56 protein-coding genes, 1 tRNA gene, 1 other RNA gene and 1 pseudogene (1 of these 59 cut by a window edge) are annotated in these 55,918 nt (G+C 68.0%); 37 read left to right on the top strand and 22 right to left on the bottom strand.

The genetic code is table 11. The annotated features are described in order from the left end of the window. Positions 1-365: 365 nt before the first annotated feature. The gene (locus ABFT43_RS20520; protein WP_347962129.1) at positions 366-2,204 is read right to left on the bottom strand and encodes a flavin-containing monooxygenase; all 1,839 of its coding nucleotides are present in this window, start codon (positions 2,202-2,204) and stop codon (positions 366-368) included. Between the two features lie 173 nt (positions 2,205-2,377). On the opposite strand from ABFT43_RS20520, the gene ABFT43_RS20525 reads away from it, so the two are divergent. Continuing rightward, a complete protein-coding gene (locus tag ABFT43_RS20525) occupies positions 2,378-3,610 on the top strand; it encodes a helix-turn-helix domain-containing protein (protein WP_347962130.1) in 1,233 nt (410 codons plus the stop codon). Positions 3,611-3,673: 63 nt separating this feature from the next. On the opposite strand, the gene ABFT43_RS20530 is transcribed toward ABFT43_RS20525, so the two are convergent. Next, entirely contained in the window at positions 3,674-4,360 is a 687-nt protein-coding gene (locus tag ABFT43_RS20530; protein ID WP_347962131.1) for a response regulator transcription factor, read from the bottom strand. Further along, the gene (locus tag ABFT43_RS20535; protein ID WP_347962132.1) at positions 4,357-5,553 is read right to left on the bottom strand and encodes a sensor histidine kinase; all 1,197 of its coding nucleotides are present in this window, start codon (positions 5,551-5,553) and stop codon (positions 4,357-4,359) included. The genes ABFT43_RS20530 and ABFT43_RS20535 overlap by 4 nt, the downstream gene beginning before the upstream one ends. A gap of 168 nt (positions 5,554-5,721) precedes the next feature. Here ABFT43_RS20535 and ABFT43_RS20540 point away from each other — a divergent pair, with 168 nt between their 5' ends. Beyond that, entirely contained in the window at positions 5,722-6,342 is a 621-nt protein-coding gene (locus ABFT43_RS20540) for a universal stress protein (protein ID WP_347962133.1), read from the top strand. A 39-nt stretch (positions 6,343-6,381) separates the two neighbouring features. Here ABFT43_RS20540 and ABFT43_RS20545 read toward each other — a convergent pair whose 3' ends face one another. Then, positions 6,382-7,266: an alpha/beta fold hydrolase gene (locus tag ABFT43_RS20545; RefSeq protein ID WP_347962134.1), complete on the bottom strand. Its 885-nt coding sequence runs from the start codon at positions 7,264-7,266 to the stop codon at positions 6,382-6,384. A gap of 75 nt (positions 7,267-7,341) precedes the next feature. On the opposite strand from ABFT43_RS20545, the gene ABFT43_RS20550 reads away from it, so the two are divergent. The 5 genes and pseudogenes from ABFT43_RS20550 to ABFT43_RS20570 all read left to right on the top strand — a co-directional run bounded on the left by ABFT43_RS20550 (position 7,342) and on the right by ABFT43_RS20570 (position 10,929). Further along, positions 7,342-7,785 (top strand): MarR family winged helix-turn-helix transcriptional regulator, encoded by a 444-nt coding sequence (locus tag ABFT43_RS20550; RefSeq protein ID WP_347962135.1) that lies wholly within the window; start codon positions 7,342-7,344, stop codon positions 7,783-7,785. 172 nt (positions 7,786-7,957) lie between these two features. Beyond that, positions 7,958-9,838, top strand: coding sequence for a propionyl-CoA synthetase (locus ABFT43_RS20555; RefSeq protein ID WP_347962136.1), 1,881 nt, complete (start codon positions 7,958-7,960; stop codon positions 9,836-9,838). 29 nt (positions 9,839-9,867) lie between these two features. Continuing rightward, positions 9,868-10,085, top strand: a pseudogene (locus ABFT43_RS20560) (DUF6790 family protein); the annotation flags it as partial. Next, on the top strand, positions 10,082-10,564 hold the full coding sequence (locus ABFT43_RS20565) for a fluoride efflux transporter FluC (RefSeq protein WP_347962137.1): 483 nt from the start codon (positions 10,082-10,084) through the stop codon (positions 10,562-10,564). The pseudogene ABFT43_RS20560 and the gene ABFT43_RS20565, both read left to right, overlap by 4 nt. Next, positions 10,561-10,929 (top strand): fluoride efflux transporter FluC, encoded by a 369-nt coding sequence (locus tag ABFT43_RS20570; RefSeq protein ID WP_347962138.1) that lies wholly within the window; start codon positions 10,561-10,563, stop codon positions 10,927-10,929. The genes ABFT43_RS20565 and ABFT43_RS20570 overlap by 4 nt, the downstream gene beginning before the upstream one ends. An 81-nt stretch (positions 10,930-11,010) precedes the next feature. On the opposite strand, the gene ABFT43_RS20575 is transcribed toward ABFT43_RS20570, so the two are convergent. Continuing rightward, on the bottom strand, positions 11,011-12,234 hold the full coding sequence (locus ABFT43_RS20575; protein WP_347962139.1) for an acyl-CoA dehydrogenase family protein: 1,224 nt from the start codon (positions 12,232-12,234) through the stop codon (positions 11,011-11,013). 25 nt (positions 12,235-12,259) lie between these two features. Then, a complete protein-coding gene (locus ABFT43_RS20580) occupies positions 12,260-13,627 on the bottom strand; it encodes an acyl-CoA dehydrogenase family protein (protein WP_347962140.1) in 1,368 nt (455 codons plus the stop codon). A gap of 178 nt (positions 13,628-13,805) precedes the next feature. Here ABFT43_RS20580 and ABFT43_RS20585 point away from each other — a divergent pair, with 178 nt between their 5' ends. Both ABFT43_RS20585 and ABFT43_RS20590 read left to right on the top strand, forming a co-directional pair. Next, positions 13,806-14,264, top strand: a complete 459-nt coding sequence (locus ABFT43_RS20585) for a DUF2752 domain-containing protein (protein WP_347962141.1) — start codon at positions 13,806-13,808, stop codon at positions 14,262-14,264. Positions 14,265-14,282: 18 nt separating this feature from the next. Continuing rightward, positions 14,283-14,942 (top strand): MBL fold metallo-hydrolase, encoded by a 660-nt coding sequence (locus tag ABFT43_RS20590; RefSeq protein ID WP_347962142.1) that lies wholly within the window; start codon positions 14,283-14,285, stop codon positions 14,940-14,942. A gap of 60 nt (positions 14,943-15,002) precedes the next feature. Here ABFT43_RS20590 and hisN read toward each other — a convergent pair whose 3' ends face one another. Next, on the bottom strand, positions 15,003-15,827 hold the full coding sequence (gene hisN, locus ABFT43_RS20595) for a histidinol-phosphatase (RefSeq protein WP_347962143.1): 825 nt from the start codon (positions 15,825-15,827) through the stop codon (positions 15,003-15,005). Between the two features lie 19 nt (positions 15,828-15,846). On the opposite strand from hisN, the gene ABFT43_RS20600 reads away from it, so the two are divergent. From ABFT43_RS20600 to ssrA, 8 genes are all read left to right on the top strand, one after another. Further along, a complete protein-coding gene (locus ABFT43_RS20600; RefSeq protein ID WP_347962195.1) occupies positions 15,847-16,248 on the top strand; it encodes a hypothetical protein in 402 nt (133 codons plus the stop codon). Positions 16,249-16,324: 76 nt separating this feature from the next. Beyond that, positions 16,325-17,440 (top strand): peptide chain release factor 2, encoded by a 1,116-nt coding sequence (gene prfB, locus ABFT43_RS20605; RefSeq protein ID WP_347962196.1) that lies wholly within the window; start codon positions 16,325-16,327, stop codon positions 17,438-17,440. Beyond that, positions 17,437-18,405, top strand: coding sequence for a mechanosensitive ion channel family protein (locus tag ABFT43_RS20610; RefSeq protein WP_347962144.1), 969 nt, complete (start codon positions 17,437-17,439; stop codon positions 18,403-18,405). Before prfB ends, ABFT43_RS20610 begins: the two co-directional genes overlap by 4 nt. After that, on the top strand, positions 18,405-18,923 hold the full coding sequence (locus ABFT43_RS20615) for a hypothetical protein (protein ID WP_347962145.1): 519 nt from the start codon (positions 18,405-18,407) through the stop codon (positions 18,921-18,923). The genes ABFT43_RS20610 and ABFT43_RS20615 overlap by 1 nt, the downstream gene beginning before the upstream one ends. Before the next feature lie 89 nt (positions 18,924-19,012). Next, positions 19,013-19,699, top strand: coding sequence for a cell division ATP-binding protein FtsE (gene ftsE, locus ABFT43_RS20620; protein WP_347962146.1), 687 nt, complete (start codon positions 19,013-19,015; stop codon positions 19,697-19,699). 59 nt (positions 19,700-19,758) lie between these two features. Further along, positions 19,759-20,667 carry a permease-like cell division protein FtsX gene (gene ftsX, locus ABFT43_RS20625; RefSeq protein WP_347962147.1) on the top strand — a complete coding sequence of 303 codons (909 nt, stop codon included), beginning with the start codon at positions 19,759-19,761 and terminating at the stop codon, positions 20,665-20,667. A gap of 84 nt (positions 20,668-20,751) precedes the next feature. Continuing rightward, positions 20,752-21,225 (top strand): SsrA-binding protein SmpB, encoded by a 474-nt coding sequence (smpB, locus tag ABFT43_RS20630; RefSeq protein ID WP_347962148.1) that lies wholly within the window; start codon positions 20,752-20,754, stop codon positions 21,223-21,225. Positions 21,226-21,327: 102 nt separating this feature from the next. After that, positions 21,328-21,702: a transfer-messenger RNA gene (gene ssrA / locus ABFT43_RS20635) on the top strand. A gap of 66 nt (positions 21,703-21,768) precedes the next feature. Here the strand turns inward: ssrA and ABFT43_RS20640 are convergent. The 5 genes from ABFT43_RS20640 to ABFT43_RS20660 all read right to left on the bottom strand — a co-directional run bounded on the left by ABFT43_RS20640 (position 21,769) and on the right by ABFT43_RS20660 (position 26,490). After that, positions 21,769-22,353: a hypothetical protein gene (locus ABFT43_RS20640; RefSeq protein ID WP_347962149.1), complete on the bottom strand. Its 585-nt coding sequence runs from the start codon at positions 22,351-22,353 to the stop codon at positions 21,769-21,771. A gap of 157 nt (positions 22,354-22,510) precedes the next feature. Next, positions 22,511-23,386 (bottom strand): metal ABC transporter permease, encoded by an 876-nt coding sequence (locus tag ABFT43_RS20645; protein WP_347962150.1) that lies wholly within the window; start codon positions 23,384-23,386, stop codon positions 22,511-22,513. Next, positions 23,383-24,144 (bottom strand): metal ABC transporter ATP-binding protein, encoded by a 762-nt coding sequence (locus tag ABFT43_RS20650; RefSeq protein ID WP_347962151.1) that lies wholly within the window; start codon positions 24,142-24,144, stop codon positions 23,383-23,385. The genes ABFT43_RS20645 and ABFT43_RS20650 overlap by 4 nt, the downstream gene beginning before the upstream one ends. Further along, positions 24,141-25,064: a metal ABC transporter substrate-binding protein gene (locus tag ABFT43_RS20655; RefSeq protein ID WP_347962152.1), complete on the bottom strand. Its 924-nt coding sequence runs from the start codon at positions 25,062-25,064 to the stop codon at positions 24,141-24,143. The genes ABFT43_RS20650 and ABFT43_RS20655 overlap by 4 nt, the downstream gene beginning before the upstream one ends. A gap of 181 nt (positions 25,065-25,245) precedes the next feature. Beyond that, complete coding sequence (locus tag ABFT43_RS20660) at positions 25,246-26,490, bottom strand: CaiB/BaiF CoA transferase family protein (RefSeq protein WP_347962153.1); 1,245 nt, start codon at positions 26,488-26,490, stop codon at positions 25,246-25,248. A 142-nt stretch (positions 26,491-26,632) separates the two neighbouring features. Between ABFT43_RS20660 and ABFT43_RS20665 the strand changes: the two genes are divergently transcribed. Continuing rightward, on the top strand, positions 26,633-28,420 hold the full coding sequence (locus ABFT43_RS20665; protein WP_347962154.1) for a long-chain-acyl-CoA synthetase: 1,788 nt from the start codon (positions 26,633-26,635) through the stop codon (positions 28,418-28,420). Between the two features lie 91 nt (positions 28,421-28,511). On the opposite strand, the gene ABFT43_RS20670 is transcribed toward ABFT43_RS20665, so the two are convergent. Then, the gene (locus tag ABFT43_RS20670; RefSeq protein WP_347962155.1) at positions 28,512-29,171 is read right to left on the bottom strand and encodes an alpha/beta hydrolase; all 660 of its coding nucleotides are present in this window, start codon (positions 29,169-29,171) and stop codon (positions 28,512-28,514) included. Between the two features lie 151 nt (positions 29,172-29,322). Here ABFT43_RS20670 and pgm point away from each other — a divergent pair, with 151 nt between their 5' ends. From pgm to ABFT43_RS20710, 8 genes are all read left to right on the top strand, one after another. Further along, positions 29,323-30,966, top strand: a complete 1,644-nt coding sequence (gene pgm / locus ABFT43_RS20675) for a phosphoglucomutase (alpha-D-glucose-1,6-bisphosphate-dependent) (RefSeq protein ID WP_347962156.1) — start codon at positions 29,323-29,325, stop codon at positions 30,964-30,966. 100 nt (positions 30,967-31,066) lie between these two features. After that, positions 31,067-31,810 carry a DsbA family protein gene (locus ABFT43_RS20680; protein ID WP_347962157.1) on the top strand — a complete coding sequence of 248 codons (744 nt, stop codon included), beginning with the start codon at positions 31,067-31,069 and terminating at the stop codon, positions 31,808-31,810. 115 nt (positions 31,811-31,925) lie between these two features. Further along, positions 31,926-31,998: transfer RNA gene (locus tag ABFT43_RS20685), tRNA-Ala, on the top strand. Positions 31,999-32,612: 614 nt separating this feature from the next. Continuing rightward, on the top strand, positions 32,613-33,770 hold the full coding sequence (locus tag ABFT43_RS20690; RefSeq protein WP_347962158.1) for an ABC transporter substrate-binding protein: 1,158 nt from the start codon (positions 32,613-32,615) through the stop codon (positions 33,768-33,770). Next, on the top strand, positions 33,751-34,824 hold the full coding sequence (locus ABFT43_RS20695; RefSeq protein ID WP_347962159.1) for a FecCD family ABC transporter permease: 1,074 nt from the start codon (positions 33,751-33,753) through the stop codon (positions 34,822-34,824). Before ABFT43_RS20690 ends, ABFT43_RS20695 begins: the two co-directional genes overlap by 20 nt. Continuing rightward, positions 34,817-35,614: an ABC transporter ATP-binding protein gene (locus ABFT43_RS20700; RefSeq protein ID WP_347962160.1), complete on the top strand. Its 798-nt coding sequence runs from the start codon at positions 34,817-34,819 to the stop codon at positions 35,612-35,614. The genes ABFT43_RS20695 and ABFT43_RS20700 overlap by 8 nt, the downstream gene beginning before the upstream one ends. Then, positions 35,614-36,243, top strand: coding sequence for a hypothetical protein (locus tag ABFT43_RS20705; RefSeq protein WP_347962161.1), 630 nt, complete (start codon positions 35,614-35,616; stop codon positions 36,241-36,243). The genes ABFT43_RS20700 and ABFT43_RS20705 overlap by 1 nt, the downstream gene beginning before the upstream one ends. Before the next feature lie 2 nt (positions 36,244-36,245). Then, on the top strand, positions 36,246-36,941 hold the full coding sequence (locus ABFT43_RS20710) for a hypothetical protein (RefSeq protein ID WP_347962162.1): 696 nt from the start codon (positions 36,246-36,248) through the stop codon (positions 36,939-36,941). Between the two features lie 178 nt (positions 36,942-37,119). Here the strand turns inward: ABFT43_RS20710 and ABFT43_RS20715 are convergent, their stop codons facing one another. The 4 genes from ABFT43_RS20715 to ABFT43_RS20730 form a co-directional block, all read right to left on the bottom strand. Further along, complete coding sequence (locus ABFT43_RS20715) at positions 37,120-37,359, bottom strand: hypothetical protein (protein ID WP_347962163.1); 240 nt, start codon at positions 37,357-37,359, stop codon at positions 37,120-37,122. A 754-nt stretch (positions 37,360-38,113) separates the two neighbouring features. Further along, positions 38,114-38,422, bottom strand: a complete 309-nt coding sequence (locus ABFT43_RS20720; RefSeq protein WP_347962164.1) for a hypothetical protein — start codon at positions 38,420-38,422, stop codon at positions 38,114-38,116. Between the two features lie 261 nt (positions 38,423-38,683). After that, on the bottom strand, positions 38,684-39,187 hold the full coding sequence (locus ABFT43_RS20725; RefSeq protein ID WP_347962165.1) for a dihydrofolate reductase family protein: 504 nt from the start codon (positions 39,185-39,187) through the stop codon (positions 38,684-38,686). A 449-nt stretch (positions 39,188-39,636) separates the two neighbouring features. Further along, entirely contained in the window at positions 39,637-40,623 is a 987-nt protein-coding gene (locus ABFT43_RS20730) for a hypothetical protein (protein ID WP_347962166.1), read from the bottom strand. A 469-nt stretch (positions 40,624-41,092) separates the two neighbouring features. Here ABFT43_RS20730 and aqpZ point away from each other — a divergent pair, with 469 nt between their 5' ends. Then, the gene (gene aqpZ / locus ABFT43_RS20735; RefSeq protein WP_347962167.1) at positions 41,093-41,881 is read left to right on the top strand and encodes an aquaporin Z; all 789 of its coding nucleotides are present in this window, start codon (positions 41,093-41,095) and stop codon (positions 41,879-41,881) included. Between the two features lie 97 nt (positions 41,882-41,978). Here aqpZ and ABFT43_RS20740 read toward each other — a convergent pair whose 3' ends face one another. After that, positions 41,979-43,403, bottom strand: coding sequence for an LLM class flavin-dependent oxidoreductase (locus ABFT43_RS20740; protein ID WP_347962168.1), 1,425 nt, complete (start codon positions 43,401-43,403; stop codon positions 41,979-41,981). A gap of 142 nt (positions 43,404-43,545) precedes the next feature. Here ABFT43_RS20740 and ABFT43_RS20745 point away from each other — a divergent pair, with 142 nt between their 5' ends. Together ABFT43_RS20745 and ABFT43_RS20750 are read left to right on the top strand one after the other, a co-directional pair. Continuing rightward, positions 43,546-43,926, top strand: a complete 381-nt coding sequence (locus tag ABFT43_RS20745) for an ArsR/SmtB family transcription factor (RefSeq protein WP_347962169.1) — start codon at positions 43,546-43,548, stop codon at positions 43,924-43,926. Between the two features lie 2 nt (positions 43,927-43,928). Further along, the gene (locus ABFT43_RS20750; protein ID WP_347962170.1) at positions 43,929-44,414 is read left to right on the top strand and encodes an SRPBCC family protein; all 486 of its coding nucleotides are present in this window, start codon (positions 43,929-43,931) and stop codon (positions 44,412-44,414) included. Position 44,415: 1 nt separating this feature from the next. On the opposite strand, the gene ygiD is transcribed toward ABFT43_RS20750, so the two are convergent. Beyond that, complete coding sequence (ygiD, locus tag ABFT43_RS20755; RefSeq protein WP_457590202.1) at positions 44,416-45,255, bottom strand: 4,5-DOPA-extradiol-dioxygenase; 840 nt, start codon at positions 45,253-45,255, stop codon at positions 44,416-44,418. 221 nt (positions 45,256-45,476) lie between these two features. On the opposite strand from ygiD, the gene ABFT43_RS20760 reads away from it, so the two are divergent. The 6 genes from ABFT43_RS20760 to ABFT43_RS20785 all read left to right on the top strand — a co-directional run bounded on the left by ABFT43_RS20760 (position 45,477) and on the right by ABFT43_RS20785 (position 51,497). Beyond that, a complete protein-coding gene (locus ABFT43_RS20760; RefSeq protein ID WP_347962172.1) occupies positions 45,477-46,076 on the top strand; it encodes a DUF1707 SHOCT-like domain-containing protein in 600 nt (199 codons plus the stop codon). Positions 46,077-46,181: 105 nt separating this feature from the next. Beyond that, positions 46,182-47,003 carry an ABC transporter permease gene (locus ABFT43_RS20765; protein ID WP_457590203.1) on the top strand — a complete coding sequence of 274 codons (822 nt, stop codon included), beginning with the start codon at positions 46,182-46,184 and terminating at the stop codon, positions 47,001-47,003. A 67-nt stretch (positions 47,004-47,070) separates the two neighbouring features. Beyond that, positions 47,071-47,829, top strand: a complete 759-nt coding sequence (locus ABFT43_RS20770) for an ABC transporter ATP-binding protein (protein WP_457590204.1) — start codon at positions 47,071-47,073, stop codon at positions 47,827-47,829. 40 nt (positions 47,830-47,869) lie between these two features. Next, on the top strand, positions 47,870-48,949 hold the full coding sequence (locus tag ABFT43_RS20775) for an ABC transporter substrate-binding protein (RefSeq protein ID WP_347962174.1): 1,080 nt from the start codon (positions 47,870-47,872) through the stop codon (positions 48,947-48,949). Positions 48,950-48,984: 35 nt separating this feature from the next. Beyond that, the gene (locus ABFT43_RS20780; RefSeq protein WP_347962175.1) at positions 48,985-50,079 is read left to right on the top strand and encodes an LLM class flavin-dependent oxidoreductase; all 1,095 of its coding nucleotides are present in this window, start codon (positions 48,985-48,987) and stop codon (positions 50,077-50,079) included. 176 nt (positions 50,080-50,255) lie between these two features. After that, positions 50,256-51,497, top strand: coding sequence for a cation:proton antiporter (locus ABFT43_RS20785; RefSeq protein WP_347962198.1), 1,242 nt, complete (start codon positions 50,256-50,258; stop codon positions 51,495-51,497). Here the strand turns inward: ABFT43_RS20785 and ABFT43_RS20790 are convergent. The 3 genes from ABFT43_RS20790 to ABFT43_RS20800 form a co-directional block, all read right to left on the bottom strand. Beyond that, positions 51,451-52,497, bottom strand: a complete 1,047-nt coding sequence (locus ABFT43_RS20790) for a PHP domain-containing protein (RefSeq protein ID WP_347962176.1) — start codon at positions 52,495-52,497, stop codon at positions 51,451-51,453. The two genes, ABFT43_RS20785 and ABFT43_RS20790, sit on opposite strands and share 47 nt — an antisense overlap. A 128-nt stretch (positions 52,498-52,625) precedes the next feature. Continuing rightward, the gene (locus ABFT43_RS20795) at positions 52,626-52,973 is read right to left on the bottom strand and encodes a histone-like nucleoid-structuring protein Lsr2 (RefSeq protein WP_347962177.1); all 348 of its coding nucleotides are present in this window, start codon (positions 52,971-52,973) and stop codon (positions 52,626-52,628) included. A 190-nt stretch (positions 52,974-53,163) separates the two neighbouring features. Then, positions 53,164-54,078 carry a hypothetical protein gene (locus tag ABFT43_RS20800; protein ID WP_457590201.1) on the bottom strand — a complete coding sequence of 305 codons (915 nt, stop codon included), beginning with the start codon at positions 54,076-54,078 and terminating at the stop codon, positions 53,164-53,166. Between the two features lies 1 nt (position 54,079). Between ABFT43_RS20800 and trhO the strand changes: the two genes are divergently transcribed. Together trhO and ABFT43_RS20810 are read left to right on the top strand one after the other, a co-directional pair. Continuing rightward, a complete protein-coding gene (gene trhO, locus ABFT43_RS20805) occupies positions 54,080-54,925 on the top strand; it encodes an oxygen-dependent tRNA uridine(34) hydroxylase TrhO (protein WP_347962179.1) in 846 nt (281 codons plus the stop codon). Next, positions 54,913-55,918 carry the 5' portion of a CobW family GTP-binding protein gene (locus tag ABFT43_RS20810; RefSeq protein ID WP_347962180.1) on the top strand. It continues 56 nt past the right edge of the window, so the window shows 1,006 of its 1,062 coding nt (coding positions 1-1,006); its start codon is at positions 54,913-54,915; its stop codon lies off the right edge, out of view. Before trhO ends, ABFT43_RS20810 begins: the two co-directional genes overlap by 13 nt.

Here is a 55,918-nt window from a genome sequence, read left to right on the forward strand (position 1 = left end):
GCCCTCCAGCGCCGATGGTACTGCACCTTAACCAGTGTGGGAGAGTAGGACACCGCCGAACACAATTTCAGAAATGCCCCGTATTCGATGACCAGATCGTCGAATACGGGGCCTTTCTCATATTTCGGCCGCAACCGACAGGACGGTTGCGGCCGGCATCCTCTCATGGCCGGCGAACGTCCCGGCGCGGTGTCTCGACTCCTGGAAGCGACTCCGCAAGAGGCCGCCGACCACCCCCCGCCGCAGCGCCCAGGAGAACTGTGCCGACCAGTTACGAGAGTGCCCCGCGACCATCACGGTCACGGGGCACTCGCCGTCGGTGCTCTGTGGTCGGTGCTCGGTGCTCGGTGCTCGGTCGTCGGTGCTCAGCTGAGGTGATGTACCTCGCCGAGACCGTAGACCGGGGTGTCCAGGCCTTCGTAGCGAGCCTTCAACTGCAGCGCCAGGTACAGCGAATAGTGGCGTGACTGATGGAGATTGCCGCCGTGGAACCATAGTCCCGGTTGCTGCGTGGGCTTCCACATGTTTCGCTGTTCGCCCTCCCACGGACCGGGGTCCTTGGTGGTGTCGGAACCGAGTCCCCACACCTTGCCGACCCGGTCGGCCACCTCCTGGCCCATCAGATCTGCGGCCCACCCGTTCATCGAACCGAATCCCGTTGCATAGACCACCACATCGGCCTCGAGTTCGGTGCCGTCGGCGAGGACCACCGAGTTCTCCGTCAGGTGGTCGAGCTGGCCCTGGACGAGCTTGATCGTCCCATTGGCGATCAGTTCGCTGGCACCGACGTCGATGTAGTAACCCGAGCCGCGTCGCAGGTATTTCATGAACAGACCTGAACCGTCGTCGCCGAAATCGAGTTTGAAGCCGGCCTTCTCCAGACGGTCGTAGAACTCCTTGTCCTTTTCCCGGATCTTGTCGTAGATCGGGATCTGGAACTCGTGCATGATCCGGTAGGGCAGGGAGGCGAACGTGAGATCCGCCTTCTTCGTGGTCATCCCGGCCTGGACGGCTTCCTCGCTGTAGAGGCCGCCGAGTGCGATCTCCCGCAACGAATCCGACTTCACGATGTGCGTGGACGACCGCTGGACCATCGTGGTGTCGATGCCGTTCTCCACCAGCGCCTTGCAGATGTCGTGCGCGGAGTTGTTGGAGCCGATGACGACGACCTTCTTGCCGACGTAGTCGTCGGGCCCCGGGTGCCGACTCGAGTGATGCTGCTCGCCGGCGAAGATGTCCTGTCCCGGAACGGCCGGCACATTCGGCTTGCCCGACATACCCGTCGCCAGCACCAGTTGTGTCGGGTACAGGGTCATCCGTTCACCGTCACGGTCGATCTCGACGGTCCACCGGCCCTCGGCCTCGTCGTAGGACGCCGACAGACACGTGGTCTTCGACCAGTAGGGCACCTCCATGACCTTCGTGTAGAACTCGAGCCAGTCACCGATCTTGTCCTTCGGCGCGAACACCGGCCAGTTCTCCGGGAACGGCAGGTAGGGGAGGTGGTCGTACCAGACCGGGTCGTGCAGGCACAGCGACTTGTACCGCTTGCGCCACTGGTCGCCGGGCCGTTCGTGACGGTCGACCACGATCGACGGCACACCGAGCTGCCGGAGCCGCGCGCCGAGCGCGATACCGCCCTGACCGCCGCCGATGACGAGAACGTACGGTTGCACGTCGCGTCCGAGTTGGCGCTCCTCGTCGGCCTGCTTCTCCGCCCACGACCTGGGGTCGGGATCAGAACCGTGGACGGCGCCCAGCGGACGTGTGGCGCCCCGCCTCTCCTCGAATCCCTTGAGTTCCTGCATCGTGGTCAGCAGCGTCCAGGCCCTGTCCACTCCGTCGGCGTCGGGACGGATGCGCACATGTCCCTCACAATGTCCGACGGCCGTCTCGAACGAGATGAAGGCCGAGGCGACCCCGTCCCCGTCGTCGGTGGCCGGCTCGGTGGTGGCGAAGCCCGCCGGGCGGGTGTCGGCGAGGCGTGCGGTGAGCATGTCGGCGATCTGCTCGTGGCCCTCGACCGTCTTGATGTTCCAGGTGAACGCGGTCAGATCTCGCCAATAGCTGTCGGTGAGGAATGCGCCCGTGGCGCGTCCGATGTCGAGGGCGGCAAGTGCGGACTCGAACTCCTCCAGCCAGGCATCGATCCGTTGCTGTGGGGTGCGACCGGTGACGACCACCGGCTCCAGCGTCTGGGTCATTGACTCTCCTCATCTCGATGGGCGCGGTGTCGGCCGGAAACCGAAAGTGATGCGCACCACAATCCCGTTGGGGACAGCAGACGCCTCCAGGACAAGTGGTCGCAAGGGTTGCAACCCGTTGCGACCGAGGGCAGGATTGCCCCGCGAATGTGATGTGACGCACAATCGTGGTGATGACGATTTCCGACCGGACCCCCGACCTGGAGCCCGCCGTCCAGGCCGGCGACGATCCCCGGGAGTTCGCCCACGTGCTGTCCGCCGTCCACGACGCGGCGATGTCCGGCGGCCGGATGCCCGCTCGTCCCCGCCCCGTCATCGACGATTCCTGGAGGCGACTGCAGGCCGCCGGGCTCGATCCCGACGCCGACTCCGGCATCGACCGTCTCCTGGACCTCGACGAGCTCGAGGATCGGCGCCGGGGCTCCGGACTCGCCGAGGTCGTGGACGACCTGGCCCGCAATCTCGACTCGCTCATCGACGGCGGGGACAACATCCTGGTCATCGCCGACGCGGCGGGTCGCGTCCTGTGGCGCAGCGGATCCCCGCGGGTGCTCACCCGGGCCGATCACCTCGGCTTCGTGGAAGGCGCGGACTGGGCCGAGAACTCGGTCGGCACCAACGCGATCGGCACGGCGCTCATGTCGGGCAGGTCGATCCAGGTCTTCTCGGCCGAACACTTCGTCCGCAGTCACCACTCCTGGACGTGCACGGGCGCACCGATCCGTGACCCGCGCACCGGGGAGGTTCTCGGCGTGGTCGACGTGTCGGGTCCCGCGGCGACGATCCATCCGACGACGCTCGCCCTCGTGCACGCGGTGGCGAAGCTCGCCGAATCGCAGCTTCGCGAACAGCATCACCGTCGCCTCGATTGCCTGCGGGCGGTCGCTGCGCCCATCCTCGCGCGCTCGCCGGGTCCCGCCCTCGCGGTCGATGTCGACGGCTGGGTGGCGGCGGTCGATTCGGTGTCCCCGCGCAGTCGTCTGCTGTTGCCGCGCGGAGTGGGGCCGGGACGCAGGTTCTTCGGAGCTCTCGGTGAGTGTGATGTGGAACCGTTGCCCGGTGGCTGGTTGGTGCGGGTGGCGGAGGCGACGGGCACCTCGACGACCAGTGTCGTCCTGCGCACCGTGACCACTGCCGTCGGCGGTGAATGCCTCGAGGTGGCTGTCGAAGGGCCGAGCGGCGGGTGGACGCATCAGTGCTCGCCGCGCCACGGCGAGATCCTGTCCTGCCTCGCGCGCAACCGGAGCGGCGTCACCGCGGCCCAGTTGTCCACGCACCTGTTCGGGGTCGACGATCGGGTGGTCACGGTCCGTGCCGAGATGTCGCGCCTGCGCAAGCGATTCGGTGGTCTGTTGATGACCGGGCCGTACCGGTTCGCCGACGGGGTCGAGGTCCGGCTCGGTTGAGTCGAGTGCGGTCCGGACCCGGGGTACTCGGATCCCGGTGTATCCGGCCCCGGTGTTCCGGACTCAATCGTGCGCGGCGAGCACCAGTCCGTGATCGAAGGCGTAGACGATCGCGGCGGCGCGGTCACGCAGGTCCAGCTTGGTGAAGATGTGGTTGACGTGGCTCTTCACCGTCACCTGCGAGATCCCCAGTGCCGTACCGATCTCCGCGTTCGTCAGGCCGCGGGCGATGAGGCGCAGCACATCGGCCTCGCGGTCGGTGAGTTCGGGCGGGGCGGCCACCTGCTCGCGACCGGCGCGTCGAAAACCGTTGAGCACCCGTCCGGTCACCGCAGGATCGAGGAACGCCCCGTCGCGGACCACTGCGCGCACCGCCCAGATGAGGGACTCGGCAGGGGAGTCCTTCAGGATGAAGCCCGCAGCCCCGGCACGCAGGGCGCCCGACAGCAGGTCATCGTCGTCGAAGGTGGTCAGCACCAGCACCGGAGGCGGTTCGCGGAGACTGCGGACCATCGACGTGGCGGCGATGCCGTCGACGTTGCGCATCCGCAGGTCCATCACCACGATGTCCGGGCGGTGCTCGACGACGGCGGCGAGGACCTCGGAGCCGTCGGCGCATTCGCCGACGATGTCGAATCCGTCGCGCGGCCGCAAGATGCGCCGAAGTCCGGTGCGGATGAGCTCCTGGTCGTCGACGAGCAGCACGCGGATCGGTTCCGCGGGGACGTCGGTGGGGCCGGTCTCGGTCATAACCGGGCCCAGCCCCGTCGAGCCTCGACCGGCGTGCCGGTGTCGTCCGGTCCGAGGCGGGTCGGCAGCTCGGCCCGCACGGTCCAGATCCCGTCGGCGTGGCCGGTCTCGAGTGACCCGCCGAGGAGTGCCGCCCGCTGGGTCATGCCGTCGATGCCCGACCCGTCCTGGTGACGCGGGCGGGGGCCGGTGAACGGATTGGCGATGGTGATCGCAACGGAATCGGCGACGTCGACCTCCACCGATGCCCGGTTCGCCGTGGAGTGCTTGACGACGTTGGCCAGTGATTCCTGGGCGATCCGGTACAGCGCGGCCGACACCGGCTCGGGCAGGGCGTCGAGGTCGCCGGCGATGCGCGCGGTGATGTGGACCCCGGCCTTCCGGTAGTCGTCGATGAGGGCCTCGAGGTCGCAGGCGTCGGGCGTCGGGGCGGTCGGTCTCGGGTTCTCGCCGCTGCCGAGGACGTGGACGATGTTGCGGATCTCGGTCATCGCCTGCCGTCCCTGGCGTTCGGCGTCGGACAGGGCGTCGATCGCCTCATCGACGTCACGGTCCTGTTCGAGGGCACGCCGGGCACCGGTCACGTTGAGCATCGTGATCGACAGCGAGTGCGCGATGACGTCGTGGATCTCGCGGGCGATGCGGCGACGTTCATCGCTGGCGGCCCGTTCGGCCCGGGCGCGCAGCACGCGGGCACGGTGGTCGGCGAGGCGCTTCTGGATCAGCACCATGTAGCCGATCAGCCAACCGATCGCGACGCCGAGCGCATACAGCGCGGGGGAGCCGAGATCGCCGAACAGTCCGAAGACGGCGATCACCGCGATGGACAGGCCGGTGACCACCAGGCCGGTGCGCAGCGGGTACATGGCCGCGCCGATCGCGGCCACCAGCACCAGCTGCAGCGGGGCGGCATCGGTGGGTACCGGCGTCATCAGGAAGCACACGGTGCTCGCGATGACGGTGAAGCAGGCGTACGACGACGGCGGCAGGGACAGGTCGACGGTGAGGGTGATCACCGCGAACACGAGTCCCGCGATCACCCATCCGATCGTCCCGGCGGAAGAGATGCGCTGCAGCGCGGAGATCGCCGTCACCAGCGCGCTGGCCGAGAGGATGACGGCCGGATACTGCGGCGGGTAGTCCCCGCCGGCCCGTTCGATCCGGCGGCGCAGGTCGGCTGTGAAGCGCGTCACCGTTCCAGGATAGGTCCGCAACGGGCTCCCGGGCCTCCGCCCGCCGATGGATTCCGATCTCCACCCAGGGGTGGAGAAGGGTTCCTCCCGCGGCATGGCGATTCGGCATCGTCCTCTCCATAGCGTTGTGAGCAGCACGTTTCCGCGCAGTCACGAGAGGACGAGACGATGATGCTCATACCAGGACACCCGGGACCGGGCCTTCGCGGCGCACGATGGGTCGCGTCGCCGGCCCGCGCGGGACTCGGCGACATCTCCGACCGCCGGCCGGTGGTGGTCGGCATCTCCGGGAGCGAGGCGTCCCGCCGTGCGTTGAAGGCGGTGGTGCGGGCCGGCGGTGGGGAACTGGTGCTGGTGTGTGCGGCCGCTCGACGCCGCACCGAGGCGCCAACCGGCCTCCACGACGCGCTGAAGGACGACGCCTACCTGCTCACCGGGTCGGCCGCGGTCGACGAACACCTGCGCACCGCCCGCGAACTGGCCCTCTGGCTCGGCGCGCGGTCGGTGGTCACGCGGTCGGAATTCGGTGATCCGGTGACGGTGCTGCACGACGCCGCCGGCGATCTCGGTGCCGGTGTCGTCGTCGGCACCTCGTCCGGGCGCCCGGGCCGGACGGCGCGCAGACTGAGTCGTCGACTCGGACGAGGGGTGGAACTGGTCGTCACCGACGGAGATCGCGCACACCGTCGCCGGTTCGGCGCTGTACGGCGCGACACCCGGCCCGTCGTGCCGGGAGTCCGGTGGGCCGATGCGTTCGCGCTGCCGCAGAAGGGGCTCGCGTCGCGGTGAAACCCCGGATCGCGGTGAAACCCCGGATCGCTGCATCCCTCACCCGCCAGAGGCTGCGGAGCCCATCAGTGCCTCGGTGATCTCGTCGGCAGGGAACAACGGTACGGTGTGGTGAGAGCCGTTGCGCAACATGATGATCCGCGAATCGGGTAACACCGCTCGGATGCGTGTGGCGACGTGGACGGGATCATGTGCCCTGCTGTGCGGTGCGAAGATCATGGTGACCGCCTTGCCGCCGTCGAGTGTCGACAGCGCCTCTGCGGAAGGACGTCCGGGGACGATCGTCTTGCCGGTGGGGAAGCGTGCCCCGGCGCAGTACATCTGCACCCAGCCGTCGTCGAGACGGGCGTGAGCGGTCTCCCACTCCAGGAATCGACGCTGTCGATCAGGGTTCGGTGCGACGAGTGTGGGGAGTGCGCGGAGCAGGTAGCCGGCCCGGAAACCGACGAAACACGAGGTCGGCTCGAGGAGCGTGAGATGCCGGACCCGGTCGCGATGACCTCCGGTCGCATATGCCAGCGCGATCATGGCGCCGTACGAGTGCCCCGCCAGATCCACCTCGTCGACCCCGAGCGCATCGAGTACCTCATCGAGCCAGCCGAGGAGTTCTGTGACGGTGCGCGGTCGCCCCGGTCCCGGTATGGAACGCCCGGTGTCGCCGAGGATGTCGACCGCGTGGACGTGTCGCCTCGACGCGAGGGGGCGCAGGACGTCGACGAACGACGCCGACGTCGCCCCGGCCCCCGGAAGCAGCACCACCGGTGTGTCCGGGGCCGTGCCGAGGCTGTTCACCCGGGTCGAACCGTGCGATGTCTCGACATCGACCGGTCGGGCGCCGGCCCGGAAGATCAGCGCGTCGTAGGCCTCGAAGAACGTGATGCCCTCGGGGGTCGAGGCGAATTCCAGCGGCGTCCGTGGGGTCATCGTCCCGACCTCCCGATCCGATTAGCTCGATGATCGAGATATTAGAGCGTCGAGGGACTGTCGTACAGTGTTTTCGTGGCTCACGAGGACCTCGTTCACCGTCTTCGGTCGCTCACGGTCGAGCTCGAACTGCTCGGCTCGGAGTTCGCGGCCCGCAACGTCTTGCACGCCACCGACGTGCGTGCCCTGATCGCGCTGCTGGACCGGGCGCGCGCCGGCGAGGTCGCGACGGCGGGCTGGCTCGCCGGCCACCTCGGTCTCAACAGCGCATCGACGACCGCGCTGGTCGACCGGTTGGAGGAGCGCGGCCTGGTGTCCCGGGCGCGCGACGAGAAGGACCGCCGCCGGGTCATCCTGCACGTCACCGAAGATGCGCAGGACATGGGGTGGGATTTCTTCGGCCCCATCATCAAGTGCGTGCACGCCGTCGCCGGGGACTTCTCCGAGGCCGAACTCGACACCGTCCGGGCCTTCCTGGATCGGGTGACCGAAGCCGTCGAGGAGTTGCGCAGACCCTGACCTCGCGCGCCGCGAACACCGCTTCGGATCGCCGTTCGTCGCGTCCGGGGCACCGTTCGGCGCATCTGCGTGGAACCGATTGGGTGTCGACGGTCACATGGCTACCCTCTAAGGGCGGCGCGGCACGTCGGTGTCGCGCCGTGCGTTGGATGACGTCGAAAGGATGGCCGCGATGGGCCGGTACAGCGAAGCATTCACCCGAGCGGTCGAGGACCGTGAAGGCTTCTGGCTAGAGGCCGCGCAGGCCGTCGACTGGACCACCCCGCCGACCCGTGCACTCGACGACTCGGACGCCCCGTTCTACCGGTGGTTCCCCGACGCCGCCCTCAACACCTCGTTCAACGCCCTCGACCGGCACGTGAACGCGGGCAACGGCGACCGCACCGCCCTCATCTGGGATTCGGCGATGGTCGGCCAGGTGCGCCGCTTCACCTATGCCGAACTCCTCGACGAGGTGTCGCGGTTCGCCGGCGTGCTCGCCGCCCGCGGCATCTCCGCCGGTGACCGCGTCATCATCTACATGCCGATGATCCCCGAGGCCGCGATCGCGATGCTCGCCTGCGCCCGCATCGGCGCCGTGCACTCGGTGGTGTTCGGCGGTTTCGCCGCACCGGAACTCGCCGCCCGCATCGACGACGCGGAACCGGTCGCCATCGTCACCGCGTCGGGCGGACTCGAGCCCGGCCGTACCGTCGAATACCTGCCGATGGTGTCCAAGGCCATGGAGATCTCGACCGCCGCGCCGGCGACCGTCATCGTCAAGGATCGCCCCGAGATCCCCGGCGCCGCCGCCGATCACGACGGCTGGCTGGACTGGGACGAGGCGATGACCTCCGCGTCGCCGGCCGAACCCGTGTCGGTCGCCGCGACCGATCCGCTCTACATCCTCTACACCTCGGGCACGACCGGAAAGCCCAAGGGCGTGGTCCGCGACAACGGCGGCCACGCGGTCGCCCTGACCTGGTCGATGAAGAACATCTACGACATCTCCACCGGCGACGTCTGGTGGACCGCCTCCGATGTCGGATGGGTCGTCGGTCATTCCTACATCGTCTACGCGCCGCTCATGGTGGGCGCGACGACCGTCATGTACGAGGGCAAGCCGGTCGGCACGCCCGATGCCGGTGCATTCTGGCGCGTCATCTCCGATCATGGCGTGAAGGCGCTGTTCACCGCGCCGACCGCGATCCGCGCCGTCCGCAAGGCCGACCCCGACGCCGCGGAGCCGGCCAGATACGACATCTCCTCGCTGCAGACACTGTTCGCCGCGGGCGAGCGTCTCGACCCGGACACCTTCACGTGGGCGTCGCAGATCCTGGACGTGCCGGTCGTCGATCACTGGTGGCAGACCGAGACCGGCTGGGCGATCGCCGCGAACCTCCGTGGGCTGGAACCGATGCCGATCAAGGCTGGTTCGCCGACGGTGCCGGTTCCCGGATACGAGGTCGGGGTCGTCGACGCCGAGGGAAAGCCGGTCGCCCCGGGCGAGGAGGGCAGCATCGTCATCAAGCTGCCGCTGCCGCCCGGCACGCTCGCCGGACTCTGGCGGGACGAGGAGCGGTATCGCAAGTCCTACCTCGCCGCGTTCGACGGTTACTACCTCACGGGCGATTCCGGCTACCTCGACGCCGACGGCTACGTGTTCGTCCTCGGCCGCTCCGATGACGTGATCAACGTGGCCGGACACCGGCTTTCGACGGGCAGCATCGAGGCGGTCGTCGCCTCCCATCCGGCCGTCGCGGAATGCGCGGTCATCGGAATCCACGACGACCTGAAGGGTCAGCGTCCGAGCGGGTACGTGGTGCTCAAGTCGGGCGTCGACATCGACGCCGAGACGCTGCGCGCCGAGCTGGTGGCCAAGGTGCGCGAGGAGATCGGCGCTGTCGCCACCTTCCGCGACGTCACCGTCGTCCCCGCGCTGCCGAAGACGCGGTCGGGCAAGATCCTGCGAAAGACGATGCGCCAGATCGCCGATCACGAGGAGTACACGGTTCCGTCCACCATCGAGGACCCGGATGTGCTCACCGCGCTCGCCGAACAACTGAAGGGCTGAGAAGCGCTCGTGGCATGAGCGACCGCGTCCTGCGACTCGCGACGATCATCGCATTCGCGGTGTTCACCTGGGTGCGGCGGTCGGGCATGTCCGGAAGATGGTCACGCAGCGGAACCTCGAGCCGGGCAACGCCGGCCCGATCTTCTTCTTCGACGTGATCGTGCCGGTGTACCTCCTCGTCCTGTACCACCTCGTGGTCCAGGAGGCCGTTCGGTGCCGACCGCCGTGTAGGACACTGGGCGGGTGAGCTCTGACGACCCGGATGTCGGCCGGCACCCCGAGCTGCCCGCCGATCCCGATGTGCGCCCGTTGTATCTCCGTGGACGCGTGCTGCTGTGGGTGTTCGCGGGCGGTCTGATCGGCACCGGCATGAGGTACTGGGCCGAGGAGACCTTCCCGGCCGGCGAGGGGCATTGGCCCTGGGCGACGTTCGGGGTCAACGTCATCGGTGCCCTCGTCCTGGGTGCGCTCCTGGAACTGCTGACGCGACTCGGCCGTGACGAGGGATGGCGCCGGCGGGTGCGGCTGTTCGGCGGCACCGGCCTGTGCGGTGCGCTGACCACGTACAGCGCGTTCGCGCTGGAGATCTCCGAACTGACCCGTGTCTCTGCGGTGGCGACGGCGGCGACCTACGCCGTTGCCAGCGTCCTGCTGGGCCTGGTGGCGGCGGGGTGCGGGATCGCCCTGGCGTCACGGGTGCCCTCCCGGGTGGAGAACGCGGCATGATCCCGGCGGCCGTCATGGTGGCCGGCGCACTCGGCGCCGTCGTCCGGTTCGTCGTCGACGGGGCCGTCAGGGCCAGGTGGCCGAGCGTGACGCCGTGGGGCACCTTCGTGATCAACGTGACCGGTTCGGCGCTGCTCGGGGTGCTCGCGGGGCTGGTGATCTTCCATGCCGCGCCATCCGAACTGCAGGCGATCGTCGGTACCGGATTCTGTGGTGGCTACACCACTTTCAGCACCGCGAGCCTCGAGGCCGTGCGGCTCGCGCAGAACGGGCACCGGGTGCGTGCCGGGGTGTACGCGGTGGGCACGCTGATCGCTTCGGTCGCCGCGTGTGTGGCGGGGATGGGCCTGGCGTGCCTGTCCTGAACGGCACGCTCCCCGAACGCGATCCGGCCCCCGCCACCGGAGTGATGGCGGGGGCCGAATCCTGTGAGAGGTTTCAGTGCCTCACTTCAGCTCGGCGCTGCTCTTGTTGAGCACGCGACGGGCGATGATGAGGTTCTGGATCTGCTGGGTGCCCTCGAAGATGTCGAGGATCTTGGCGTCACGTGCCCACTTCTCGACCAGGAGACGCTCCGAGTAGCCGAGGGTGCCGAGCAGTTCGACGACCTTGTTGGTGATGTCGTTGACCGTGCGTCCGGCCTTGGCCTTCGACATCGACGCCTCGGTGGAGTTCGGCTTCTTGTTGTCGGCCATCCACGCGGCGCGCATGGTCAGCAGGTAGGCGGCTTCGAAATCCGACTCCATGCGGATGAATTCGGCCGCGGCGGCGTGCTGGTCGGCCGCCGGACGGTCGTAGTCGACCTCGATGCCCGCCTCATCGAGTACGCGGCGCAGCTCTTCGAGCGCGGCGCGGGCGACACCCACGGCCATTCCCGCGACCAGGGGCCGCGTGTTGTCGAAGGTCTGCATGACCCCGCCGAAGCCCTTCTTGGTGTCCACCTCGGGCGAGCCGAGGAGGTTGTCCTTGGGGATTCGGCAGTTGTCGAAGCGGATGACCGCGGTGTCGGAGACGCGGATGCCCAGCTTGTGTTCCAGGCGAACGACTTCCACGCCCGGGTGATCACGCGGGACCACGAAGGACTTGATCGCGGCGCGGCCGAGGCTCTTGTCCACGGTCGCCCACACCACGATGTGGGTGGCGCGCGAACCGGCGGTCACGAAGATCTTCTCGCCGTTGATGACGTACTCGTCGCCGTCGAGCGTCGCGGTGGTCGAGACCGCCGCCGAGTCGGAGCCGAAGCTCGGCTCGGTGATGGCCATCGCGGCCCACACCTTGCCGAAGCGCTCGAGTTGTTCATCGGTCGCGACCGCGGCGATCGCCGAATTGCCCAGGCCCTGATAGGGAATGGACAGCATGAGGCCGACGTCGCCCCACGAGGTCTCCATGACGTTGACAACGGACTGCATGTTGCCGCCGTTGACGACCTGGCCCTCGGCGACCGGCTTTTCCTTCTTCTTCTGGCTGCGACCGCCGTCGGCGCCGGCGCCGGCCTGACCGGTCTCGGCGAGACCGTCGTAGAGGCTGGCCAGCGTGTCGAGCTCGACCGGGTAATCGTGTTCGCGCAGATCATATTTCCGCGAGATGGGACGGAAGATCTCCGCTGCCGCCTGATGCGCCTGGTCGATCGTGGTGTGCAGCTTCTTCGGCAGTTCGAGATTGATGCTCATGAGAGGTTTCCTTCGATCACGCGGCCTAGAGGACGACGATGCCTTCGCCGATGCCCGCGCCGCGGAGGTCGCGGTACCAGCGCTCGACCGGGTGCTCCTTGGTGAAGCCGTGGCCGCCGAGGAGCTGCACGCCGTCGAGACCGATCTGCAGGCCCTTGTCGATGGTCAGCTTGCGGGCGAGGGCGGCCTCGCGGGCGAAGCTCAGGCCCTGCTCGGCGCGGGCGGCGCCGCGCAGCGTGACCAGGCGGATCGCGTCGAGCTCGGTGGCCATGTTGGCGACCATGAACGCCACCGCCTGGCGGTTGGAGATCGGCTCGCCGAAGGCCTCGCGCTCGTTGACGTAGGGGATCACGTAGTCGAGGACCGCGCGGCCGGTGCCGGCGGCGAGCGCCGACCAACCCAGGCGCGACAGGCGGACCACGTCGCGGTAGGCGGCACACGCGGCGTCGGCGTCACCGGCGAGGAGCGCGCTCTCGGGAACGGCGACGTCCTGCAACAGCAGGCGGCCCATGCCGGCGGCGCGGACACCCATGCCGGGATCGGCCTCGACGATCAGGCCGGTGGAATCGGACTCGACGATGAACAAGGCGGGCTTGCCGTCGAGCTGGGCGCCGACGATGAACAGCTCCGACGACCCGGCGGCCGGGACGAAGGACTTCACGCCGTTGAGGCGGTAGCCGCTTGGCACCCGGGTGGCCTTGGTGGACAGGTTGAACGCGTCGAACAGCGGCCTCGGCTCGGCGACGACGACCGCGGACTGCGGCACGTTCTCACCGGCGAAGTCCGGCAGGTAGGTGCGCTGCTGCTCGTCGGTGCCGAAGTTGGTGAGGGTCGTGGCGACGCCGCTCGGGGCGAGCAGCGGGATCGCCAGACCCATGTCGCCGTAGGCCATCGCCTCGGCGACGAGCGCGTTGGTGACCACGCCGCGCTCGGTGGCCGCACCCTCGAAGTCCTCGGGCACGTTGATCATCGTGATGCCGAGTTCGGCGGAGCGCTTGACGATGTCCTCGGGCGCGGAGGCGTTCTCGTCGGCGTCGTGGGCGGCCGGACGCAGGATCTCGACGGCGAAGTCCTTGACCGTCTCGGCGATCATCTGCTGCTCGTCGTCGGGGGTGAGGTTGAAGTAGTCCTTGGGAGCGGTGGTCAGGCGCTTGGCCTCGCCCGAACCGCCCTGGACCTTCTTGAAGGCGCGGTTCGCGGCGCCGAGGGTCTGGAAACCGGTCTTGGTGGCCTGGTAGGCGACGCGGTTGATGGGCTCGCGGATCTTGTACTTCTCGGCGAACTCCGACCCGGTGACCGTCGTCAGCACGCGCATCGCGGTGCCGATGAAGTTGCGGGGATGCGGGTTGCGGCCGACTGCGGAGGTGTCGCGCGGTTCGGTGTGAGTTGTCATGATCACCAGCCGTTTCTTCCAGTTGCCCCGGTGGGGGCCTCTCGACTCACCGCCCCGGTGGGGCGCATGTTTTCGGACCGATCTTACTCGGTAGTAAGTCCAGACCTTACTCTGAAGTAAGAAGTTTGTCACGCACTTGTCCGACGACCGTCGCCGCGGTGCGCGTTAGGCTGGCCGCGTGACCGTCGATCCCCACGCCGACCTGCACTTATCGCCCACCGCCGCAGTGGGTGCTGCGGTCGTCGGGTGCGCCGGGGCCGCGGCACTCGCGGCGGCGTGCGTCCTCACTCCCGCGGGCATCGAATCGGGGCCGGGAATCTGTCCGTTCGCACTGCTGACCGGCCTGCCGTGCCCGGGCTGTGGACTCACCCGCAGTTGGGTGGCGCTGATGCACGGCGACGTCGCGGCCGCCGTCCGGTTCAACGTGTTCGGGCCGGTGTTCCTCGTGCTGACCGCGGTCACCGTGGTGCTGGCCGTCGCGACGCTGGTGCGGCGTCGGGGGTCTCCGCTGGCGAACTGGCGGGACCTGGCCCTGGGTCGGGCGGGTGCGGTGCTGCTCGGGGTGTGGCTCGCCTACGGACTGGTGCGGATCGTCGACGCGGCGGCGGGATGGGGGCTCTTCCCTGTCGTCGTCTGAACCGGGCAGAGTGGAGTCATGCAGATCACCCACTTCGGTCACTCATGTCTGCTCGTCGAGATCGACGGGACCAAGGTGCTGTTCGACCCGGGCAACTTCTCGCACGGGTTCGAGGGCATCAGCGGCCTCGACGCGATCCTGATCACCCATCAGCACCCCGACCACTGCGACGTGGCGAAGCTGCCGGATCTCGTGGCGGCCAACCCGGATGCGGTGCTCTACGCCGATCCGCAGACCACCGCGCAGCTCAACGGCGACAACGTCGCCGGCAGGTGGACGGCGGCGCACAGTGGCGAGCAGATCGAGATCGGTTCGCTCACGGCGCGGTTCACCGGTGGTCGGCACGCGGTGATCCACCCCGAGATCCCGGTCATCGACAACGTCGCCTACATCCTGGGCACCGCCGAGAAGCCCGGACAGTTCATGCATCCGGGCGACTCGTTCTACATCCCGTTCGAGAAGATCGACGTCCTCGCGCTCCCATCGGCGGCGCCGTGGATGAAGATCAGCGAGTCCGTCGACTACCTGCGCGCGATGGCGCCCCGCGTCGCCGTCCCGATCCACCAGGCGATCCTGTCGGACGCCGGCACCGGCATCCACTACGGGCGACTGTCGGAGATGAAGGACGAGGCCACGGAGTTCACGGTGCTCACCGAGGAGCAGGGCACCGAGGTGTGAGTCACACCTGCATGTGGTCGAAGGAGGGCACGGGGCGGTCTCCCGTCCCGGCCTCTTATGTCAGCGCAGCGCTGCCAGCACCTCGTCGTGCAGCAGTCCGTTGGTCGCGACCGCGCTGCCGCCGCCCGGGCCGGGAGTGCCCTCGACCGACGTGAACCGCCCGCCGGCCTCGCGGACGAGGACATCGAGCGCGGCGAGATCCCACAGCGACACCTCGGGTTCGGCGGCGATGTCGACCGCGCCCTCGGCGACGAGGCAGTAGTTGAAGAAGTCGCCGTAGCCGCGGACGCGCCATACCCGGTCGGTCAGGTCGACGAACCGGTCGCGGATGCCGCGGTCCTTCCACCCCGAGAGGCTCGAGAAGGCCAGGCTCGACGAGGCGAGGTCGGCGACGCCCGACACCGAGATCTCGCGGGCGTCCTCGTCGTCGAAGCGCGTGTGCGCGCCGAGGCCGGTCGCGGCCCACCAGCGTCGACGAAGCGCCGGGGCCGACACGACACCGACGGTCGGGACGCCGTCGACGAGCAGCGCGATGAGGGTGGCCCAGACCGGGACGCCGCGGACGAAGTTCTTGGTGCCGTCGATCGGGTCGATGACCCACTGTCGGCCGGACAGCGTCGCGTCGCCGCCGAATTCCTCACCGAGGACGGTGTCGTCGGGGCGTCGGGCCGCGAGGCGGTCGCGGATCATCCGCTCGCATGCGAGGTCGGCGTCGGAGACCGGGGTGAGGTCGGGCTTGCTGTCGACGCGCAGGTCGACCGCGCCGAACCGCTCGAAGGTGAGCGCGTCGGCGGACTCGGCGAGCGACATCGCGAGTTCGAGATCGTCCTCGATCGTCTGGGGATCCGGGGCGTCGGTGGCTTTCGGGCCGGGGTCGGCGGACATGCCCGGTAGGGTAGCCCTCATGGTGCTGACCGTGGTGTTCACCCTGCTGTTGGCCGCCCTCGTGGTGGCGCTGGTCGTGCAGTGGCAGCGTGGCCGCAACCCGCAGGGGCTCTCGGCGGCGAAGGCGTCGCAGTATGTGCAGGGCACGATGACGGTCGTCGGCATCTCGGACAACGAGTATGACCCGAAGAATGCCGCGGACAAGAACGGCCGACGGTTCTGCACCATCACCGGCACCATCGTCGGGCCGGAGACGAACCCGACCGACGTGTACGGCACCCTCGTCCTCGGCGAGGGGGACCCGTGGCCCAAGGTCGGCGACGACCTGCCGGTGATCTACAAGCCGCACAAGGCCGTCACGTCCTGGCAGTTCGGGGTTCTGCCCGATCCGGAACCGCCCGTCGATCTCGGCAAGAACTGACCGGCGGAGCCGATCGCCCGGTTAGTCGGTGCCCGACGCTGTCTGACCCGGTCCGAGGTCGGTACTCTGGATGATTGTGCATCCCGACGTGACCGCAGACCTCGAAGCCCTCGACGCCACCTTGACCACCGTGGAGAAGGTGCTCGACCTGGACGAGTTGCGTCGTCGAATCGACGAGCTCGAGATGCAGGCCTCCGATCCCGACCTGTGGAACGACCAGGACCACGCCCAGAAGGTCACCAGCGAGCTGTCCCACGCGCAGTCCGAACTTCGCAAGGTGACCGAGCTGCGCCAGCGTCTCGAGGACCTGCCCGTGCACTACGAGCTCGCCGAGGCCGAGGAGGGCGAGGACCGCGCCGCCGCCCTGGCCGACGCCGACGCCGAGCGGGCCAGCCTCCGCGCCGACATCGAGGCCATGGAGGTCAAGACGATGCTGGCCGGCGAGTACGACGCCCGTGAGGCCGTCGTGAACATCCGCGCCGGCGCCGGCGGCGTCGACGCCGCGGACTGGGCGCAGATGCTCATGCGCATGTACATCCGCTGGGCCGAGAAGCACGACTACGGTGTCGAGGTCTACGACACCTCGTACGCCGAGGAGGCCGGCCTCAAGTCGGCCACCTTCGCGATCAAGGCCCCGTACATGTACGGCACGCTGTCGGTCGAGCAGGGCACGCACCGCCTCGTCCGCATCAGCCCGTTCGACAACCAGAGCCGGCGCCAGACCTCGTTCGCCGAGGTCGAGGTGTTGCCGGTGGTCGAGCAGACCGACCACATCGACATCGACGAGAACGACATCAAGGTCGACGTCTACCGGTCGTCGGGCCCGGGTGGTCAGTCGGTCAACACCACCGACTCGGCCGTCCGCCTCACCCACATCCCGACGGGCATCGTGGTGACCTGTCAGAACGAGAAGAGCCAGCTGCAGAACAAGGCATCGGCCATGCGAGTGCTGCAGGCCAAGCTCCTCGAGCGCAAGCGCCAGGAGGAGCGCGCCGAGATGGACGCGCTCAAGGGTGACGGCGGTTCCAGCTGGGGCAACCAGATGCGCTCCTACGTCCTGCACCCGTACCAGATGGTCAAGGACCTGCGGACCGGCGTCGAGGACAACAACCCGGCCGCCGTGCTCGACGGTGACATCGACAAGTTCATCGAGGCCGGCATCCGCTGGCGGATGGCGTCCGCCGAAGCGTGATCGGACAGCCGGGGTTCCAGTTGCTGGCGGCCGAGCCGTCCTCGACCGAGCTTCTCGTCGGCCGGGTGTATGTCTGGCTGGCCACCAACGGGCTCGAGATCGTCTGCTGGATTCTCGGCGCCGTCCTGCTCGCCCGGCTGATCCGCTGGTTCGCGAACAAGTACGCGACGCGTCTGGAGGCTCAGTTCTCCACCAGCGACCTCATCGTCCAGACCGAGGACGCCAAGCATCGTCGCGCCCTGGTCGACGTGGTCGCGTGGACCCTGATCGTGGCGATCGCGGTCATCGTGATCATCCACATCCTGGGCGTGGTCGGCATCCCGATCAGCGGGCTCACCGGTCCGACCGCCGTCGTCGGTGCCGCGCTCGGCTTCGGCGCCCAGCGCATCGTCCAGGACATCCTCGCCGGGTTCTTCGTGGTCGCCGAGAAACAGTACGGATACGGCGACGTGGTCGACCTGACCGTCACCGGCAACGGCTCGGCGCAGGGCACCGTCGAGGACGTGACGCTGCGCGTGACCAAGCTGCGCACCAGCGAGGGCGAGGTCATCACGGTTCCGAACGGCCAGATCATCAAGGCCACCAACCTGTCCAAGGACTGGGCGCGGGCCGTCGTCGACGTGCCGGTGCCGTCCGAGGCCGACATCGGGCTGGTCAACGACACCCTCGACCGGGTCGGTCGCGAGTTCTACGAGATCCCGCGCTGGCACGACCTGCTGCTCGACGCGCCGTCGTCGCTCGGTGTGATCAGCCTCGAACTCGACTCGATCACCGTGCGCATGGTGACCCGCACCCTGCCCGGCAAGCAGTTCGAGGTCGGCCGTGCGCTGCGCGTCCACATCATCCGCGCGTTGGCTCGGGAGGGCATCATCGTCCCGGCGGGCCGTGAGGTGCAGGCATCGGGCGGGCCACCGACGAGTTTCGCCGATCAGGGACGCGACCGCGACGAGGACGGAGACGAGTGATGGCCGACCCGGATCGCTCCCGGTCCTCGGGGCCCGGCTCGCAGCGCGCCGGCTCCCCGGACTCGGGATCACCGCAGACCCATGCCGATCCCGCGCGACGCCGACGCGGGCTCCGGTGGAATCAGTACCTCGGCAGGACCACCATCCGCCTGAGCAGCGTCGTGCTGTTCGTCGTCTTCATCGCGTGCTGCCTGCTGTACGGCTACACGTCGCAGCGGTACGGGGTCGTCGAACCGCAGCCGGCGCGTCCGGCACCGCGGACCTCGCAGATCGTCGAGGAGCCGGAATACACCGAGCCCGTGCCGTCATCGACCGAGATCCTCTCGGAATCGACGTCGGAGTCCCCGTCGCCAGGGGAGCCGGGGGCCGTGGAGGAGGGCCCGGGAGGAACCTCGTCACCGGGCGAGGGCCCCCGGACGGCACCGTCCACCACACGGCAGACGGTCCCGGGCCTGCCCGGCGTGGAGATCCCCAACTTCGCCCCGCAGACGCCGACGACGCCCGTCCCGACACGCTGAGTATCGCGTCGACGCTGGTCAGAAGGTCCGCTGGTATCGGGTGTCGCGCCTGAACGGACTCTCAGGCGTCGTCGTTACACTGGCTCATCGTGATCAAGCTGGAGAACGTCACGATGCAATACAAGGCATCCTCTCGGCCGGCTCTGAAGGACCTGAGCTTCGAGATCGACAAGGGGGAGTTCGCGTTTCTCATCGGGCCGTCGGGTTCGGGCAAGTCGACGTTCTTCCGGCTGCTGCTCAAAGAGGACCGGCCGACGAGCGGCGACATCTACCTCGGTGAACTCCACGTCAACAAGCTGCGCGCCCGCGCGGTCCCGAAGCTGCGCCAGTCGATCGGCTGCGTGTTCCAGGACTTCCGTCTGCTGCAGAAGAAGACCGTCGCCGAGAACGTCGCCTTCGCGCTCGAGGTGATCGGGCGGCCGCGGTCGACGATCCAGCGGGTCGTGCCGGAGGTGCTCGAGTACGTCGGACTGGAGGGCAAGCACGACCGCATGCCCAACGAGCTCTCCGGTGGTGAGATGCAGCGCGTCGCGATCGCCCGCGCGATCGTCAACCGGCCGCTGGTGCTACTGGCCGACGAGCCGACCGGCAACCTCGACCCGGAGACCAGTGAGGAGATCGTGGACGTCCTCGACCGCGTGAACCGTCGCGGCACCACGGTCATCATGGCGACCCACGACCGTCATATCGTCGACGCGATGCGTCGCCGGGTCCTCGAGTTCGACAACGGGCAGCTCGTCCGCAACGACCAGCAGGGCGTGTACGGCATCGGCTGACCGCCGCGAAGCCTTCAGTTCCTCACGCCTCCACCGACCCCAAGGACGTCTGAGCAAGCATGCGAGCGCATTTCATCATCACCGAGGTCCTCAACGGACTTCGCCGCAACGCGACCATGACCATCGCGATGATCATCACCACGGCGATCACGCTCGGCATGTTCGGCGGCGGTCTGCTGGTGATCCAGATGGCCGAGAAGAGCCAGAAGATCTTCCTCGACCGGGTCGAGATGGAGTTCTACATCAACCCCGAGGTGACCGAGCGGGATCCGCAGTGTGAGAACGACCCGTGCGCGCAGCTGCGCCGCGGGCTGGAGAACGAGGCGGGCGTGACGTCGGTGACCTACATCGACAAGGACGAGGCGTACAAGCGCGCCAAGGAGATCTTCGCCAACAACCCCGACCTCGCCGAGAACATCGTCGAGGGAACGCTTCCCGCGTCGCTGCGCGTGCGCGTCTCCGACCCGGGCCAGTTCGACACGGTCCTCAACGAGTACGCGAACCGCAAGGACCTCGGCGTCGACGCCTTCAAGGATGACCGCAAACTGGTGCAACGCATCTTCAGCGTGCTCGACGGGGTGCGGAACGCGACCTTCGCGATCGCATCGGTCCTCGCGGTCGCGGCGATCCTGTTGATCATCAACACCGTTCAGATCGCGGCGTTCACCAGACGTACCGAGGTGTCGATCATGCGCCTGGTGGGCGCGACACGGTGGTACACGCAGTTGCCCTTCCTGCTGGAGGCGGTGGTGTCCGCCCTTGTCGGCGCGCTGCTGGCGATCGGCGGTCTGCTGCTGGCCAAGAAATTCTTCTTCGACACCGCGCTCAAGGAGCTGTACGGTGTGAGCTTCTTCGCCCGCATCGAACTGGCCGACGTGCTGTTCGTGGCGCCGTGGCTGATCCTCGGCGGCATCGTGCTGGCCGGTGCGACGGCGTATGTCACGCTGCGCGTCTACGTCCGGGAGTGACCCCGGGCGACCGGTGGCGGGTGCGGCGCTGAGATGATGGTTGCCGGCCGTTCGCGGCCGGATGAGTTCACGAGGAGGTGAGTGGTGCCCAGGGAGAAGGGCCGCAACGTGATTGCGACGAACCGCAAGGCGCGGCACAACTACACCATCCTCGACGTCTACGAGGCCGGCATCGCGCTCGTCGGCACCGAGGTCAAGAGCCTGCGTGCCGGCAAGGCATCGCTGGTCGACGCGTTCGCCACCATCGAGGACGGCGAGGTGTGGCTGCACGCCCTGCACATCGCGGAGTACGGGCACGGCTCGTGGACCAACCACAACGTCCGCCGCAAGCGCAAGCTGCTGCTGCACCGTCGCGAGATCGACACGCTCATCGGCAAGCTCCGCGACGGCAATCTCACGCTGGTGCCGTTGTCGCTGTACTTCAAGGACGGCCGGGTGAAGGTCGAGCTCGCGCTGGCCCGCGGCAAGCAGGCCCACGACAAGCGGCAGGACATCGCCCGCCGCACCGCCCAGCGCGAGGTGGAACGCGAGATCGGCCGCCGCGTGAAGGGCATGTGACGCGCGTCGCGCAGGCGGTCGCGGAAACGGGAATGATCCCGGCCGTGAGTGTTGTTAGACTGAGTGTTCGTCGGCCGAAAGGTCGGCGGCAACACCTATCTCGGGGCTGATCGGTTTCGACTACGTGCGTCGAGGTAGGGGAAGCGTGTCGGTGCAGGCTGGAGACCACCGTGAGCGTCGCAGCAACCAATTAAGCGCCGATTCCAATCAGCGCGACTACGCCCTCGCTGCCTGATCAGCGACGGCTAGTCTGTCGGCCCGGGTTGTGTTCCCGAACCCGGTCGCCGGCATCATCTGCAGGGAACTCACCGTCCTCGCCGGTCGCGGGGGAGGACGGGACAACCAACAGCGACTGGGATCGTCATCCCGGCTTGTCCGCGTGACCGGGAGATCCAAGTAGAGACACAGCGGACTGCACACGGAGAAGCCCTACCAACACGACGGAGGACCCGGGTTCAATTCCCGGCAGCTCCACGCAAAGGCGCCCCACCTGATCACCGGTGGGGCGCCTTCTTGTCCGGAGGGCAGGATCGCCGGGCCGGATCAGCTGGGCTGTGATTGCTGCTGGGTGGTGGGCTGCCGGCCCGGCGCCTGCCGGTCGGTGCCCTGGCGGTCGGGCGCCTGGTTGCGCTGGCCGTGGTTCCGATCCCGGCCGTCCCACGGTCCGGGGAGGGCGGGCCGCCCCTGACCGTCACCGCCGGGGCCGCCACGGAAGTGCCCGCGCGAACCGTCGCCGGGATGCTCGCCGAATGCGGGACGGTCATGACTCCACCCGGCATGGCGCCTCGGGTGATCGGAGGTCTCGTCTCCCGTGATGTACCCGGCACCGAACCCGAGCGCGCCGGCGACGAGGGCGATGCCGACACCGCAGGCGACGAGCACCAGGGTCCTGGACTTCGCTGGCGTGGTCGTCGGCGCCGGGGCTGCGCCCGCGGGCTCACCGGTAGCAGGGCCGCCGGCCGGGGCGTCGGCGACGGGCGCGACGTACGGCGCGGCGGCAGGGGTGGCCATCTGCTCGGTGGGCTGCTCGGTCATCTGCTCTGTGGGTGGCTCCGCGAGCGGCTCGGTCGGCCGGTCGGTGGGGCCGTTCGGGTTCTCCGGGTTCGGATACTCGGGCGTCGTGTTCATACTCCACTTCCGTTGGCTGTCGCGAATGTCCGGGCCGTCGACCCGGTAGCGAACGCCATGGTGCCCACGGACTCTGGAACAGGCCTGCCCGCAGCCTGTACATCTCCTGGGAACGCCCACGGCGCGGATCCGCGGCGACCCTGACGCCGGCGCGTGCTCAGCCCGCGGCGTCGGCCAGGGCGCGCTCCCGGTGCCGGCGTCGCTTGCCGACGACACCGTGCGTCGGACCGAACAGGAAGACGAGCAGGAACGCGATGCCCTGCACCAGGACGACCATCCCGCCCGGCGACGTGTCCTGGTAGTAGGAGACGTACAGGCCGATCACGCCGCAGAGCGCGGATATGGCGGGGGCGATGATCAGCATCCGGCCGAACCTGTTGGTCAGCAGCTGGGCGGTCGCACCGGGGATGATCAGCATCGCCACCACCAGCACGATGCCGACGACCTGCAGCGCGGTCACCGCGGTCAGCGCCAGCAGCGCGAGGAGCGCGGCGCCGAGCAGCCGCGGGCTCAGCCCGATCGCGAAGGCGTGCGTGGGATCGAAGGCGTAGAGGGTGAAGTCGCGCCGTTTCAGCAACAGGATGACCGCGACGATCGCGCCGAGCACCGCGATCTGCACGAGATCCGACGCCGAGACGCCCAGCAGGTTGCCGAAGACGATGTGGTTGAGGTCGGTCTGGCTCGGCGTCACCGAGATCAGCACCAGGCCCAATGCGAACAGCGTCGTGAAGACGATGCCGATCGCGGCGTCCTCCTTCACCCGGCTGCCGTCGCGGACCGCGCCGATCATCGCCACCGCGAGGAAACCGAACACGACGGCGCCGACCGCGAACGGGATGCCTGCGATGTAGGCGAGCACGACACCCGGGAGCACCGCATGCGAGACCGCGTCGCCCATCAGCGACCAGCCGATCAGCACCAACCAGCACGACAACAGCGCGCACACGACCGACGAGATCAGCGTCGCCCACAGCGCCCGCGTCATGAAGGCATAGGCGAACGGGTCGAGGAGATGGTCGACGACGGTGGTCATGAGGCCTCCTCCCGGCGCTCGCGCGTGCGGTCGAGGGGGTCGAGCCCGAAGGCGCGGACCAGGTTCTCGGTGGTGATGACCTCGGAAGGGTCGCCCTGCGCGACGACGCGGCGCATCAGCAGGATCGCCTCGTCGGCGAGTTCGGGCAGCACCGCCAGGTCGTGCGTGGAGATCAGGATCGTCACCCCGGAGTCGGCGAGTTCCCGCAGCAGGGTGCTGATCGTCGCCTCGGTGCGCTTGTCGACCCCGGCGAACGGTTCGTCGAGCAGCAGGATCGACGCACCCTGCGCGATGCCGCGGGCCACGAAGGCACGCTTGCGCTGGCCGCCGGAGAGCTGGCCGATCTGCCGGTCGGCGCAGTCGGTGAGTTCGACGCGGGCCAGCGCCTCGTCGACGGCGTCGTGGTCGGCGCGCTTGGGGCGTCGGGTGAAGCCGAGGTGCCCGTAGCGGCCGGTCATCACGACCTCCCGCACCGACAGCGGGAACGACCAGTCGATGTCCTCCGACTGCGGCACATAACCGACGAGGCCCGCTTTCCGTGCCGCGGCCGGGGACCTGCCCGCGAGACTCACCGAACCCGTTGTGGGAGCGACGGACCCGACGATGGTCTTGAACAGCGTCGACTTGCCCGACCCGTTCATTCCGACGAGCGCGCACACGCGGCCGGTCGGGACGCGCACGGACGCGTGGTCGAGCGCGAGGATGCGGCCGTAGCGCACGGTCACGTCGTCGACCTCGATGGCGTGTGAGGTGATCATCGGTTGTCTCCCGTCAGCCCGGTCACGATGGTGCGGACGTCGTGGCGGATCAGATCGAGGTAGGTGGGCACCGGGCCGTCGGCCTCCGACAGGGAATCGACGTAGAGGGTGCCGCCGAACCGTGCGCCGGTCGCCGCGACGACCTGGTGCATCGCCGCGTCGGACACGGTCGACTCGCAGAACACCGCGGGCACCTTGTTCTTTCGGACGAAGTCGATGACCGCGGCGACCTGCTGTGGCGTCGCCTGCTGCTCGGCGTTGACCGGCCAGATGTAGCGCTCGGCGAGTCCGGCGTCACGCGCCAGGTAGGAGAAGGCGCCCTCGCAGGTGACGAGCGCGCGCTCGTTGGCCGGCAGCCGGTCCAGCGCGGAGACGAGGTCGGTCTGCACCTGCTGCAACTGCTTCTTGTACGCCGCGCCGTTGGCCGTGAAGACGTCCGCACCCTCGGGATCGAGCTCGGTGAAGGCGCGCACCAGGTTGTCGACGTAGATCCCGACGTTGACCGGACTCATCCACGCGTGCGGATTCGGCTTGCCCGCATGGGCATCCGACGCGATGTCGATGGGTTCGACCCCCTCGCTCGCGACGACGTGCTCGACGTCGAGGCCGTCGACGAACTGCCCGAACCACCCCTCGAGGTTCAGGCCGTTGTCGACGACCAGCGACGCCGTGGCGGCCCGGCGGACGTCACCCGGAGTGGGTTCGTACCCGTGGATCTCGGCGCCCGGTTTTGTCAGCGACTCCACGCGCAGGCGGTCGCCGGCGACGTTCGACGCGATGTCGGCGAGGACCGTGAAGGTCGTCAGGACCACCTTCTCGTCGGGTAACCGACCCGACAGTGTGCAGCCGGGGACGACCATCAGCGCCACCAGCAGGGCGCCGATGGGCGCGAGCCATCGGACGACACAGGTCTTGGGCATACCGACACTGTAGATTCGGCACGCCGAACTTTCTACCCGGGGTATCCCTTACTTCTCGCCGATTCGAGAACCGACCCCGGGAAAGCGCCCTCGGGGCGGCACCGGCGACATCTCGTCGCCGGCCGTCTCGTGGAGGGCGGATCCCAGGGGTGGATGCCGAATAGGGTCCGATGACATCGCGTCAGATGACCCCGGATGCCCTCAGCTCTTCGATCTCCCCTGCCGAGAAGCCCAGCAGCCCGCCGTACACCGCCTCGTTGTCGCACCCGGGCGACGGCGGACCGGCGCGCCGGATGCCGCCGGGGGTCTCGCTGAACTGCGGGACCACGCCCGGTCCCAGCACCGTGCGGTGTGCGCGTTCGTCGTAGTGTTCGGCGATCATGCCCCGGGCCCGCAGGTGCGGGTCGGCGACCACCTCGCGGACCGTGTTGACGGGTCCGACGACGACACCGGCCACGCTGAGGATCTCGGTGAGCTTGTCCGCGGAGTGCTGGGACGACCATTCGCCGATCAGTGCGTCGAGCTCGTCCTGGTTGCGGCCGCGCGCGGCGTGGTCGGCGAACCGCTCGTCGGTCGCGAGTTCGGGCTGCCCCATCGCCTGGCACAGTCGCGCGAACACCGAGTCCTGGTTGGCCGCGATGATCACATGCGTGCCGTCGGCGGTGGGGTAGAGGTTCGACGGTGCGATGCCGTCGAGCCGCGTGCCCGACGGGCCGCGCACGATGCCGCCCACGTCGTAGTCGGGGATCGTCGATTCCTGAACGGCCACACAGGATTCGATGAGCGAGGTGTCGACCACCTGGCCTCTGCCGGTCACCGTCCGTCGATACAGCGCGGCGAGCGCGCCCTGCGCCGCGAACATTCCGGCCAGGGTGTCGCCGAGCGAAAGTGCCAGACGCGGAGGCAATTGTCCCGGATAGCCGTTGAGATGTCGCAGGCCGCTTGCGGCTTCGGCGACCGAGGCGTAGCCGGCGCGCGAGGCATCGGGTCCGGTCTGTCCGTACCCGGACACGCGCACGACGATGATCCCCTGGTTGCGCTCGGACAACACGTCGGGTCCGATGCCGAGGCGTTCCAGGGTGCCGGGGCGGAAGTTCTCGACGACGATGTCGGCCTTCTCGGCCAGCTGCAGGAAGATCTCGCGCCCACGGTCGCTGCGCAGGTCGAGGGTGATCGCCTTCTTGTTGCGCCCGTGCACCGTCCAGTAGAAGCGGATGCCGTCGACCTCGGCCTGGCCCCAGGTGCGGATCGGGTCGGGCTTGCCCGGCGGCTCGATCTTGATGACGTCGGCGCCCATGTCGCCGAGGAGGCGGGCCGCGTGCGGACCCGCGATGAGGGTGCCCAGCTCGAGCACGGTGACGCCGTCGAGGGGGCCCGTGGGGGTCGTCGACTCGGCAGGCGCCGGCGCAACGGTGTTGTCGGTCATGGTCCAACAGTGTGGCCGGTCACAGCCCCGGCGCCAAGACGGGACCCGCCGGGGCGTTTGAAACGAATTGTCAACGACGTTCCATTGGTGCCGATTCCCGGCTATGGTGTGTGTCGTCGAACACACCACAGGGGAGGCTTGAATGGTTGATCACGCACCGGGCACGGGGCTCTTGCCCGACATCCGACTGACCGACATGCTGTCGGGCGTCGCGTCGCTGCGCAAGGACGTCGGGACCATCATGCGTGTGCTTCCGGAGATGCTCCCCAAGCCGCCCACCACCAAGATGTCCATCGGCAAGCGCTTCCAGCAGTCGGTCGACAAGTACCCGGACCGCGACTTCCTGCGGTTCGAGGGCGAGTCCATCACCTACCGCGAGGCCAACGCCCGCGCCAACCGGCTCGCCGACTTCCTCACCCGCGAGGGCGTCGGGAAGGGCGACGTGGTCGCGGTGCTGTCGGAGAACCACCCCGATGTCGTGATCGCGATGCTGGGCATCGTCAAGATCGGCGCCATCTGCGGGATGATCAACTACCACCAGCGCGGTGCGGTGCTCGAACACAGCCTCGGCCTCATCGACGCAAAGGTCGTTCTCCACCAGCAGCACCTGGTCGAGGCCCTGGACTCGGTTCCCGACAGTGCCCGTCCGGCAAAGGAATTCACCTTCGAGGAGCTCCCGGAACTGACCTCTGCCTGCTCTCCGGTCAACCCGCCCGTCACCGAGGCCGTCGAGCTCGGGTCGACCGCGATCTACATCTTCACCTCCGGGACCACCGGATATCCCAAGGCCAGCAGGATGACCCACTATCGCTGGCTGGTGGCGATGAACGGCATCGGCGGGCTCGGCATCCGCCTGCGCGGCGACGACGTCATGTACACCGCGTTGCCCTTCTACCACAACAACGCGCTCACGATCTCGGTGTCGTCGGTGCTGGCCTCGGGCGCCTGCCTGGCCATCGGGAAGAAGTTCTCGGCGTCGCGGTTCTTCGACGAACTCATCGAGAACGACGCCACCGCGTTCAGCTACATCGGCGAACTGTGCCGCTACCTGCTCGCGCAGCCGCCGAAGCCCACCGACCGCGCGCACAAGGTGCGTCTGGCCGTCGGAAACGGTCTGCGCCCGGACATCTGGGACGACTTCACCGAGCGCTTCGGCATCGACCGCATCGTCGAGCTGTACGCCGCGAGCGAGGCGAACATCGGCTTCGTCAACGTCTTCGGGCTGGCGAAGACCGCCGGTTTCTCGCCGTTGCCGTACATGGTCGCCGAATACGACGAGGAGACCGGCGAACCCCTGCGCGGGCCCGACGGTCGGGTCCGCAAGGTCGGCAAGGGTGGCACGGGATTGCTTCTCGCGCAGATCAATTCGCGTGTCCCGTTCGACGGTTACACCGATCCCGAGGCGACCGAGAAGAAGATCGTCCGCGACGTCCGCCGCAAGGGCGACGCCTGGTACAACAGCGGCGACGTCGTGCGCGATCAGGGCTTCTTCCACATCGGTTTCGTCGACCGCATCGGCGACACCTTCCGCTGGAAGGGCGAGAACGTCGCCACCACCGAGGTCGAGGCGGTCATCGACGCGCACGACTCGGTCGAGGAGGCCGTCGTCTTCGGCGTCCCGATCCCCGGCGTCGACGGCAAGGCCGGCATGGCGGCGGTCAGCCTGAAGGACGGCGAGACGTTCGACGCCGCCGGCTTCGCCGCGCACGTCCGCGACGGGCTGCCCGGCTACGCGGTGCCGCTGTTCGTGCGGCTCGTCGACCAGCTCGAGCACACGTCGACGTTCAAGAACATGCGCACCGAGCTGCGCAAGCAGGCCTACCACGAGACCGGCGGGGACCCGCTGTACGTGCTTTCGGGGGACAGCTACGTCGAGTTCTATCCGGAGTTCGTCGACGAGTTGTCGGGCAAGCGCCGCACGACCGCCTGAGCGACCGCGCATGACCACCTCTTCTGGACAGGATCTCACCCCGCTCGGGTGGTGGATCTGTCCAGAAGGGGTGTCTCTGTGTGCGCTGCGATCAGGCCCCGCGCAGGGCGGACAGACGCTCGCCGACGAAGTCGAGCGCGCTGCGCTGCCACAGCAGGACGTGGTCGAGCATCGCGTGGCGGCCGTCGGGCACGGTGACGAACTCGGCGTCGACGCCGTTGGCGCGCAGCTCTTCGATGCCCTTGCGGGTTCGCTTGGCGAAGGTGCGTTCGTCGGCGTCGCCGTGGACCGCGACGACGCGGGCACCGGGATGGATGTGACGCCAGTCGGCGAACTGCCACCACGGCGCGAGGGCCAGCACGCCGATCACCCGCCGGTCGGCGGCCAACTGCGCGGCCACCCGCCCACCCATCGAATGGCCGATGACGACCACCGGTGCGCCGGGGTGCCGATCACACAGGTCCTCGAGGGCCGCACGTGCCGGCGCCATCGGGCTGGCGTCGTCGCCGTTCCAGCCGTAGACCTCGTAACGCACCTGGTGCACGCGCACCGAGCGGCCGTAGCGCAGCTGCAGCGACCACGTGAACGGATACATCCGCAGCGCCGAGCCCTGCGTCGCGCTGAACGGCCGGCGGCTGTGGTCGGTGCCGCCCGGGAGCACGAGGACGATCAGCCCGGGGTCGCGACGGCCGGGTGCGAGCAACCCGGTGACCGGCCGCAGCAGGGGTCGCACCAGGGACGTATTCGGCATGTTCTCCGCAGGCCTCCCGCACGTGTCGATTGATCTTCTACACACTAACGATTCGATCTCGTTCCGAATCCTCGGCGGCCCGTGCGGTGCGAGTGGGAAATGAGTCCGCGGTAAAGAGGCGAATTCTGCGATGAGTGGCAGAATCGGCGACATGGCACATCCGCGAGCCGGCCAACTGGCCCAGCCCGAAGACCTCATCGACGTCGATGCACTCGAACGTGCCTATTACGAGAACGTCCCCGATCCGTCGAACCCGTTGCAGCAGGTCGTGTTCGGGACGTCGGGGCACCGTGGTTCGAGCCTCGACACCGCATTCAACGAAGCGCATATCCTCGCGACCACCCAGGCGATCGTCGAGTATCGCCGCAGCGCGGGAACAACCGGACCGCTGTTCATCGGATTCGACACCCACGCGTTGTCGATTCCGGCGTGGCGGAGCGCTTTGGAGGTGCTCGCCGCCAACGAGGTCACGGTGTACACCGCCGAGGGCGACTCCTTCACGCCCACGCCCGCCGTCAGCCGAGCGATCCTGACGTTCAACAAGGAGAACCCGGGCGTGCAGTCCGATGGCATCGTCGTGACGCCGTCGCACAACCCGCCGCGGGACGGCGGATTCAAGTACAACCCGCCCTCGGGCGGCCCGGCCGACACCAACATCACGTCGGTCGTCGCCGCGCGTGCCAACGAACTGCTCGCGCAGAACCTCTCCGGGGTCAAACGGATCCCGTTCGAGAGGGCGCGCACGAGCGAGTACGTCAAGGACTACTCGTTTCTCTACAACTACATCGACGGCCTCGGCGGCGTCGTCGACATGACGGCCATCCGCGACTCCGGCATCAGCATCGGCGCCGACCCGCTCGGCGGGGCGTCGGTGGGCTACTGGGCGCTACTGGGGCTGCGTTACAACCTCGAACACCTCACCGTCGTCAACCCGACCGTCGATCCGACGTTCTCGTTCATGACGCTCGACACCGACGGCAAGATCCGCATGGACTGTTCGTCGGCCAACGCGATGGCGTCGCTGATCTCGGCCCGCGACTCCTACGACATCGCGACCGGCAACGACGCCGACTCCGACCGCCACGGCATCGTCACCCCCGATGCGGGCCTGATGAACCCGAACCACTTCCTCGCGGTGGCGATCGACTACCTGTTCACGCATCGGCCACAGTGGGCGCAGACCGCGGCCGTCGGCAAGACACTCGTGTCGTCGTCGCTCATCGACCGCGTCGTCGCCGGACTGGGCCGCCCGCTGCTCGAGGTGCCGGTCGGTTTCAAGTGGTTCGTCGACGGACTGCTGTCGGGGCGCGTCGCGTTCGGCGGCGAGGAGAGCGCCGGGGCGTCGTTCCTGATGTTCGACGGCAGCCCGTGGTCGACCGACAAGGACGGCATCATCATGGCGCTGCTGGCCGCGGAGATCCTCGCGGTGACCGGCAAGACGCCGTCGCAGCGGTACGCCGAACTCGCCGAGCAGTACGGCGAGACGTCGTATGCCCGCATCGACGCGCCGGCCACCCGCGAGCAGAAGGCGGTGCTGTCGAAGCTGTCGCCCGAGCAGGTGCGGGCCACCGAACTCGCCGGGGAGGCGATCACCGGGATCATGACCACCGCGCCCGGCAACGGCGCGCCCATCGGCGGGCTCAAGGTGACCACCGAGAACGCCTGGTTCGCGGCCCGGCCGTCGGGCACCGAGGACGTCTACAAGATCTACGCCGAGTCGTTCAAGGGGCCCGAGCACCTCGCACAGGTGCAGAAGGAGGCCCAGCAGGTCGTCGACGCCGCGCTGGGGAGCTGAACCCGCGAGCGTTCGACTCGGCCCTGATCGAGACCGAAACGGCACGTAAGGGGGCTTTCTCCTCAGCGATTTATCAGTGCCGCGCGGATATTGTCGTGGTGTGAGTCAGAAGCGTAAGTCGGGAGCGTCGGTGCCCCGAACCACCAAGTCGAAGTATCAGCCGAGTGCGCCGTCGAGCACGATGACCTACATCCTCGGAGGTGTGGCGCTGCTGGTGGTGGCCGCCCTCGTCATCGGCGGTATCTGGTGGAGCAAGCGGGACAAGGGAGAGGCCGACCAGTCGGCGCTCGCGACCAGTTCGACGATGATCGTCGGACCGGAGAACGCGCCGCTGATCGACATCTTCGAGGACCCGATGTGCCCGGTCTGCAAGATGTTCGAGCAGCAGTCGGGTGCGGCGATCACCGCCGCCGTGAAGGAGGGCAAGCTCCGCGTCCGCTACCACACCCTCAACTTCCTGAACTCGCAGTCGGGCCCGGGCGACTACAGCTCGCGAGCCGTCGGCGCACTGACGTGCGTTGCGCAGGAGCGCAACACCGACCTGTTCCTGCGGTTCCACAGCGCTCTCTTCGCGGCGCAGCCGCCGGAGGGCAGCGGCAACATCACCAGCCCCGAGCTGGCGCGGATGGCGACCGAGCAGGGCGCCACCCCGGCGACCGCCAAGTGCATCACCGACAACGAGAAGGTCGCCGAGGCGGAGGCCAATGCCGACAAGTCGAGCGAGGAGCTGTCCAAGGCCAACAACGGCCGGGTCGGCACCCCGACGGTCCTGCACGACGGCAAGCCCGTGCAGAACCTCAGCGGCAACGCCTGGCTGGAGGAGATCCTGAGCAACAAGTCGTAGCGATCGGCGGGAACCGGGCCCGCAGAAAGGGCCCGGTTCCTGCGGATTTGGTCGCGGCAGAGGCGGTAGTGTAACTTTCTCTTTGCCCGCGGGGCGGGCGGAAACAACAGAACACGGGGCTATGGCGCAGCTGGTAGCGCACCACACTGGCAGTGTGGGGGTCAGGGGTTCGAGTCCCCTTAGCTCCACAAAAGGGAATCCCGCTCTGACTCTCGTCAGGGCGGGATTTCTCATTGTCGTGCCGACCGCTCGTCGAACATCGGGGCCGGCCGGTGTCCCGGGCAGTGACAGCCGGTGTCCCGGGCAGTGACAGCGCGTGGCCCTCGGCGACGGGCGGAATGCTGATCGGGTGCTCCGCAACGGATTTCGTCGCCTCCGTTTCGCGTGGCGTCCGCGTACCGGTCACAGGGACGTCGCGGCAACCCCGACCAGGACGAACGCCCGATGATGACCGCGAACCTGCGGTAGTGGAGGTTGTCCCCGCGTCGGGTCTGTTCGCGCCAGTCCTCCGGGTAGGTCACTTCGGTCCAGCTCGCCGACCGATTGTCGATCGGGACGAGCAACGCGGTCGTCATGACGACGCCGACCGAGAGGAAGGGCCGCCGCCATGTCGGCGGTTTGGTCACGTCGGACTCCACGGGCGGGGGACGTCATCGTGGACATCGTCCGCGTCCCCCGAGTGGTTAACCTAGGCATTGCTAAGTTAGTGTACGCTCACCTAACTGTAACGAATGTCCGATTCGGAGGACGTCGAGGTGCCGGTCGGTGCGTCGCGTCACCCGCCTGCCGTTCTGGAGTTCCGATGCTCTCCCGTCCCCGTACCTCCGATGCGACTGCGCACCTGACGCGCCGCGACATGCTGCGCTCGATGGGGGTCGCGGCGTTTGCTCTCGGTGCCCTGGGCGTCACCGCGTGCTCCAACCGCGAAGTGGTGTCCGACGCCGCCGACTCCAGCGCGACGGGTGGTCCGATCACGGTCGTCGACCAGTATCAGAACACTCTCACCTTCGACACCCCGGTCGGACGCATCGCGTCGACGATCATCCCCGTCCCGTCGATGATCATCGGTTCGGATCAGTCGACCGCCCGGAACGTCGGTGTCAACCAGGTCGCGATCTCGATGGCGTCGAAGGGCATGCTGGGCACGATGTTCCCGGCGTTCCTCGACACCCCGGTGGTTGCCGGCAACGACTTCGTGCCGAACGTCGAGCACATCCTGAGCCTGAACCCCGATGTTGTGATCCAGTGGGGCGACAAGGGGGACGACATCGTCGCGCCGCTGCGCAACGCCGGCCTCAAGGTGCTGCTGCTCAAGTACGGCACACAGGAGGATCTCGAGGCCTGGATCTCGATCTTCGGCGAGCTGCTGGGCAAGAAGGAACAGGCCGACGCCGTTCTCGCGACCATGGCCGCCGACCGCAAGACGGTGGAGAAGGCCGCGGCCGCACACGCTTCCGAGGCCCCGCGGGTCCTGTACATGTACAACGCCCCGGAGATGAAGGTGGGCGCCGACAACAGCTACATGGACTTCTGGATCCGTCTGGCCGGCGGCAAGAACGTCGCGTCGGGCGCGGGCAGCGGTTCGAGCTTCGCCGTCACCCTTGAGCAGGTGCTGAGCTGGGATCCCGAGATCGTGATCCTCGGCAACTTCGAGCCGACGTCGCCCGAGGGCATGTACGCCGATCCCCGGTGGTCGTCGTTGTCGGCGGTGAAGAACAAGCGCGTCTACAAGGCGCCGCTCGGCGGCTTCTCCTGGGACCCGCCGTGCTACGAGTCCAACCTGATGTGGCTGTGGGTCAACTCGGTGTTCTTCCCCGATGTCCGCCACGACCTTCGCGGACGTATCCAGGAGACGTACAAGAAGCTGTACGCCTACGACGTGTCCGCCGCCGACATCGATCGCATCCTGCATGTTCCGGCCAACGGGGTCAGCGCGAATTATGACGCCTTCCGTGCGTGACGAGCCGGTCGTCGTCGCCGAGCCGGAGAACGCACACACCTCCAAGCGCATCCTGGTGGCGTTGGTCCTGACCATCGGGATCGTGGCCGTCGGCCTGATCTCCCTCTCCGTCGGCCGGTACACCGTGCCGGTCAACGAGGTCGCCCGAATCCTCGTCAACGAGGTGATCGAGCTGCCCCGTACGTGGACCGAGGCCGAGTCGAATGTCGTCCTGGGAGTTCGGCTTCCGCGAATCCTGCTGGCGATGCTCGTCGGCGGTGGCCTGGCGCTCGGCGGTGCGGCGCTGCAGGCGGCGTTCCGCAACCCGCTGGTGAGCCCGCAGATCCTCGGGGTGTCGTCGGGTGCGTCCTTCGGCGGTGTGCTGGCGTTGCTGTTCGGTCTCGGCTCGGCATTCCTCGTCGGCGGGGCGTTCCTCTTCGGCCTCGTCGCACTCGGCGTGGTGCTGTTGATCGGACGCACCCGTGCGGGCGGTCCGATCCTGACGATCGTGCTCGGCGGCGTGGTGACCAGTGCCTTCTTCTCCGCGCTGGTCTCGTTCATCACCTACGTCGCCGACCCGTACACGACGCTGCCGTCGATCGTGTTCTGGCTCATGGGATCTCTCGCCACCGCGGACATGCCGAAGGTGCTGCTGGCCGCGATCCCGATCCTGTCCGGGGCGGCGGTGCTCATCGGTCTGCGCTGGCGGATCAACATCCTCTCGCTGGGCGACGAGGACGCGACCGCGCTCGGATTGAAGCCCGGACGGTTGCGGGTGGTGCTGCTGACGATGGTGGCGTTCATGACCGCAGGCGCCGTGGCGGTCTCGGGGGTCATCGGCTGGGTGGGCCTGGTCGTCCCCCACATCGCGAGATTGTGGGTCGGTCCGGACCACCGGATCTCCATGCCGACGACGTTCTTCCTCGGCGCCATCTACCTGACGCTCATCGACACGTTGTCGCGCACGGTCAGCGCCGGCGAGATCCCGCTCGGAATCCTGACCGCCATCATCGGCGCTCCGGTGTTCGTCATCCTCCTGAGTCGATCGCGCAGACAGGCTTTCATCGATGGTTGAGTACACAGGCCTCGAATTGAGGGACGCAGGCTTTCGCTATCCGCGATGCGACTGGGTCTTCCGGCGCGCGAACCTCCGCGTCGACGGCGGGATCACGTCGATCCTGGGTCCGAACGGGCAGGGCAAGACGACACTGCTGCGGTGCATCGCGGGATTGACCCGACTGTCGGAGGGCACGGTCCATCACGACGCCGCGATCGGGTACGTCCCGCAGGCCAGCGCGTCGAACTTCGCCTACACGGTGTTCGACATGGTCCTCATGGGGCGGGCCAAGAAGGTCTCGGCGTTCTCCACTCCGGGCCGGACCGACATCGCGCGCACCCGCGAGACCCTCGAGCGCGTCGGCATCACCGACCTGGCCTCACGCAGCTTCGCCGAATTGTCCGGCGGGCAGCGGCAACTCGTGCTGATCGCCCGCGCGCTGGCCTCCGACTGCAACTTCCTGATCCTCGACGAGCCGGTCTCGGCCCTGGACCTGCGGAACCAGGCCCGGGTGCTGGAATTGCTGCGGAACCTCGCGGCCGACGGGATGGGAATCCTGCTCACCACGCATCACCCCGACCACGTCCTGCACCTGGGCGGGCGCGCGGTGGTGATGCGCTCGGTCGACGACATCCGGGTCGGCGCCGTCGAGGAACTCGTCACCGACGTGATTCTCAGCGAGCTGTACGGCATCGACGTGGCCAGCGCCGAGGTCGACGACCGTGGCAACCGGCGCACCGTCCTCTTCACCCGGTATGACACGTTCGCGGACACAGCCCCCGCGACCTCTCTACAGAAAGTGGTTTGATGACTCCCGATTCGACTGCGCCGCAGTCACTTCCACCGGTCCTGCATCTGACGATGGGATCGAACTCCGGCATGTCCGGTGGCACCGACGTCTCGGGCCGGGTCACGCCGGTCGACCTGTATACGCTCGACGAGCTCGACCTGGGCTCCGTTCGCGGATTGCTGATCAACGGCAATTGCGATCAGATCTTCCTCGAGCGCCGTCGTGAACTGCTCACCGACTTCGTCACCTCGGGCGGTCGCGTGGCGATCATGGGGCATCCGCTCACCGATTTCCTGCCCGGCCTCGGGCGGTGGCGCAAGCTGCAGTACTCCGGACCCAAGGATCTCGCGATCGTCGCAGGCGAACGGCATCCGGTGTGGGAGGGCGTGGATCCGGCCGACGTGAGTTTCCGCCGCGGAGTGTCCGGGTTCTACGCCCGCGGGTACAGCGACAAGTTGCCCGAGGGCGCCATCGTGGCCAATCGGATCGGCCGCCACGAGCTTCCGGTCGATTACGTGTACCCGCTCGGTGCCGGCTGGGTGCTCGTGCACGGCGGGCTCGACCTCGGCGTCTACCAGGAGGACCCGAACACCTCCGCGCGAATCTTCCCCCAGCTGCTCACGTGGCTCGCCCAGCAGGAGGCCTGAACATGACCACGACCACCGATCCCGTCATCGAACCCTTCGCTCGCACCGACCGCGCGCCGCGGTCGCGCAGGCGCCTCGCCTTCGTCCACGGCGGCTCGCACTTCCACCTGCAGACGGTCAACGACCCGGCGGTGATCGCCCACCAGCCGGAGTTCCTCTACCTCGGTGACCTCGCAGACGGCGATCTCGACGCGTTCGACACGGTGGTGCTCGCCGACCGCCTTCACCCCGAGCTCGTCCGGCGGCACGCCGAACAGTTCCTCGCGGTCCCGCAGCGTGGCGGGACGCTCGTCGTGCTCGGTGAGAACGCTGCCCACACCTGGCTTCCGGGTGTCTCGTGGAGTCCGCGTCCCACCAATTTCTGGTGGTGGCTGGAAGGCGAGGACCCGTTGATCCGCACCCGTAACCCCGAGCACGAGGCGTGGGAGTACCTGTCCACCAAGTCCGTGATCTGGCATCACCACGGGCTGCTGCACACCGACGCCGACGTCGTGCCGCTCGTGGTCTCGGAAGAGCCCGACGAGACCGGCTCCCGCACCGACGTCGGGGCGATCCTGTACGAGGACACCGTCAGCACGCCCGGGCGGCTCATCGTCACCACCCTGGATCCGACGTACCACCACGGCAACAACTTCATGCCGGGCTCGACGCGGTTCCTGTACTCACTGCTGAGGTGGCTGGACCACACCGGCAGTTGACCGGAAGGGAAAGCGGCCGCAGAGGTGAATTCTCACCGGCCGCCCTGCCGAGAACCGTGCCAGGGTATGACCACCGGCACGTTTCTCGCGGTCTCTGGGAGATCTGCCATCCGGTGAGTTGTTGCCAAGGTCGACGTCTCTGCGGCGGAGATCAGCGAGTCTTGCCGGGAGCGGAAGGTCATACGGTCTTACGCTTGCGGCCCCACAGCAGGTAGACCGCGGGAGCGATGCCCGCGGTGGTGCCGAGGGCGAGGCCCACACGCCAGGCCGCCTTGGGGCCGTTGATCTCCTCGGGTGCGCGGCTGGAGAGGTCGCGCAGTGCCCAGACGCGAAGACCGCCGTCGACCGCGGCGATGGTGACGATGGCGGCCTTGGCCGCGGTGGACAGTTCGCTCCAGCTCTTCTTCGGCTTGCTCATGCACTCACCCTATCGACGCCGGCCCCGCCCAAAATCGCAGGTTCGACCACAATGTCGCGACCACAATGTCGCGACGTGTGAGTAGCGCGTTTGTAGGTGAACCCGCGATTCCGCGCGGCCTACGGGCCGTCGACCCAGAACTGTCCGCCGCACATGAGCGCCTTGCCCGTCGGGTCCTGGGCGACGTGGTCGACGGCGGGGTCGCACGGCTCGCCGAGATTGTGCACGGAGCCGTCGTCCGGCGCGTGGCGGACCCACCGGTAGCCTCGTCCGCACCCATGTAGGTGCAGACGAGGCTCATCCCGTTCGCTGCCGTGCCGAATGAACGGACTTCCCACTCGAGGCACGGGCCGCCCTCGACCGGCGTCGATCCCACCTGCGTCGGTTGGCTCGTCCCGGTCGGGGGAGGAGGTGGCGGTGGCGGCGATGCCTGCGATGCAGGCGAACTCGTGACGGTCACCGTGACCGGCGTGGGTTCCGTGCGGTCCTGCCGGTAGCGGCTCGTGGTGAGCGCGTAGGAGGCGCCGGCGACGAGCGCGACAAGCGCGACGACCGAGACGCCCGCGAGCACCGCCAGCGTCCAGACCGTGCGTCGTCGTTGCCGGTGGACTTGAACCAAGCGTCGGTCATCGGGTTTCTCCGGTCGTCGGCATCGCACCGAATTCGTCGTTGCCCACAGTGTCCTGATTCGACCGTGCCTGCTCGGTTGTTTCGAGCAGATCGGGGGCGGGTCGTCGGAGTAGACGACCCGAGGTCATTGATACTCGGGGCAGGCGTACTGGAGAACCATGATGAACAGCTGGCCGGCCTTGCCCTCGCTGACACCGAGGTCCTCCGCGAGCCATCGGACGATGTTGTTGCTCGTTCCGTAGCTCATCTGTTGACAGACTCCGCGCACGATCTGCAGCAACCGGGTGCGTTCCGTCGGGATGCCGGGCATGTCGTGCTGCAGCCGGTGATCGACGAACGCGAGTTCGCCGGGACGCGCGGGGCTGACATCGGACCAGCAGTTCCACGGGCTGGTGTGCGCTCCGCAGAAGCCCGGGTCGGCCGGTGTGGGCACGTCGCCGGGATCCCCGCCACAGCGGGCGCGTCGGCGGTTGGCGCTGGGGTGCGTGCCGGGGCGGGTTGTGGTGGTTCCGCTGAGCTCGCCGGGGCCTCTGTCACCGTCACCGTCGCCGGCGCTTGCGCGGCCGGATCGTCGTTCCGGGACTAGGTGATGAGGTGCGTCGCGGCGAGCACGAGTGCGGCGACGGCGAGGACCGCCGTCGAACCGAGGACCCAGACGACGGTGCGGTGACGGTCGGAATGCATGGCGCAGTCGTCAACCGACCCGGAGCTCGCCCGAAATCGCAGGTTCGACCATGGATGCGCTGGTTGGAAGTCGCGATTCTGGGCCGAACCCGCGACTTTGCGGGGGCTCGGGAACCGGCGACCCCCGGACGTATCTCAGGAAGGGGTCGTCGTGCGCGACGGCGTGCTTCGGACGGAACCGCCGCGGCGTGTCCAGCGGGCCGGCCCTCACGACGGAACCGTCGGCGATCGGCGCGCCCTCGGCGGTCAGCCGGGGCGCCAGGGTGACGCACAGCTCGTCGACGAGGTCGGCCTCGGTGAGCCGGTCGAGGAGCGTGGGTCCGCCCTCGCGGTGGATCCGGCGCAGCCCGCGGTCGGGCAGCGCGGCGATCGCTGCGGGCAGGCCGCACGTGCCGTCACCGACGGCGATGACCTCCGCGCGGTCGCGGATCGCGGATGTCTCGGCAGCGGTCGAGGACAACTGCACCGGCCCGCAGTTCTCGACGCGGGCGGTCGCCGCGCCGACCGACACCACGTCGGCATCGGGAGAACTCGTCCACCTCGTCGCCGGTCACGTCGTCGAACGCTTCGGCGAGTTCGAGGTGGCCCCTGGGATCAGGTGCACCGCCAGATGCTCGGCGTCTGTCGCCACCTCGTGCGTGTGGTCCGACTGCGAGATGCCGATCAGGAGCCGCCGTGGGCGATGCTCGTCTGGGTGGCGAACCCGATGAGACATCCCGACTGCCGGCCATCCGCGACCGTCGTCACCACGAGCACCGGATGGTCGATCGCCGCACCATCTCGTCGAATGCGTCGGTACTGCTCACGTCACGCTCCTCCTGTTGTGCAGCCGGGAGCGGGTGCCCACACATCCCGGCGGCGAAACCGCTTCGAGCACAACACAATCGCCACTTCCGGTTCCGATGCACGCGAGTGACCTGCGCGTCGGAGGCGGAAGTGGCGATCGTGTGGGGCCGAGCGGGGCTAGGCGGCGTCGGCGATGCGCTGCCTCTGCTTGTCGAACATCTCCGCGAGATTGTTCTCGATCTCCGATCCGACGGAAGGCTTCTCGTCGCTGAAGGTGTTGTAGGCGACGGAGAAACCGGTACCGCGCTCCTCGCCGTACACCATCACGCCGACCAGGTAGACCTCGGTCTCCGGCAGGCCCAGGTCCTCGCCGAAGCTGAACTCGCCGGTCATCTTGAACGCCTTGTAGGTGCCGTCGATCGGGAGTTCGGCCTTCTCCAGCTTGATGGCCACCGGGATGTCGCCGTTGTCGTCCTTGAGGGTCAGGGTGAACGACGAGCAGGCATCGAGGATCTGGTCGAACTCCGCGAAGTCGTCGGACGGCTTGGTGACGTCCGCGCTGTAGGAGTCGAGACCGAAGAAGACCTCGCTCGAGCTCGACGTCTCGGTCAGCTCACGCTGCGCGAAATCGCCGTTGGACGTCGACGAATCCGTCAGGCGTGCGCATGTCTCGTTGTCGACGCTGGTGTCGTCGTCCTCGGACTGGTCGGTGTTGAGCGCGAACTCGCCGGTGATCTCGGGGAAATCCGACTCCGGCAGCACGAGGTCCACCGCCGACGCGGCCGGCGGTGCCTGTTCCTCGTCGCCGCCCCGGCCGAGGGTGAAGGCCAGGACCACCGCGACGACGACGATGATGACCAGCAGTGCGCCACCACCACCGAGGAACCACCACCACTTCTTGCCCCCGCCCGACGATTTCGGCGGCTGCGGCGGCCCACCGTACGGCTGCTGTCCGTAGGGTTGCTGTGCGTACGGTTGCTGTCCGGGAGGCTGCTGGCCATACGGCGGTTGCTGTCCGGGAGGCTGCTGTCCGTAGGGCTGACCCGGTTGCTGCGGGTACTGCTGCCCGTAGGGCTGTTGACCGCCGGCCGGCGGCCATCCGGGCTGCTGCCCACCCTGCGGGCCCAGCTGCGTCGGCTGGTTGGGGTCATAGGGACTACCCACGGTTGGCTCCTTCTCTTGGCAGGTCACGACTCGACCGGAGGCGGTCATCGACTCGGGGAGAGTACCGCGACCACCAGTTGTTTCACCGTCGTCCGAAAAATCGACCCCGACACCGTCCGCGAGATGTTCCCGCAGTTCAGCGGGTCGAACAATGCTCGGCGCGAAACGAATTCACGCGTATGTCCGAGGGCATTGGTCATGCGCTCGAATGAGGATCCCCGGCACCGGGTGGGCGTCGTCCTGGCGGTCGTGAAACCCACTCCCCGTCCGGACCTTCGGCCGGGTCCGCGTCGGGTGGACCGCCAAATCTGGGCCGACGACAAGGGGATGAGGTCATTTTTGTGCCACGGAATGAGTCAATTCGTGGACAGGTCGCCGGTGCCTGCGTTCCACTCGTTACTGCGGTGGCGGGGTACCGGCTCGGCGCTGCCGTGCTTGGTTCCGCGAGCCGGGCAGAGGAGAACATCTCATGGCGAGTACTCCACGACGGTTGCTGGCCGAATTGTTCGGCACCTTCTGGCTCGTGTTCGGTGGCTGCGGTAGCGCCATCTTCGCGGCGAAGTACGTCGCGAACGCCAGCGAGGACAACGACACCCTGATCCAGCTCGGCATCGGTCTGCTCGGTGTCTCACTCGCATTCGGCCTGACCGTGGTGACGATGGCGTACGCCCTCGGTCACGTGTCCGGTGGCCACTTCAACCCGGCGATCACGCTGGGTGCCGTGGTCAGCGGGCGACTGCCGGTCAAGGACCTGCCCGGCTACTGGATCGCGCAGGTCATCGGCGGTCTGCTGGCCGGCACGATCCTGTACGTGATCGCGAGCGGGAAACCCGGGTGGGAGGCGACCGGGAACATGGCCGCCAACGGCTACGGCGAGCATTCGCCCAACGACTACTCGCTGCTGGCGGTGTTCATCGCCGAGGCGCTGCTGACCGCGTTCTTCCTCATCGTGGTCCTGGGCTCCACAGACGATCGGGCACCCGCCGGATTCGGTCCGTTGGCAATCGGCCTGAGCCTCACCCTCATCCACCTGATCTCCATCCCGATCAGCAACACCTCGGTCAACCCGGCACGATCGACCGGTGTCGCCTTCTTCAACGGCAACGGCGCCCCGGAACAGTTGTGGCTCTTCTGGGTTGCGCCGCTAATCGGCGGACTCATCGGCGGCATTCTCTATCCGCTGCTTTTCGAGAACGGGAAGTTCGCGCTGGGCGGGGCGTCCGACGCCCCCTCGGCGCCGGAGCCGAGCAAGGTCTGACCGGCGAACGGCATCAGCATCGACGACGGGGCGGATCACCGCGAAGGTGACCCGCCCCGTTCGTGTTCGGCGCCGCGGTCGGCAGGTCGGACGTCGATCAGACGGCGACCGGCGAGGCCGCCTCGCGGACGTCGGCGGGCAGATCCTCCTCGGCGCTGCCGAGGCCGAGGTGCCCGCGCAGCGTCGAACCCTCGTACTGCGTGCGAAAGAGGCCGCGGCGCTGTAGTTCGGGCACCACATAGTCGACGAAATCGTTGAAGGTGCCGGGGGTCTGGGCGCTGGACACGATGAACCCGTCGGCCTCTCCGTTGGCGAACGACTCCTCGATCTGGTCGGCCACATCGGAGGCGGTGCCCACGAACTGCGGCAGCAGCACGCCTTGCGCGTACAGCTTTCCGATGTCGCGCAGGGTCAGGTTGTCCCGCTGCGAGAGGCGACGCGCGACGTCGAACAGACCCCGGGTGCCGGTGACCTGGACATCCTCGACCGGCGCGTCGAGGTCGTAGACCGAGAAGTCGTGGTCGGTGTGGACCGACAAGGTGATCAGGCCGGAGATCGGGTCGGCGAGCTCGTTGTGGAACGCCTGCTTCTCGCGTGCGATCGACTCGGTCTCGCCGATGAACGGGATGAACGACGGGAACACCTTGACGTGGTCGGGATTCCGGCCGTGGTTCGAGGCCCGCGACTTCACGTCGTCGTAGTAGGCGCGCCGCCCCTCGGGAGTCGGATCGATCTCGAAGATCGCCTCCGCCCAGCGGGCCGCGAATTCCTTCCCGGTCTCGGATGATCCGGTCTGGATGAGCACCGGGCGATGCTGCGGCGACCGCGGTTGGTTCAGCGGTCCGCGGGTGCGGTAGGTGGGGCCGTCGTGGTCGACCGGACGGATCCTCGACGGGTCGGCCCAGACACCCGACTTCTTGTTTGCGATGACCGCGTCGGCATCCCAGCTCGACCACAGCTTCACCGCGGCGTGCACGAATTCCTCTGCGCGCGCGTACCGTTCCTCGTGCTCGACGTGCTCGTCGAAACCGAAGTTCTGTGCCTCGGCCTGCGACAGCGACGTGACGATGTTCCACGCGACGCGGCCGCGCGTGAGGTGATCGAGCGTGCCGAAGATGCGGGCGAGTTCGTACGGATGAAAGTACGTCGCCGACTTCGTCACGGCGATACCGAGCTTCGTGGTCACCGCCGCGATACCGGCCGCGACGAGACTCGGGTCCAGGGTGGCCGCGGCCTGGGTTCCCCGTCGGAGCGGCTCGGACTGGTCACCGCCGAAACGCACCGGAGCGGCGAGCAGGTCGGCGAAGAACGCGAAGTCGAATTTGCCGCGCTCGAGGATGCGACCGACGCGGTGGTAGTGATCGGGGCCGAAGTAGTCGGTCTCCGAACCCGGATGACGCCAGGCGGCGTGGGAGTGGGTGACGGGGGAGGCGATCAGGAAGCCGCCGAGATGAAGCTGACGAGGCGTGGAGTTCCTTCGGGTCTGGTCGAGAACCGCGTGGGGCCCATCGGCCGGAGTCACTACGCGGAGTACCTGTGACCAGTGAAGATCCTCGGCGTGGAGGAGGCCAGGATTGCCGTCAGCATGAACCGAAGAGGGCACGTCTGGCCGCGGAACGGAAGTTGCCACTTGACATACAACCAGTTGGTTGTATGTTAAAGGTGTGTCCGGAACCACTGGCACCGTGCCAGACGACGAGGACAGGGCCGATGCCCTGTTCCACGCCCTGGCGGACCGTACGCGGCGCGACATCCTGCGCCGGGTGCTCGCCGGTGAACATTCCGTATCGGTGCTGGCCGCGAAATACGACATGAGCTTCGCGGCAGTGCAGAAGCACGTCGCCGTGCTGGAGAAGGCGGGGCTGCTGACCAAACGTCGGCAGGGTCGCGAACAACTGGCCAGCGGTGATGTGTCCGCGGTGCGTTCGGTGGCATCGATGCTCGCCGAACTCGAACAGGTGTGGCGAGGTCGTATCGCCCGCATCGACGAACTCCTGGCAACAGAACAGATCGAATCCGAACAGCCCGTCTCAGAGGGGGACTGATCATGCCCGTCACCGATGTCAAGACCGACGTCGACGCCCGAACGCTCACCATCACCGCCCGCTTCGCGGCGCCGGTGGAACGCGTGTGGCAGGTCTACGCAGACCCGCGTCGGCTCGAAAAGATCTGGGGTCCTCCGGGTTTCCCCGCCACCTTCGTCGACCACGAATTGCGTCCGGGCGGCCGGGTCACCTACTACATGACCTCACCGGAAGGGGAGAAGTTCGCCGGCCTGTGGCACGTCGAGACCGTCGACGAGCCGTACGGGTTCACGTTCCGCGACCTGTTCGCCGACGAGGACTTCAACGAGATCCCGGACATGCCCGAATCGCGGTGTGTCTACTCCTTCACCGCCGACGGCGACGGGACCATCGCGACCTACGTCTCCACCTATGACTCCGCCGAGGCGCTCCAGAAGGTTCTCGAGATGGGTGTCATCGAGGGCGCAAGCGCGGCGATCAACCAGATCGACGATCTGCTCGCGACCTGACTCACAGATTCGTCTCCGTCGGCGGCAGGTCCTCGGGCAGTTCGGCGGCGCCGTCGCCGCCGAACTGCAAGGCCCCGAGATCGAGTCCCTGCGTGTAGGCCGCCATCGAGATGGAGCCCGCGGCATGGCCGTCGACGAGCAGGTCGAGCGGCGACTCCGCCGCCATTCCGGCGATGTACAGCAGCGGAAGGTAGTGGTCGGGGGTCGGCACCGCCAGGTCGAAATCCGGATGGGCGTCGAGACGCAGGATGTCGGCGGGGTTGTCCTGTAGCGCCTCGCGTGCCGCCTCGTCGAACCGTTGGGCCCAGTCGTATCCGAAATCGGCCTTCGAGAAGTCCACGGCGCGCAGATTGTGGACGATGTTGCCGCTGCCGATGACCAGCACGCCCTGTTCCCGCAGCGCGGCCAGCCTGCGGCCCAGTTCGAAGTGGTGCTCGAAGTCCTCGAAGGCGTTGAGCGACAACTGCAGAACGGGGATCGACGCGTCGGGGAAGGTGTGGACCAGGATCGACCACGTGCCGTGATCGATGCCCCAGCTGTCGACGTCGTGGCCGCACCAGATCGGTTCGACCACGTCGCAGACCATGTCGGCGACCTCCGGGTCACCCGGCGCCGGGTACTGCACGTCGAACAACTCCTGCGGGAAGCCGTAGAAGTCGTGGATGGTCCGCGGTCGCGGCATCGCGGTGACCGCGGTGGCGTTGGTGTACCAGTGCGCGGAGATCACGAGGATGGCCCGCGGCCTGGGCACCGCCCGGCCCAGGGCGCGCCACGCCTCGGTGTAGCGGTTGCGTTCGAGCGCGTTCATCGGGTTGCCGTGTCCGATGAACGCCACCGGCATCGTCGCCTGCGAAGTGGTCATGGAGCCTCTCCGTCGATCGCTGATTCCCGTTCACGGAGGACGGTACGCCGTGAACCCGCCGGATTCCCCACGTTCTGCACGCCGTGGTCGACGACGGCGGCACCCGGTGTTCGCCGGCATCGGCGCGCCCCCGCCCCGGCCACGCACCGCCGGTGCCGCGGGACTGGATACCCGCTCGACCAGGTGCCTAGGGTGGGGACATGGTCGACCGCCACACCGACGACGACCTGAGGGTCGGGCACCCCGAGCGCGAGCGTGCGATCGCGCTGCTCAACGACGCGTTCAGCTCCGGCTACCTGGAGATCGCCGAGTTCGAGGACCGGTCCGGGCTCGTGTACACGGCGAAGACCCGCCGCGACCTCCGCGAGGTGCTCCGGGACCTGCCGAACGCGGCTCTCCTCTTCCCCGACCCGCCCGCGCAGGCGTCGGCGCCGGCGCCGGCGCCGGTGGCCTACGAGCCACTCCACCTCGACGCCGAGTGGGACGAGGTTCGGCGCAAGGGGTCGTGGTACGTGCCGCCGTCGATCCTGGCGACCGCGTCGGTCGGCACCATCGACCTCGACTTCACGATGGCGAGATTCGCCGGTCCGTCGACACTGCTCCAGCTGCAGGTGTCGGTGTCCACGGTGAAACTGCGCCTCGGCCCCGACCAGGAGGTCCGGTACCAGGACCTGCACCTCTCCGGCTGGTCGCGGGTGAAAGACAAGGCGGGACCGCCCGATCGGCCGGGTGGGCCGGTCATCGAGATCATCGGCTCGGCCTCGGGCACGAGCGCGGTGATCATCCGCCGTACCCGATGACCCGCAGTCGGACGGACTTCGACCCAGGGTGAATCCAAGGGTGTCGCCGACCACCCCGCGGTTCGTAGCGTCGGGCGCGTGTCCGACCAGTCCACCAACCTCCCCGTGTCCGGAGTCGCCTCGTCCGACGAATCCGCTTCGGCGGATTCGGGATCCGTTCGTGCGAAGGCGGGTGGGAGTCGTCTGCACTCCGTGCTGCGCGCACTCTCACCCGTCGCGGTGCTCGTGCTGTGGCAGCTCGGCAGCGCCTTCGGCATCATCCCGCAGGACCGGCTGCCGGCACCGTCGCTCATCGCCGAGGCGGGCTGGGAAGTGTTGTCCAACGGCCAGCTCCTCGACGCCATTGCGGCGTCGGCGCAGCGCGTCGCGATCGGCCTGGCCATCGGTGTCGCCGTCGGTGTCGGGCTCGGTCTGCTCGTCGGCCTGAGTCGCTACGCCGACTCGATCGTCGACCCCAACATGCAGGCGATCCGTGCGCTCCCGTTGTTCGGCCTCATCCCGCTGTTCATCCTGTGGTTCGGGATCGGCGAGACGCCCAAGGTGCTGCTCGTCGCGCTGGGCGCCCTCTTCCCCCTGTACCTCAACACCTCGGCGGCGATCCGGCAGATCGATCCGAAGCTCATGGAAACCGCTCGGGTGCTGGGATTCTCGCGACTCGCCACCATACGGGAGCTGATCGTCCCGGGCGCGATGCCGCAGATCCTCGTCGGCCTGCGTCAGGCCCTGGCGATCGCCTGGCTCAGCCTCATCGTCGCCGAGCAGATCGCGGCCACGTCGGGCCTCGGTTACCTGATCAACAACGCTCGCGACTTCCTGCGCACCGACATCATCTTCTTCGGCCTGATCGTCTATGCCGCACTGGGTTTGATCACCGATGCGATCGTCCGGGCGCTCGAGCGTCACACCACCCGCTACCAGAACCGCTGACCACATGTCCGCCCGATCGAGCACGGAAGGCCAGACCATGACCGCCATCGCAACCCGCGACCTCGAGATCCCCACGACCGCCGCCGCGAACCCCGCCGCCGCGCCGCGCTACGCCGCCGAAATGGAACACGCCGGACTCAGTTACGGCGACAACGTGGTCCTGCGCGACGTCACCCTGCGGGTCGGCGCCCACGAGATCGTCGCGCTGATCGGGCGCAGCGGCAGCGGTAAGTCCACGCTGCTGCGCCTGTTGGCCGGGCTCTCGCATACCGAGTCGGGCAGCGTGCGCACCGCGGGACATCCGGCGGTGTCGTTCCAGGAACCGCGCCTGTTCCCGTGGCGCACCGTGTTGCAGAACGTCGCATACGGACTGGTCCGTGAGAAGGTGAGCAAGGCCCAGACCCGAGAACGCGCGCGACGCACACTCGACGAGGTCGGACTCACCGACAAGGTCGGGGCCTGGCCCGCACAGTTGTCTGGCGGTCAGGCGCAACGGGTTTCGTTGGCGCGGGCACTCGTCGCCCGGCCGCGGCTCCTCCTTCTCGACGAACCGTTCGGCGCACTCGACGCGCTCACACGCCGCACCATGCACGAGCTCCTCATCACCCTCTGGCGCGACAACGGTTTCGGCGCTCTCCTCGTCACCCACGACGTCGACGAGGCGCTACGCCTGGCCGACCGCGTCGTCGTGCTCGCCGACGGGCGCATCGTGGCGGACATCGCCGTCCCCAACCCGCGTGCCGGGATCGGCGATGTCGACCCCGAGATCCCACGTCTGCGAGCCGAACTCCTCACCGCGCTCGGTGTCACCGACTCCGCGCACTGATCATGCCCACACCCTCGACACACCCATCGAAAGAGCCCTGATGACGAACACCGATGTTCTCGCACGCCCACATCGACGCCGATCCCGTCGCATCCGGGCGGTCGCCGCCGCGCTGGCCGCCGCCGCACTGACGTCCGGTCTGGCGGGGTGTGTCCAGCGCGACGACGCCTCCGACGCGATCGCGAACGAGACCGTCGAGGTGAGCTCGCTCTCCGGTCTCACGTTGCGCGTCGGAGACCAGAAGGGCGGCACGGAGGCCCTTCTCCGCGCCTCCGGTGAGCTCGAGAAGCTGCCGTTCGACGTCGAGTTCTCCACCTTCACCTCCGGACCTCCGCAGATCGAGGCGGCCACCGCCGGCAAGATCGACTTCGCCGTCACCGGCAACACCCCGCCGATCTTCGGCGCGGCGTCGAACGCGAAGGTCAAGGTGGTGGCCGGGTACTCCAACAACGCGAGCGGCGACGCGATCCTGATCCCCGGCGACGCGGACCTCGAGTCCGTCGCCGACCTGAAGGGCAAGAAGGTCGCCGTCGCCAAGGGCAGCTCGGCCCACGGCCACCTGCTTCTGCAGCTCGGGAGGGCCGGCCTGACGCTCGGACCGGGCAAGGACGTCGAGCCGGTGTTCCTGCAGCCCGCGGACGCGTTGTCCGCCTTCACCTCCGGCAACGTGGACGCGTGGGCGATCTGGGACCCGTACACCGCGATCGTGCAGCTCGAGAACAAGCCGAAGACCCTGGTGACCGCCGAGGGCGTGTCCAACGGCTACGGCTTCGGCATCGCCTCCGACCAGGCCCTTGCCGACCCGCGCCGCAACACCGCGGTCCGCGAACTCGTCATCGGCATCGCCCGCGCCGCCGCCTGGGCCAAGGCCAACCCCGACGAATGGGCGCAGAAGTACTCCGCCGAGGTCGGGATCGACCCGGAGGCCGGAAGGGTCGCCCAGGGTCGCAGCCTGCGTCCGGCGATCGAGCTCACCGACCCCGTCGTCGACTCCCAGCAACAACTCGCCGACGCATTCGCGAAATCCGGTCAGATCCAGGGCGAGCCGACCTTCGCCGACTTCGTCGACACCCGTTACAACGGGGCGCTCGGGGAGTACTTGGGGCAGCCCGCCTCGTGACCGCCCGACCGCCGAAAGCCGAAGGGATCGAGACCATGAGCCACTTCCACTGGTTCCTGCCCACCGCGGGCGACAGCCGCGGGATCGTCGGGGCGTCGCACGCCTCGGCCACCAAGCGCCACCCGCCGGGTTACCGCGCGCCCGATCTGCCGTACCTCCTCGACGTCGCCCGCGCCGCGGACCGGCTGGGATACGAAAGCGTGCTGACACCGACCGGGACCTGGTGCGAGGACGCGTGGCTCACCACTGCCGCGGCCATCACCCACACCCGACAGCTGACATTCCTCGTCGCGTTCCGGCCCGGACTCATCTCGCCGACGCTGGCCGCCCAGCAGGCGGCGACCCTGCAGCGGTTCTCCGGCGGACGCGTCGCGGTGAACATCGTGACCGGCGGCGACGAGGTGGAGCAGCGGCGCTTCGGCGACTGGGTGGACCACGATCGCCGGTACGAGCGCACCGCCGAGTTCCTCCAGATCATCGACCGCCTGTGGAAGGGGGAGACGGTCGACTTCGACGGCGAGTTCTACAAGATCGCCGGCGCCTTCCTCGCCGACCCGCCCGAGAAGCGTCCGCGGATCTTCTTCGGCGGCTCTTCGGATCCCGCGTTGACCGTCGCTGCCGAGGGCGCCGAGGTGTACCTGACCTGGGGCGAGCCGCCGGCGGTGGCGGGAGAGAAGATCGCCGAGGTCGCCCGGCGCGCCGGCGAGGTGGGACGGACCCTCGAATACGGTGTGCGCCTGCACGTCATCGCCCGGGAGACCGCCGAGGAGGCGTGGCGGGTCGCCGACTCGTTGCTCGCGGGCATCACCGACGACGAGATCGAGAGCGCATTCGCGTTGCACTCCCGATCGGACTCGATCGGCCAGCGCCGGATGGCCGGACTGCATGGGGGTCGGCGCGACGCGCTGGAGATCCATCCGGGACTGTGGGCCGGTGTCGGCCTGATCCGCGGGGGAGCGGGTACCGCGCTCGTCGGCAGCTACGCCGACGTCGCCTCGCTCATCGGCGAATACGAAGCGCAGGGGTTCTCGCACTTCATCCTCTCGGGCTACCCGCACATCGAGGAGGCGTACTGGTTCGCCGAGGGGGTGCTGCCGGTCCTCCGCGATCGGGTCGGCGCCCCGGCCTGACGGAGTCCCGGCCGGTGGGGGTTGCGGCTTGACGGGGTCCCGGCCGGTGGGGGTTGCGGCCTGACGGGGTCCCGGCCGCCCGGAACTGCGGCCCGACGGGGTCCCGGCCGGCCCGACACCCGACCCGTCGGCTGTGACCATTCCCGGGGAACCCCTGTCATGCCAGGATGTTTCCCATGTTCCTCGCCGAGGCCGGCACGACCGCCACATCGATGATCGAGTCGCTGTTCTGGGTCGCCGCCATCGCCGTCGTCTCCCCGCTGCTGTCGCGGCTGTCACGCGGGTACATCCCGGATGCGGTGCTGCTCCTCGTGTTCGGGATCGTGGTGGGCCCGCACGCGCTGGATTGGGCCGAGCGCGACGGCCTGGACATGCTCAGCCAGCTGGGACTGGGCATGCTGTTCCTGCTGGCCGGCTACGAACTCGACCCGAAACTGCTGGGCGGCAGGACCGGCCGCGTCGCGCAGCTGTCCTGGCTGACCGGTCTGCTCATCGCCTGGGGAGCGGTGGCCGCGGCGGCCGCCACCGCTGTCCTCGGGTTCAGCCGGGAGGGCTTCACCGCGCACATCGCCATCGCGATCGCCCTCACGTCCACGGCTTTGGGCACGCTCCTTCCCATCCTCAAACAGGCGGGGCTGGACCGCAGCACGCTGGGCCGGGCCGTGATGGCGCATGGCGCGGTGGGCGAGCTCGGGCCGGTCCTGGCGATGTCGTTGCTGCTCACCAGCCGTGGTCTGGGCGGTGCCATCATCGTGCTGGCGTTGTTCCTCGTCGCGGCCGCGCTCATCGCGGTCGCACCCGGTCAGATCCGGGCCCGCGTCCCGGGCCTCGCCTCCGCCGTCACCCAGATGTCCGGCGGGACGGTGCAGTTGCCGGTGCGAGTGGTGATACTCCTGCTCGTATCGCTGATGACGGTCGCCGCGGTCTTCGACCTCGACGTCGTCCTCGGTTCCTTCGCGGCCGGCCTCATCCTGCGCCGGCTCATCGGCCCGGAACATCAGGAGATCGGCAAATCGCTCGAGGTCATCGGTTTCGGCGTGCTCATCCCGATCTTCTTCGTCACCTCGGGCATGAACATCGATGTCTCGGCGGTCGCGAACATGCCCGGGGCCTGGGTGATCCTGGTGGCGGCGATCGCGATCGCGCGCGGGCTGCCGGTGTGGTTGGGCGCCCGCTTCGTCGACGACGGTCACTTTCTGCGGCATCCGAGGGAGCGGACTCAGCTGGCGCTGTTCGCCGCGACCGGCCTGCCCATCATCGTCGCCGTCACCGAGGTCGCCGTCTCGTCCGATCTGATGTCCGAATCCCTGGCGTCGACCCTGGTGGCGGCCGGCGCGACGACGGTCCTGCTGTTCCCGCTGGTCGCCCGGCTCATCGGGAAAGCCAGTCCAGCAGCCGATCCGCCGACCAGGTCGTGACGATCCGGTCGGGATCGATGCCGTGCTCGACGGCGCGTCGGGCGCCGAGCACCTTGAACTCGAGCTGGCCGGGCGCGTGCGCATCCGAGTCGATGGCGAAGAGGCAGCCCGCGTCGATCGCGAGGCGGATCAGATCGTCGGGCGGGTCGACTCGTTCGGGGCGTGAATTGATCTCGACGGCGGTGTCGGTGGCGGCACACGCCTCGAACACGGCCCGGGCGTCGAATGTCGAGGGCGGCCGGTGCCCGCGTCCGGTGAGGACGCGTCGGCCGGTGCAGTGTCCGAGGACGTGCACGCGCGGGTCCGACACCGCGGTGACGAGCCGCTCGGTCATGGGGGAGTGGGCCATCCGCAGGTTCGAGTGCACCGACGCGGTCACCACGTCGAGCCGAGAGATCAACTCGTCGGTCTGATCGAGCGCGCCGTCGTCGAGGATGTCGATCTCGATGCCACGCAGCAACCGAAAACCGTTGGTGTGATCGGTATTCCACGCGTCGATCTCCTCGATCTGAGTGGCGAGGCGGTCGGCGCTGAGTCCGTTGGCGACCGTCAGGCGTGGTGAGTGGTCGGTGATCGCCAGCCATTCGTGCCCGAAAGCCTGTGCCGCTGCTGCCATTTCGCCGAGAGGTGCGCCGCCGTCGCTCCAGTCGGTGTGTGCATGGAGATCTCCGACGACGGACGCGACGAGTTCGCCTGCGTCCTCGGCCGGATAGGGCGGATCGTCGTCCTGGAGGCGCGTGAGGTAGTCGGGCAGTTCGCCGTCGACCGCCTGGGACACCACGGTGGCGGTGGTCTTGCCGATTCCCTTCACGGAGGTGAGGGTGCCGGCGGCGGCCTTCGCACGCAGGTCGTCGGGGCGGAGCCGGGACGCGGCCTGGGCGGCGCGTCGGAATGCCTCCACGCGGTAGGTGCTCTCACGACGCTGTTCGAGCAGCCAGGAGATTCGGGTGAGGGCCTCCACCGGGTCGACCGGTGCGGCCAGCGGAGCAAGGGGCCTCATGTGAATGTCCCGACCCGTCGTGGTTTCGACAGTTCGCCCTGTGGAACACGCCACAAACGCCTGCCGCCCGGCGCGACGAGCGCGTCCGGGCGGCAGGAAGACAGTGGCGTGAACGGCACCGAAACGAGTCAGTGCGCGGCTTCGAAGGCCTCGATGATGCTCTGCGGGATGCGGCCGCGGTCGCTCAGCTCGTAGCCCTCTCGGATGGCCCATTCGCGGATGGCCTTGGTGGTCTCCTTGTTGCGGCCGCCGCCGGACGAGGTGGTCGCCGTCGCCGCCGAACGCTTGGTCGTACGGCCCACCTGACGCGAGACCTCGAGGTACTTCTGCAGCGAATCACGGAATTGCTGGGCATGCTTGGCCGAGGTGTCGAACTCGTAATTCTTGCCGTCGAGTGACCAACGAACGGTTTCGTACTGGTCGAGCACCTTGCCGTCGAGATCATCGATGACCTGAACGATTTCCTTCTTAGCCATGAAACGCTTTCCCCTCGATTTGTGTCATGTCGACCAACACGGTTGTGCAAGGACTATTAAACCTTATCCGCCCCGTATTGATCCATTTTTCGGTACACAGCCTAGACCCAAAGTGTGAGCTGTCGCTGAGAACCCCCGACTAGACCATAAAGTATTCAAAACGATCAGGGAAGCCGTGACGCGCGAATTCTCAGCGAGTTGGCTCTGTACTGCCACTGGATGACCCTCTCGGGCGTGTCGTGTCCCGGTTCGGAGTCCCGGGTGTCCGCCCCGTGGGCGTGATGGTCGTCGCACTTCTGGACGATTCATCGGTTTCATCATCCGATACCGGTACGAGATCCTCGGGTGCTCGATCTGCGGCGTAGATGGTCCGGTAACCGTTCTCGGTCACCGAGAAACCGGATTTCGAACGGGATTCGAGGCAGAACAGGCCAACCGTCTCGACCAGGCAGGAGAATCGAGAAACCGAAATCGTATGCCCGAAGTCGACAATTGATGACCTATAGAGAACCGGATACCGATTGGCGCATGCGCCGCGCTGAGGACCGTCCGAGGTGAGGATTACGTAATCGGGCCTCCAGTCGCAAGCGCCCGACGTGTCGGCGGGGCGGCTGCGTTGTGTCGTGGGCCCGGCATCCGCGCCGTTGTTGATTCGGCAGGCCAGCGCCCCGGTGCCGCTGGTGCCGGTCGAGCAATTGACCGAACGGTCAGGCGTGGAGAAATGGAAGCCGGAGGAGTCCTGTATCGGCGAATCCGGACTCACCGAGCCCTGGTGAAAGCGGGAGTTGTCAACACGGGGAGCCAACGCGACGACGCGGCCGATGGTCCAATCCGGGAGATTGTCCGCCCGGTCCTCACGTGTGGTGGTCGTCGTCGACGCGGACTCCACTTCGGTGATCGTGGACAACTCGTCGGTGGGTGGAATGACGATTCGCGACGGGGTGGTGTCGGTCGGCAACGAACACCCCGCGACGGTGAGGAGCGTGGCGGTCGCCACAGTCGCCAGTCCACCCCCGACGATTCGTCCGAAATGCGCAGGTCGGCGGAAGTCGGAGAAGCGGGGGAGGTGTACGGGAGCCCTCCGACGATTTCCGTACCCTTGCATTGTGTCGACCCCCAAGATCGTTCTGTTCTACGTCTTCGTCCCGCTTCCCGATCCGGAAGCCATTCGATTGTGGCAGCAGTCGGTGTGCGAGTCGCTCGGTCTGCGGGGCAGGATCATCGTGTCACGGCACGGGATCAACGGCACCGTCGGCGGCGACATCAAGGACGTGAAACGCTACGTCAGGGCGACGAAGTCGTATCCCGGCTTCGCGGGCGCGGACATCAAATGGTCCGACGGAACCGGCGACGATTTCCCTCGACTCAGCGTCCGGGTCCGTCCCGAAATCGTCACGTTCGGGGTCCCCGACGAGATCGAGGTCGACGAGAACGGCGTGGTCGGCGGCGGCGAGCGGCTGGCCCCCGAGGACGTCCACCGGCTCGTCGCCGAACGCGGGGACGAGGTCGTGTTCTTCGACGGCCGTAACGAGATCGAGGCGCAGGTCGGCCGCTTCGAGGGGGCGGTGGTCACCAAGGCGCGGACCACGCGCGACTTCGTCCCGCTGATCGAGAGCGGTGCCTACGACCACCTCAAGGACCGTCCCGTCGTCACCTACTGCACCGGGGGCGTGCGGTGCGAGGTGCTGACCTCCGTGATGCGCAAGCGCGGGTTCGGCGAGGTGTATCAGCTCGACGGCGGCATCGTCCGATACGGAGAGCGGTTCGGCGACAAGGGGCTGTGGAAGGGTTCGCTGTTCGTCTTCGACAACCGGATGACCATGAAATTCTCCGACGAGGCCGAGGACATCGGGACCTGCGTCGAATGCGGTGCGCCGACCGGCAACGTGGCGAACCACCCCGACCGGGAGGGCCGAGACCTCGCCGTGATCTGCCCGGCATGCCTGGGCTGAATGCATCCCGCAGGACGCGGTCGCCGGTTCCGGTGATCGTCGTCGCGGGCTTCCTGGGGTCGGGCAAGACCACCCTGCTCAACCATCTGCTGCGCACCGCCGGCGCATCCGGAAATCGCCTCGGTGTGCTGGTCAACGACTTCGGCGCGGTCAACATCGACGCCCTGCTGGTGTCGGCCCAGGCCGACGGGACGGTCGGCCTCGGCAACGGCTGCATGTGCTGCACCGTCGACGCCGACGGCCTCGAAGACGCTCTGCTCTCGCTGGTGCGGCCGAGCGCCGGCATCGACGCGATCGTCATCGAGGCCAGTGGGATCGCCGAACCGAAGGCGCTCATCCGCATGGTGACCGCGGTCGCGGACCCGCGCCTGCGTTACGGCGGGCTCGTCTACGTCGTCGACGCCGCGAACATCGATCGCGTCCGCGCCGAGCACCCGGAGATCGACGCGCACATCGCGATCGCCGACCTGATCCTGGTCAACAAGGTCGACCTCATCTCCGCAGAGGACCGCCGCGGAGTCGAAGAGCTCGTGGCGCATCTGAACCCCACCGCCGCGCGGGTGCCGACCGAGGAGGCGCGGATCGATCCGGGGCTGCTCTTCGATGTCGACGAGGCGGCGCCGGACGAGCCCCGCAGCGGGCAGCTCACCCTCGACGAGTTGTTGCTCGAGGCCGCGGGACACGACCATCACGACCACCTGCACGCCGGCTACGAGTCGGTGTCGTTCAGCAGCGGCGAACCGCTCGACCCGCGTCGGCTCGCCCGGTTCCTCGAGCGCCCGCCCGCCGGGTGCTTTCGCATCAAGGGGGTCGTCCACTTCGACGTGCCGCGGTACCGGCAGAAGTTCATCGTGCACGGTGTCGGCGGTTTCCTGCGCATCGCGCGCGAGCCCTGGGACGGGGCGAGGCCGTCGACCGAACTCGTCGCGATCGGACGCGGGATGGACCGCGAGGACGTGCTCGCGGAGCTCTGGGAGGCCGTCGCACGGGCCG

Source organism: Gordonia aurantiaca, from assembly GCF_039939235.1.
GTDB lineage: Bacteria > Actinomycetota > Actinomycetes > Mycobacteriales > Mycobacteriaceae > Gordonia.

Coding starts and splice junctions, on each gene's coding strand:
- ABFT43_RS20660 (WP_347962153.1), bottom strand. CDS start 26,490: ATGACCGACAACACCGTTGCGCCGGCGCCTGCCGAGTCGACGACCCCC.
- ABFT43_RS20525 (WP_347962130.1), top strand. CDS start 2,378: ATGACGATTTCCGACCGGACCCCCGACCTGGAGCCCGCCGTCCAGGCC.
- ABFT43_RS20695 (WP_347962159.1), top strand. CDS start 33,751: ATGACGCCTTCCGTGCGTGACGAGCCGGTCGTCGTCGCCGAGCCGGAG.
- ABFT43_RS20690 (WP_347962158.1), top strand. CDS start 32,613: ATGCTCTCCCGTCCCCGTACCTCCGATGCGACTGCGCACCTGACGCGC.
- ftsX (WP_347962147.1), top strand. CDS start 19,759: ATGCGAGCGCATTTCATCATCACCGAGGTCCTCAACGGACTTCGCCGC.
- ABFT43_RS20570 (WP_347962138.1), top strand. CDS start 10,561: ATGATCCCGGCGGCCGTCATGGTGGCCGGCGCACTCGGCGCCGTCGTC.
- ABFT43_RS20655 (WP_347962152.1), bottom strand. CDS start 25,064: ATGCCCAAGACCTGTGTCGTCCGATGGCTCGCGCCCATCGGCGCCCTG.
- ABFT43_RS20555 (WP_347962136.1), top strand. CDS start 7,958: ATGGGCCGGTACAGCGAAGCATTCACCCGAGCGGTCGAGGACCGTGAA.
- ABFT43_RS20670 (WP_347962155.1), bottom strand. CDS start 29,171: ATGCCGAATACGTCCCTGGTGCGACCCCTGCTGCGGCCGGTCACCGGG.
- ABFT43_RS20700 (WP_347962160.1), top strand. CDS start 34,817: ATGGTTGAGTACACAGGCCTCGAATTGAGGGACGCAGGCTTTCGCTAT.
- ABFT43_RS20780 (WP_347962175.1), top strand. CDS start 48,985: ATGAGCCACTTCCACTGGTTCCTGCCCACCGCGGGCGACAGCCGCGGG.
- pgm (WP_347962156.1), top strand. CDS start 29,323: ATGGCACATCCGCGAGCCGGCCAACTGGCCCAGCCCGAAGACCTCATC.
- ABFT43_RS20800 (WP_457590201.1), bottom strand. CDS start 54,078: ATGCAAGGGTACGGAAATCGTCGGAGGGCTCCCGTACACCTCCCCCGC.
- ABFT43_RS20775 (WP_347962174.1), top strand. CDS start 47,870: ATGACGAACACCGATGTTCTCGCACGCCCACATCGACGCCGATCCCGT.
- ABFT43_RS20600 (WP_347962195.1), top strand. CDS start 15,847: ATGGTGCTGACCGTGGTGTTCACCCTGCTGTTGGCCGCCCTCGTGGTG.
- ABFT43_RS20590 (WP_347962142.1), top strand. CDS start 14,283: ATGCAGATCACCCACTTCGGTCACTCATGTCTGCTCGTCGAGATCGAC.
- ABFT43_RS20750 (WP_347962170.1), top strand. CDS start 43,929: ATGCCCGTCACCGATGTCAAGACCGACGTCGACGCCCGAACGCTCACC.
- hisN (WP_347962143.1), bottom strand. CDS start 15,827: ATGTCCGCCGACCCCGGCCCGAAAGCCACCGACGCCCCGGATCCCCAG.
- ABFT43_RS20540 (WP_347962133.1), top strand. CDS start 5,722: ATGATGCTCATACCAGGACACCCGGGACCGGGCCTTCGCGGCGCACGA.
- ABFT43_RS20650 (WP_347962151.1), bottom strand. CDS start 24,144: ATGATCACCTCACACGCCATCGAGGTCGACGACGTGACCGTGCGCTAC.
- ABFT43_RS20580 (WP_347962140.1), bottom strand. CDS start 13,627: ATGACAACTCACACCGAACCGCGCGACACCTCCGCAGTCGGCCGCAAC.
- ABFT43_RS20520 (WP_347962129.1), bottom strand. CDS start 2,204: ATGACCCAGACGCTGGAGCCGGTGGTCGTCACCGGTCGCACCCCACAG.
- ABFT43_RS20710 (WP_347962162.1), top strand. CDS start 36,246: ATGACCACGACCACCGATCCCGTCATCGAACCCTTCGCTCGCACCGAC.
- ABFT43_RS20785 (WP_347962198.1), top strand. CDS start 50,256: ATGTTCCTCGCCGAGGCCGGCACGACCGCCACATCGATGATCGAGTCG.
- ABFT43_RS20790 (WP_347962176.1), bottom strand. CDS start 52,497: ATGAGGCCCCTTGCTCCGCTGGCCGCACCGGTCGACCCGGTGGAGGCC.
- ABFT43_RS20615 (WP_347962145.1), top strand. CDS start 18,405: ATGGCCGACCCGGATCGCTCCCGGTCCTCGGGGCCCGGCTCGCAGCGC.
- ABFT43_RS20665 (WP_347962154.1), top strand. CDS start 26,633: ATGGTTGATCACGCACCGGGCACGGGGCTCTTGCCCGACATCCGACTG.
- ABFT43_RS20575 (WP_347962139.1), bottom strand. CDS start 12,234: ATGAGCATCAATCTCGAACTGCCGAAGAAGCTGCACACCACGATCGAC.
- ABFT43_RS20795 (WP_347962177.1), bottom strand. CDS start 52,973: ATGGCTAAGAAGGAAATCGTTCAGGTCATCGATGATCTCGACGGCAAG.
- ABFT43_RS20545 (WP_347962134.1), bottom strand. CDS start 7,266: ATGACCCCACGGACGCCGCTGGAATTCGCCTCGACCCCCGAGGGCATC.
- ABFT43_RS20760 (WP_347962172.1), top strand. CDS start 45,477: ATGGTCGACCGCCACACCGACGACGACCTGAGGGTCGGGCACCCCGAG.
- aqpZ (WP_347962167.1), top strand. CDS start 41,093: ATGGCGAGTACTCCACGACGGTTGCTGGCCGAATTGTTCGGCACCTTC.
- ABFT43_RS20715 (WP_347962163.1), bottom strand. CDS start 37,359: ATGAGCAAGCCGAAGAAGAGCTGGAGCGAACTGTCCACCGCGGCCAAG.
- ABFT43_RS20530 (WP_347962131.1), bottom strand. CDS start 4,360: ATGACCGAGACCGGCCCCACCGACGTCCCCGCGGAACCGATCCGCGTG.
- ABFT43_RS20640 (WP_347962149.1), bottom strand. CDS start 22,353: ATGAACACGACGCCCGAGTATCCGAACCCGGAGAACCCGAACGGCCCC.
- ABFT43_RS20705 (WP_347962161.1), top strand. CDS start 35,614: ATGACTCCCGATTCGACTGCGCCGCAGTCACTTCCACCGGTCCTGCAT.
- ygiD (WP_457590202.1), bottom strand. CDS start 45,255: ATGCCGGTGGCGTTCATCGGACACGGCAACCCGATGAACGCGCTCGAA.
- ABFT43_RS20645 (WP_347962150.1), bottom strand. CDS start 23,386: ATGACCACCGTCGTCGACCATCTCCTCGACCCGTTCGCCTATGCCTTC.